Annotated in this window: 45 protein-coding genes; 26 read left to right on the top strand and 19 right to left on the bottom strand. The window is 66.0% G+C overall.

Annotated features, from left to right (window positions below):
• The first annotated feature begins 69 nt into the window (after nt 1–69).
• Nucleotides 70–1,266 (top strand): MFS transporter, encoded by a 1,197-nt coding sequence (locus tag CV770_RS22355; protein ID WP_104463872.1) that lies wholly within the window; start codon nt 70–72, stop codon nt 1,264–1,266.
• Here the strand turns inward: CV770_RS22355 and dgcA are convergent.
• Nucleotides 1,236–2,231: an N-acetyl-D-Glu racemase DgcA gene (gene dgcA / locus CV770_RS22350; protein WP_104463871.1), complete on the bottom strand. Its 996-nt coding sequence runs from the start codon at nt 2,229–2,231 to the stop codon at nt 1,236–1,238. The genes CV770_RS22355 and dgcA overlap by 31 nt on opposite strands.
• Nucleotides 2,232–2,365: 134 nt before the next feature.
• On the opposite strand from dgcA, the gene CV770_RS22345 reads away from it, so the two are divergent.
• The 3 genes from CV770_RS22345 to CV770_RS22335 are packed head-to-tail and all read left to right on the top strand — an operon-like array spanning nt 2,366 to nt 5,187.
• Entirely contained in the window at nt 2,366–3,499 is a 1,134-nt protein-coding gene (locus tag CV770_RS22345) for an MlaE family ABC transporter permease (RefSeq protein ID WP_104463870.1), read from the top strand.
• A gap of 2 nt (nt 3,500–3,501) precedes the next feature.
• The gene (locus CV770_RS22340) at nt 3,502–4,272 is read left to right on the top strand and encodes an ABC transporter ATP-binding protein (RefSeq protein ID WP_027545159.1); all 771 of its coding nucleotides are present in this window, start codon (nt 3,502–3,504) and stop codon (nt 4,270–4,272) included.
• A 42-nt stretch (nt 4,273–4,314) separates the two neighbouring features.
• Nucleotides 4,315–5,187 (top strand): MlaD family protein, encoded by an 873-nt coding sequence (locus CV770_RS22335; RefSeq protein WP_104463869.1) that lies wholly within the window; start codon nt 4,315–4,317, stop codon nt 5,185–5,187.
• Between the two features lie 391 nt (nt 5,188–5,578).
• Here the strand turns inward: CV770_RS22335 and CV770_RS22330 are convergent, their stop codons facing one another.
• Nucleotides 5,579–11,485, bottom strand: coding sequence for an apolipoprotein A-IV repeat region-like domain-containing protein (locus CV770_RS22330; RefSeq protein ID WP_104463868.1), 5,907 nt, complete (start codon nt 11,483–11,485; stop codon nt 5,579–5,581).
• Nucleotides 11,486–11,883: 398 nt separating this feature from the next.
• On the opposite strand from CV770_RS22330, the gene CV770_RS22325 reads away from it, so the two are divergent.
• Nucleotides 11,884–12,258 (top strand): Hpt domain-containing protein, encoded by a 375-nt coding sequence (locus tag CV770_RS22325; protein WP_091959514.1) that lies wholly within the window; start codon nt 11,884–11,886, stop codon nt 12,256–12,258.
• A gap of 164 nt (nt 12,259–12,422) precedes the next feature.
• Entirely contained in the window at nt 12,423–12,743 is a 321-nt protein-coding gene (locus CV770_RS22320) for a 2Fe-2S iron-sulfur cluster-binding protein (RefSeq protein ID WP_091958957.1), read from the top strand.
• Nucleotides 12,744–12,779: 36 nt separating this feature from the next.
• Here CV770_RS22320 and CV770_RS22315 read toward each other — a convergent pair whose 3' ends face one another.
• On the bottom strand, nt 12,780–13,247 hold the full coding sequence (locus tag CV770_RS22315) for an acyl-CoA thioesterase (RefSeq protein WP_104463867.1): 468 nt from the start codon (nt 13,245–13,247) through the stop codon (nt 12,780–12,782).
• Nucleotides 13,248–13,428: 181 nt separating this feature from the next.
• Between CV770_RS22315 and CV770_RS22310 the strand changes: the two genes are divergently transcribed.
• The 3 genes from CV770_RS22310 (at nt 13,429) to CV770_RS22300 (ending at nt 15,811) form a co-directional block, all read left to right on the top strand.
• Nucleotides 13,429–14,457, top strand: coding sequence for an NAD(P)/FAD-dependent oxidoreductase (locus CV770_RS22310; RefSeq protein WP_104463866.1), 1,029 nt, complete (start codon nt 13,429–13,431; stop codon nt 14,455–14,457).
• 106 nt (nt 14,458–14,563) lie between these two features.
• On the top strand, nt 14,564–15,157 hold the full coding sequence (locus CV770_RS22305; RefSeq protein ID WP_104463865.1) for a DUF2147 domain-containing protein: 594 nt from the start codon (nt 14,564–14,566) through the stop codon (nt 15,155–15,157).
• A gap of 282 nt (nt 15,158–15,439) precedes the next feature.
• Complete coding sequence (locus CV770_RS22300; protein ID WP_201759981.1) at nt 15,440–15,811, top strand: hypothetical protein; 372 nt, start codon at nt 15,440–15,442, stop codon at nt 15,809–15,811.
• Between the two features lie 53 nt (nt 15,812–15,864).
• Here the strand turns inward: CV770_RS22300 and CV770_RS22295 are convergent, their stop codons facing one another.
• The 3 genes from CV770_RS22295 to CV770_RS22285 all read right to left on the bottom strand — a co-directional run bounded on the left by CV770_RS22295 (nt 15,865) and on the right by CV770_RS22285 (nt 18,370).
• Entirely contained in the window at nt 15,865–16,134 is a 270-nt protein-coding gene (locus CV770_RS22295) for a hypothetical protein (RefSeq protein WP_201759980.1), read from the bottom strand.
• Between the two features lie 194 nt (nt 16,135–16,328).
• Nucleotides 16,329–17,627 carry a sensor histidine kinase gene (locus tag CV770_RS22290; RefSeq protein WP_245453827.1) on the bottom strand — a complete coding sequence of 433 codons (1,299 nt, stop codon included), beginning with the start codon at nt 17,625–17,627 and terminating at the stop codon, nt 16,329–16,331.
• 62 nt (nt 17,628–17,689) lie between these two features.
• Nucleotides 17,690–18,370: a response regulator transcription factor gene (locus tag CV770_RS22285; protein WP_091958934.1), complete on the bottom strand. Its 681-nt coding sequence runs from the start codon at nt 18,368–18,370 to the stop codon at nt 17,690–17,692.
• Nucleotides 18,371–18,720: 350 nt separating this feature from the next.
• Here CV770_RS22285 and CV770_RS22280 point away from each other — a divergent pair, with 350 nt between their 5' ends.
• Entirely contained in the window at nt 18,721–19,599 is an 879-nt protein-coding gene (locus tag CV770_RS22280; protein ID WP_165637454.1) for a MipA/OmpV family protein, read from the top strand.
• Nucleotides 19,600–19,605: 6 nt separating this feature from the next.
• A complete protein-coding gene (locus CV770_RS22275; RefSeq protein WP_104463862.1) occupies nt 19,606–20,346 on the top strand; it encodes a hypothetical protein in 741 nt (246 codons plus the stop codon).
• Between the two features lie 15 nt (nt 20,347–20,361).
• On the opposite strand, the gene garD is transcribed toward CV770_RS22275, so the two are convergent.
• The 8 genes from garD to CV770_RS22235 all read right to left on the bottom strand — a co-directional run bounded on the left by garD (nt 20,362) and on the right by CV770_RS22235 (nt 31,934).
• Nucleotides 20,362–21,903, bottom strand: a complete 1,542-nt coding sequence (garD, locus tag CV770_RS22270; protein ID WP_104463861.1) for a galactarate dehydratase — start codon at nt 21,901–21,903, stop codon at nt 20,362–20,364.
• A gap of 142 nt (nt 21,904–22,045) precedes the next feature.
• A complete protein-coding gene (locus CV770_RS22265; protein WP_104463860.1) occupies nt 22,046–23,494 on the bottom strand; it encodes an aldehyde dehydrogenase family protein in 1,449 nt (482 codons plus the stop codon).
• A gap of 83 nt (nt 23,495–23,577) precedes the next feature.
• Nucleotides 23,578–24,921 (bottom strand): glucarate dehydratase, encoded by a 1,344-nt coding sequence (gene gudD, locus CV770_RS22260; protein ID WP_104463859.1) that lies wholly within the window; start codon nt 24,919–24,921, stop codon nt 23,578–23,580.
• A gap of 23 nt (nt 24,922–24,944) precedes the next feature.
• Nucleotides 24,945–25,889 carry a 5-dehydro-4-deoxyglucarate dehydratase gene (kdgD, locus tag CV770_RS22255; RefSeq protein WP_104463858.1) on the bottom strand — a complete coding sequence of 315 codons (945 nt, stop codon included), beginning with the start codon at nt 25,887–25,889 and terminating at the stop codon, nt 24,945–24,947.
• A gap of 129 nt (nt 25,890–26,018) precedes the next feature.
• Nucleotides 26,019–26,924 carry a LysR family transcriptional regulator gene (locus tag CV770_RS22250; RefSeq protein WP_104463857.1) on the bottom strand — a complete coding sequence of 302 codons (906 nt, stop codon included), beginning with the start codon at nt 26,922–26,924 and terminating at the stop codon, nt 26,019–26,021.
• 124 nt (nt 26,925–27,048) lie between these two features.
• Nucleotides 27,049–28,401: an MFS transporter gene (locus tag CV770_RS22245; RefSeq protein ID WP_201759979.1), complete on the bottom strand. Its 1,353-nt coding sequence runs from the start codon at nt 28,399–28,401 to the stop codon at nt 27,049–27,051.
• A gap of 411 nt (nt 28,402–28,812) precedes the next feature.
• Nucleotides 28,813–30,765, bottom strand: a complete 1,953-nt coding sequence (locus CV770_RS22240) for an SGNH/GDSL hydrolase family protein (RefSeq protein WP_104463878.1) — start codon at nt 30,763–30,765, stop codon at nt 28,813–28,815.
• Nucleotides 30,766–30,851: 86 nt separating this feature from the next.
• Complete coding sequence (locus CV770_RS22235) at nt 30,852–31,934, bottom strand: lysylphosphatidylglycerol synthase transmembrane domain-containing protein (RefSeq protein WP_104463856.1); 1,083 nt, start codon at nt 31,932–31,934, stop codon at nt 30,852–30,854.
• A 430-nt stretch (nt 31,935–32,364) separates the two neighbouring features.
• Here CV770_RS22235 and CV770_RS22230 point away from each other — a divergent pair, with 430 nt between their 5' ends.
• The 3 genes from CV770_RS22230 to CV770_RS22220 all read left to right on the top strand — a co-directional run bounded on the left by CV770_RS22230 (nt 32,365) and on the right by CV770_RS22220 (nt 37,129).
• Nucleotides 32,365–32,871: a YciE/YciF ferroxidase family protein gene (locus CV770_RS22230; protein WP_091958911.1), complete on the top strand. Its 507-nt coding sequence runs from the start codon at nt 32,365–32,367 to the stop codon at nt 32,869–32,871.
• Nucleotides 32,872–33,207: 336 nt separating this feature from the next.
• The gene (locus tag CV770_RS22225; protein ID WP_104463855.1) at nt 33,208–34,617 is read left to right on the top strand and encodes an MFS transporter; all 1,410 of its coding nucleotides are present in this window, start codon (nt 33,208–33,210) and stop codon (nt 34,615–34,617) included.
• Nucleotides 34,618–34,729: 112 nt separating this feature from the next.
• A complete protein-coding gene (locus CV770_RS22220) occupies nt 34,730–37,129 on the top strand; it encodes an EAL domain-containing protein (RefSeq protein ID WP_104463854.1) in 2,400 nt (799 codons plus the stop codon).
• Between the two features lie 23 nt (nt 37,130–37,152).
• On the opposite strand, the gene CV770_RS22215 is transcribed toward CV770_RS22220, so the two are convergent.
• Nucleotides 37,153–37,626, bottom strand: a complete 474-nt coding sequence (locus tag CV770_RS22215; RefSeq protein ID WP_104463853.1) for a hypothetical protein — start codon at nt 37,624–37,626, stop codon at nt 37,153–37,155.
• 93 nt (nt 37,627–37,719) lie between these two features.
• Between CV770_RS22215 and CV770_RS22210 the strand changes: the two genes are divergently transcribed.
• On the top strand, nt 37,720–38,307 hold the full coding sequence (locus tag CV770_RS22210) for a hypothetical protein (RefSeq protein WP_104463852.1): 588 nt from the start codon (nt 37,720–37,722) through the stop codon (nt 38,305–38,307).
• An 8-nt stretch (nt 38,308–38,315) separates the two neighbouring features.
• Here the strand turns inward: CV770_RS22210 and CV770_RS22205 are convergent, their stop codons facing one another.
• The gene (locus tag CV770_RS22205) at nt 38,316–39,659 is read right to left on the bottom strand and encodes an aminotransferase-like domain-containing protein (RefSeq protein ID WP_091958895.1); all 1,344 of its coding nucleotides are present in this window, start codon (nt 39,657–39,659) and stop codon (nt 38,316–38,318) included.
• 187 nt (nt 39,660–39,846) lie between these two features.
• On the opposite strand from CV770_RS22205, the gene CV770_RS22200 reads away from it, so the two are divergent.
• Complete coding sequence (locus CV770_RS22200; protein WP_104463851.1) at nt 39,847–40,083, top strand: DUF1127 domain-containing protein; 237 nt, start codon at nt 39,847–39,849, stop codon at nt 40,081–40,083.
• Nucleotides 40,084–41,035: 952 nt separating this feature from the next.
• Here the strand turns inward: CV770_RS22200 and CV770_RS22185 are convergent.
• Together CV770_RS22185 and CV770_RS22180 are read right to left on the bottom strand one after the other, a co-directional pair.
• Nucleotides 41,036–41,461, bottom strand: a complete 426-nt coding sequence (locus tag CV770_RS22185; protein ID WP_026201824.1) for a universal stress protein — start codon at nt 41,459–41,461, stop codon at nt 41,036–41,038.
• 47 nt (nt 41,462–41,508) lie between these two features.
• Nucleotides 41,509–42,045, bottom strand: a complete 537-nt coding sequence (locus CV770_RS22180) for a SixA phosphatase family protein (RefSeq protein ID WP_104463850.1) — start codon at nt 42,043–42,045, stop codon at nt 41,509–41,511.
• A gap of 91 nt (nt 42,046–42,136) precedes the next feature.
• Here CV770_RS22180 and CV770_RS22175 point away from each other — a divergent pair, with 91 nt between their 5' ends.
• The 9 genes from CV770_RS22175 to CV770_RS22135 all read left to right on the top strand — a co-directional run bounded on the left by CV770_RS22175 (nt 42,137) and on the right by CV770_RS22135 (nt 55,788).
• The gene (locus CV770_RS22175) at nt 42,137–43,606 is read left to right on the top strand and encodes an NAD(P)/FAD-dependent oxidoreductase (protein ID WP_104463849.1); all 1,470 of its coding nucleotides are present in this window, start codon (nt 42,137–42,139) and stop codon (nt 43,604–43,606) included.
• Nucleotides 43,607–43,690: 84 nt separating this feature from the next.
• Complete coding sequence (gene msrB, locus CV770_RS22170; protein ID WP_104463848.1) at nt 43,691–44,203, top strand: peptide-methionine (R)-S-oxide reductase MsrB; 513 nt, start codon at nt 43,691–43,693, stop codon at nt 44,201–44,203.
• 268 nt (nt 44,204–44,471) lie between these two features.
• Nucleotides 44,472–46,727 (top strand): flagellar hook-basal body complex protein, encoded by a 2,256-nt coding sequence (locus CV770_RS22165; protein WP_104463847.1) that lies wholly within the window; start codon nt 44,472–44,474, stop codon nt 46,725–46,727.
• Between the two features lie 34 nt (nt 46,728–46,761).
• Nucleotides 46,762–48,645: a flagellar hook-associated protein FlgK gene (gene flgK / locus CV770_RS22160; RefSeq protein WP_104463846.1), complete on the top strand. Its 1,884-nt coding sequence runs from the start codon at nt 46,762–46,764 to the stop codon at nt 48,643–48,645.
• A gap of 21 nt (nt 48,646–48,666) precedes the next feature.
• Complete coding sequence (locus CV770_RS22155; protein WP_104463845.1) at nt 48,667–50,550, top strand: flagellar protein; 1,884 nt, start codon at nt 48,667–48,669, stop codon at nt 50,548–50,550.
• Between the two features lie 71 nt (nt 50,551–50,621).
• Nucleotides 50,622–51,398 (top strand): methylenetetrahydrofolate reductase, encoded by a 777-nt coding sequence (locus CV770_RS22150; protein WP_104463844.1) that lies wholly within the window; start codon nt 50,622–50,624, stop codon nt 51,396–51,398.
• Nucleotides 51,388–53,037 (top strand): hypothetical protein, encoded by a 1,650-nt coding sequence (locus tag CV770_RS22145; protein ID WP_201759978.1) that lies wholly within the window; start codon nt 51,388–51,390, stop codon nt 53,035–53,037. The genes CV770_RS22150 and CV770_RS22145 overlap by 11 nt, the downstream gene beginning before the upstream one ends.
• 1 nt (nt 53,038) lies before the next feature.
• Nucleotides 53,039–54,292 (top strand): ATP-grasp domain-containing protein, encoded by a 1,254-nt coding sequence (locus CV770_RS22140; RefSeq protein ID WP_104463843.1) that lies wholly within the window; start codon nt 53,039–53,041, stop codon nt 54,290–54,292.
• On the top strand, nt 54,289–55,788 hold the full coding sequence (locus tag CV770_RS22135) for a pyridoxal phosphate-dependent decarboxylase family protein (RefSeq protein ID WP_104463842.1): 1,500 nt from the start codon (nt 54,289–54,291) through the stop codon (nt 55,786–55,788). The genes CV770_RS22140 and CV770_RS22135 overlap by 4 nt, the downstream gene beginning before the upstream one ends.
• A 105-nt stretch (nt 55,789–55,893) precedes the next feature.
• On the opposite strand, the gene flbT is transcribed toward CV770_RS22135, so the two are convergent.
• The gene (gene flbT, locus CV770_RS22130; protein WP_028144338.1) at nt 55,894–56,331 is read right to left on the bottom strand and encodes a flagellar biosynthesis repressor FlbT; all 438 of its coding nucleotides are present in this window, start codon (nt 56,329–56,331) and stop codon (nt 55,894–55,896) included.
• A gap of 322 nt (nt 56,332–56,653) precedes the next feature.
• On the opposite strand from flbT, the gene CV770_RS22125 reads away from it, so the two are divergent.
• Nucleotides 56,654–57,671: DUF1522 domain-containing protein (locus CV770_RS22125; protein ID WP_146101333.1), on the top strand; the 1,018-nt coding region annotated here is incomplete at its 3' end.

Genomic DNA, 57,671 nt, shown 5'->3' with positions numbered 1-57,671 from the left:
CTCGTCGCGCAAATCACCGCGCGTTACAGTAACGATCATCACGATATCGGCCGAATCGCAATTGGTTTGATGGCACCCGAATCACAAATCCCCACGCCAGCATCCGCAAAACGGCGATTCGCCGTCAGCCTCGCCCTGTTCTATTCGGCTGTCTTCGCGGTCTCGGGCACGCATCTGCCGTTCTTTCCGGTGTGGCTGAAGGCGATCGGCATCGACGCGGCCTGGATCGGCCTCATCAACGCGCTGCCGGCGATCACGCGCTTCACCACGCTGCCGCAAGTGACCGCCTTCGCCGAAAAGCGACATGCCATTCGCGCCGGCATGATGGTGTCGGTGCTGGCGACCGCGATCGGCTTTACGGCGGTCGGGCTGCAGCAGCAGCCGCTGGCGCTGTTCCTGATCTACGCGCTGACCTGCATGATGTGGACGCCGACGATGCCGCTGACCGATGCCTACGCGTTGCGCGGCGTCGCCCGTTACGGGCTCGATTACGGACCCTTGCGGCTGTGGGGTTCGGCGGCCTTCGCCGCCGGCTCGCTCGCCTGCGGCTATCTCGTAGACCACATCGCCGCGCGCGATCTGATCTGGGTCATCGTCGCATGGGCCGTCGTTGCGGTCGCAGCCGGCCTGCTGCTTCAGCCGCTGGACGATGTCAGGCGCAAGACGACGGAAAGGCATGCCGGCAAGGCGCTGCTGCGCGATGCCGGCTTCTGGGCCGTCATCGTGTCGGCCGCGCTGATTCAGGGCAGCCACGTCGCCTACTACACCTTCTCCGCCATCAACTGGCAGCTCCATGGGATCAGTGGGCTGACGATCGCGGGCCTGTGGACGCTGGGCGTGATCGCGGAGATCGTGGTGTTCGCGCTGTCGCCGCGCTTCACGCTGCATCCGTCCACCATGATCGCGATCGGAGGGCTCAGCGCCGTGCTGCGCTGGATCGTCACCGCGAGCGAGCCGCCGCTCGCGCTGCTCGCGATCGTCCAGCTTGGCCACGGCCTCAGCTTCGGCATGACCATCGTCGGCACGATGAATCTCCTGGTGCAGCGCGTGCCCTCGCATCAGATCGCGCGGGGGCAAGGCTATTACGCCGCGTGCAGCGGACTGCTCGGCGCCGCGACCTCGATCGCGTCAGGTGCGATCTACGCCCGCATCGGCGATGGATTGTACTACGTGATGGCTGCGATGGCGGCGGCCGGCGCGCTTCTGATCTGGTCGGCGCGGCGCCGGCTCAAGCCTCAGCCCCAGAGCGAAGCGTCCGGCGGATAGACCAGGCTGTCGTCGTAACGCAGGCCGTGATCGCGGTCGTGCGCCAGCAGCAGCGGGCCGTCGAGATCGACGAAGCGCGCCTGTGGCGTCACCAGCATCGCGGGCGCCATCGACAGCGAGGTTGCGACCATGCAGCCGATCATGATCTCGAAGCCGAGCGCCTGCGCAGCGTCCGCCATCGCGAGGGCCTCGGTGAGGCCGCCGGTCTTGTCCAGCTTGATGTTCACGGCGTCGTAGCGGTCGCGCAAGGGGGCAAGCGAGGAGCGGTCATGCACGCTCTCGTCGGCGCAGACTGCGAGCGGGTGCTTGATCCGCGCCAGCGCCTCGTCCTTGCCCGCGGGCAGTGGCTGCTCCACCAGGGTGACGCCGGCGGCGTCGCAGGCGGCGAGATTGTGCGCCAGATTGGCCTCGGTCCAGGCCTCGTTGGCATCGACGATCAGCTCGGATTCGGGAGCGGCCTTGCGCACCGCCGCGATCCGCTCCGGATCGCCGTCGCCGCCGAGCTTGATCTTGAGAAGCGGCCGGTGCGCCGCCTTGGCCGTGGCGGCGGCCATGGCCTCGGGGGTCCCTAACGAGATTGTGTACGCCGTGGTGCGCTCGCCTGGCACCGGGCGGTCGAGCAGGTTCCAGGCCCGCTGGCCCGCCGCCTTGGCCTCGAGATCAATCAGGGCGCAGTCCAGGGCATTGCGGGCCGCACCGGGCGCCATGGCGGCCTGGAGGGCTTGCCGCGTCAGCCCGTCCGCCACGGCCTGCTGCATGGCCTGGATGGCCGCCAGCGTCGCCTCGGGTGTCTCGCCATAGCGGGGATAGGGCACGCACTCGCCGCGGCCGGTCAGGCCGTTCCGGCTGACTTCGGCCACGACCGTCACGGCCTCGGTCTTGGCCCCCCGGCTGATGGTAAAGCTGCCCGCGATCAGGAAGCGCTCGATTCGTGCCGCCAGGGCAGCAAATTTCATGGAAGTCATTTTGAACTCTGGCGAAATCTGAACCTGCTAGTTACCTCTAGCAACTAACATTAACCACTTGGGGATACCTTCTCTGGGTAAGGGCGCGTGCGCAACTATCTGATTTTCTCCGCCCCGGCACGGGAGCGGGCATCTTGAGCAGCGATCCGAAGCTGGAACGGATTGCCAAGGGCAACGCGCTGGCACTCTGCGCCACTGGGACGTGGACGGCCAGCTTCGCGCCGGTCCTGGAGCGGATCGTGGCCGACGCCGAGAAGCTCGCAGGCGGCCCGCAAAGCATCTTCATCGACGTCTCCGAGGTCGCCAAGCTAGACACGTTCGGCGCCTGGCTGATCGAGCGGCTGCGCCGCAGCCTGACGAAAGGGTCCGTCGAGGCGCAGATCGCGGGTCTCTCCGTCAATTATTCCAGCCTCGTGGACGAGGTGCGGCGGGTCAGGGCGACGGCCGTGGTCGACAGCGGCACGGTGACCATCACCGGCATGCTGGAGCAGATCGGCCGGACCGTGGCCGGCATCGGCGGCACCGTCGCAGGCCTCGTCGACATGCTCGGCGCCGTGCTCGCGGCGGGATTTCGCGTCCTGATCCATCCGCGCTCGTTCCGCCTGACCTCGACCGTGCATCACATGGAGCAGGTCTGCTGGCGCGCGGTGCCGATCATCGTGCTGATCACGTTCCTGATTGGCTGCATCATCGCCCAACAAGGCATCTTCCATTTCCGCCGCTTCGGCGCCGACATCTTCGTGGTCGACATGCTGGGCGTGCTGGTGCTGCGCGAGATCGGCGTGCTGCTGGTCGCGATCATGGTCGCGGGCCGCTCGGGCAGCGCCTACACCGCCGAGCTCGGCTCGATGAAGATGCGCGAGGAGATCGACGCGCTGCGCACGATGGGCTTCGATCCGATCGAGGTGCTGGTGCTGCCGCGCATGATGGCGCTCGTGCTGGCGTTGCCGATCCTGGCCTTCCTCGGCGCGATGGCCGCGCTCTATGGCGGCGGCCTCGTCGCCTGGCTCTATGGCGGGGTCGAGCCCGAAGCCTTCCTGCTCCGCTTGCGCGATGCCATCTCGATCGACCATTTCATCGTCGGCATCGTCAAGGCCCCGGTCATGGCGGCCGTGATCGGCATCGTCGCCTGCGTCGAGGGCCTCGCCGTGCAGGGCAGCGCGGAATCGCTGGGCCAGCACACCACGGCCTCGGTGGTGAAGGGCATCTTCTTCGTCATCGTGATGGACGGCGTGTTCGCCATCTTCTTCGCCTCGATCGGGATGTGACGATGGCTGGCGAGATCCAAAATCCCATCATTCGCGTCCGCGACATCACCGTGCAGTTCGGTAGCACACGCGTGCTCGACGGCCTCAACCTCGACGTCAAGCGCGGCGAGATCTTGGGCTTCGTCGGTCCTTCCGGTGCCGGCAAGTCGGTGCTGACGCGCACCATCATCGGTCTCGTGCCGAAGGTTGCGGGCTCCATCGAGGTGTTCGGCGTCGACCTGGATTCCTCCAATACGTCGCAGCGCCGCAACGTGGAGCGGCGCTGGGGCGTGTTGTTTCAACAGGGCGCGCTGTTCTCCTCGCTGACCGTGCGGCAGAACATCCAGTTTCCGATGCGCGAATATTTGCGGGTCTCGCAGCGGCTGATGGACGAGATCACCATGGCCAAGCTCACCATGGTCGGCCTCAAGCCCGAGGTCGCCGAGCGCTTCCCGTCCGAACTCTCCGGCGGCATGATCAAGCGCGTCGCGCTGGCGCGTGCGCTGTCGCTCGATCCCGACCTCGTCTTCCTGGACGAGCCGACCTCGGGCCTCGATCCGATCGGCGCCGGCGATTTCGACGAGCTGGTCAGGACGCTCCAGCGCACTTTGGGGCTGACCGTTTTCATGGTAACCCACGACCTCGACAGCCTTTACACAGCGTGTGACCGCATCGCCGTTTTAGGGAACGGTAAGATCATAGCGGCAGGGTCGATCGCCGACATGCAGGCCTCGCAGCATCCCTGGCTGAGGCAATATTTCCATGGCAAGCGCGCCCGCGCGGTCATGGGTTGAGTGGCTGGGTTGAATAGCCGTGATGAGTAGCCGGAGCACCTGATGGAAACGCGGGCAAACTACGTCTTGATCGGGTCGTTCACGCTGGCGGTGATCGCCGCGGCGATCGGCTTCGTGCTCTGGTTCCAGTCGCTGCACACCACCAAGCAGCGCAGCCCTCTGCGCGTCGTGTTCGAGGGCCCGGCGGCGGGCCTGCGCAACGGCGGCAGCGTCAATTTCAACGGTATCCGGGTGGGCGAGGTGGTCTCGGTGAAGCTCGACAACCCGCGGCGGGTTGTCGCACTCGCCATGATCGAGAACAACGCCCCGATCCGCAAGGACACCCTGGTCGGCCTCGAATTCCAGGGCCTCACCGGCGTCGCCGCGATCTCGCTGAAGGGCGGGGACGAGGCCGCGGCCCCGCCGCCGCTCGACCAGGACGGCATCCCCACGCTGACGGCCGACCCCAACAAGCTCCAGGACGTCACCGAGGCGATCCGCGGCACGCTGCAGAACATCAACAAGATCGTCGCCGACAATCAGGAATCGGTGAAGAACTCGCTGAAGAATTTGGAGACCTTCACCAACTCGCTGGCGCGCAATTCCGAGAAGATCGACGGCGTGATGGCCAAGGTCGACGGCGTCATGCTCAAGGCCGACAACCTCATGCTCGGCCTCAACACGCTCGCCGGCGGCAAGGACGGCGGCGAGCTGTTCCAGGCGGTGAAGTCGATCCGCGAGCTCGCCGACGATTTCGACAAGCGCTCCGGCGCGTTGATGAGCGACGGCCGCCGCACCCTCGGCGACATCAGCCGCGCCGTGAACAATTTCGACCGCAACCCGACCCGCGTGCTGTTCGGCGCCAGCAACAGCAGCGCCCCACCGCCCCCGCCGCCCGAGCCGCCGAGGTCGGCCGCGCCGGAGCGCAGGCGGTAGGAGCGTTTGGTCCACGAACCTCCCCTCCGTCATTGCGAGCAAAGCGAAGCAATCCAGACTGTCTCTGCGGAAGCAGTCTGGATTGCTTCGTCGCAAGAGCTCCTCGCAATGACGAAGAGTGCAGCCGCCGCAGCGCAATCCCTCTCGTGTCCCGGACGCGCTGCAACGCTCTTCGCGTAGCTGTGCAGAGCCGGGACCCAGAAGGCAACACGGTACACGTGGAGAGATGGGCCCCGGCTCTGCAGCGCACCGCTGAACCGGACGATGCTTCGCATCGCCGGGGAAGCGCTCCGCTGCGTCCGGGGCATGGGAGCGCGGATGACTGCCCAAACAAAAACGGAGGCCGTGAGGCCTCCGTTTTCATTCGCTGTTCGTTGTCGCTGCGAGCCGCTTATCCCAGCCGTCCCGCCGCGTGCGCGAGCAGCGTGTAGACCAGCCCCGTCTCCGAGGTCAGGTGGCTGCGCAGCTCCTGCGGGCCGCGGCCGTCGCGGGCGACTTCGTCGAGCAGGCGTTCGAACTCGGCGACGTAGCGGTCGACCGTGCCCTTGAAGTTGCGGTCGGCGCGGTACTTGCGGGCGACCTCGTCGAAGGCCTTCTGGCCGGCGGGCGTGTAGAGGCGCTTGGTGAAGGCCTTGTTCTCGCCGCGCTGGTAGCGGTCCCACATCTCGGCGGCGAGGTTGCGGTCCATCAGGCGGCCGATGTCGAGCGACAGCGATTCCAGCGGATTGCCGCTTGCCTGCGGCGCCTGCGGCTGCGGCGCGGGTGCGGCGCGGCCACGCGGAGCCTCACGGCCGGTCGGGGCGCCCTGATTGGCGTCCGTGCGGTTGAGGAGGTCCGACAGCCAGCCGTCACGGCCCTGGTCGTTACCGGCGGGCGCGACCGGCGGTGCGTCGGTGCGGCGCGCGGCCGGCACGCCGAGGTCCGGCGGCGGCAGCGTGGAAGCGCTGCCGGTGTCGCGCATGCGGGTCTCGGCGCTACGTCCGCTCGCAGCTGCCATGATCGGCTCCTCCTGGCGCTGGACCGCGACGGACGCGCGGCCCGTCGTGGTGACGTCGAGGCCGCGGCCATGCTGGGCCACGATGCGGTTGAGCTCGGCGAGGGCCTCGATCTGGTCGACGATCACCTTGCGCATCTGCGCAGTGCTCTCGGCGGCCTCCTGCGGCATCTCGAGCACGCCGCGGCGCAGCTCGTTGCGGGTGGCTTCGAGCTCGTTGTGCATCTCGAAGGCCATCTGCTTCATGCTGGAGACGAGGTTGGTGAACTTCTCGGTCGACTGCTTGAACATCGTATCCGCCTCGTCCGTGGTCTGGCGGTAGATGTCGTGCATGGCCTCGATGGTCTGCCGGTGCTCTTCCTCGGATGCGACGCGCACCGCCTCGAACTGGCGGGTGATCGCGGCCGAGCCTGCGCCGGCGGTCTCGGCGACGACGCGGGCGATGTCGCGGGCACGCTCTTCGGCGGCGGCCAGCGATTCATCGAGCAGGCCGGTGAAGCGCGACAGGCGCTGATCGAGATCGGCCGTGCGCAGATCGATCGTGGTGACGAGCGATTCCAGCGCCTGCTTGCGCTCGGCGAGCGAGGCGGTGGTGTTCTTGTTGCTCTGCTCGACGACTTGCGCGGCGTCGACCAGGGCCTTGCCGTGCGCGTCGAACTGGGTCGACAGCTCGCCGAGATCCTGCAGCGCCTTCGTGGTCTTGCTGTTGAAGACGTTGAGCTGCTCTTCCAGGTTCTGCGTCGCCGCGCCGTTGCGCGAGGTAACGTCGTTCATCGCCGAGACGAAGTCGGCGACGCGCGTCACCAGCGCCCGCTCGAGCGAGTTGAGGTTGTCGTGCGCACCGGTTAGCACCTCCTGAAGCAGGATGTTGCCTTCGCGCAGGCGCTCGAACAGCGCCACCGTGTCCGTACGCAGGATCTTGCTGGTCTCCTGCATCTCGGTGACGGCGGCGATCGAGACCTGGCGCGACTGGTCGATCGCCGCGCGCGAGGCCTGCTCGAGGTCCTTGAGCGACTTGCCGACCGCGCCGGTGGCGATCTCGCTCGCCGCGTTGATGGTGCGCGCGACTTCCGAGCCGTTGCCCATCATGGTCTGCGAGAAGGCCTGGCCGCGCGTCTCGATCGACTTCAGCGCGTCCGAGGTGACGCGGTCGATGTCGAGCGTGAGCTGGCTGGTCTTCGAGCCGATCGCGTCGACCAGGGCGCCGCGCTTGGAGTCGATCATGTTCGACAGACGGTCGGCCTGCTGCTGCACGTAGGTGACGATCTCGTCGGTCTTGCCGGTCATGGCCTGGCCGAAGCTGGAGCTGGCGGCGAGCACCGAACGCTCGACGTCGGACGAGCTCGACTTGACCCGCGAGCTCGCCTCGTTGGAGGCCGAGATCAGCGCGTTCTGGGCGTTGAGCGCGCTGGTCTGGATGTCGTTGGTCGCGTTCGCGGTGGCCGCGCTCAGCGTCCGCTCGATCTCGGTCGAGATCGTGCGGATCTGGCTCGCGGCGTCCGCCGAGGTCGAGGTCAGCGAGGTCTGGGCCTCACGCGCACTGTTGAGGATGGTCGAGGCGGTGTCGGCGCCGACCGCAGTCAGCGTGCGCTCGATGTCCGTGGTCAGCGACTTGATCTGGCTGGCCGCATCGGTCGAAGCGGAGATCAACGAGCCCTGGGCTTCGCGCACGCCGCTGGTGAGCGCCTCGATGGTGGCGCCGCCGGCGGTCGCCAGCGCGCGCTGCATCTCGGCCGCGAGCGAACGGACCTGGCTGGTCTGCTCGGCCGAGACTGAGAGCAGGGTGGTCTGAGCGTCGCGGGCGCTGGTGGTGATCGTCTCGGCGGTCGACTGGCCGACCTGCGAGAGCGAGCGATGCACTTCGGCCGCGAGCGACTTGACCTGGCTCGCCGCATCCGAGGATGCCGTTACCAGCATGTTCTGCGCCTCGCGCGCGCCGGAGGTGATGGTTTCGGCGGTCGAGGTGCCGGCCATCGAGAGCGAGCGCTGCACATCGGCGGTGAGCGACTTGACCTGGGCCGCCGCATCCGCAGACCCGGCAACCAGCGTGTTCTGCGCCTCGCGCGCGCCGGAGGTGAGTATCTCGGCGGTCGAGGTGCCGGCCATCGTCAGCGAGCGCTGCACGTCCGAGGACAGCGCCTTGATCTGGTTGGCGGTCTCGGTCGAGGCCGCGATCAGCGAGCTCTGCGCGTCGCGCGCGCCGGCGGTGATCGATTCCGCCGTGGTGGAGCCGGCCAGCGACAGCGAACGCTGCACGTCGGCGGTGAGCGTCTTGACGTGGTTGGCCGCGTCCGAGGACGCCGTGACGAGGGTGGTCTGCACCTCGCGGGCGCCGGCCAGGATCGAGGCTGCGGTGGCAGAACCTGCCGCCGAAAGCGTACGCTCGACGTCGGCCGCGAGGCCCTTGATTTGGTTGGAGGCTTCGCCCGAGGCTGCGACCAGCGTCGACTGCGCCTCGCGGGCGCTGCTCAGGATCGAGTTCGCCGAACCGGTGCCGACCGCGGTCAGCGCGCGCTCGACCTCGACAGAGGTCATCTTGAGCTGAGCGTTGACGTCGGAGGAGACCGTCATCAGCGACTGCTGGGCGGTGCGCGCGCCGGTCTGGATCGTCTCGCTGGTGTTGACGACGAGGTTGGTGAGCGAGCGCTCGGCGTCCTCGACATGCGAGCGGATCGCGGTCGAGATCATCTCGGCGCGGGACATCATGTCCTCGCTGGCCTGGCGACCGCTGCTTTCGATGCGGCCGGCGACGGCCTCGACGCGGGAGCCGAGCAGGTCCTCGAACTGCGCCACGCGCACGTCGATGTCGCTGGCCACCGAGCCGACCCGGGTCTCGATGACCTGATGGATCTCCTGGAAGCGCGCCGTGACCGTGTCGGTCAGGTGCGTGCTGCGGCCGTCGATGATCTCGGTGACGCCGGTGATGCGGCGGTCGACCGCCTCGATCGCCTGCGCGGTGCCGTCCGTGAGGGTGGAGGTCAGGAGGGTCAGGCGCGTGTCGATCGACTGTACGGCCTGCGAGGCGCCGTTGGTGACCGCGGTGGTCAGGTAGGTGAGGCGGGAGTCGATCGACTCGAGCGCCTGCGTCGCATTGCCCGTCAGCGTCGTCGTGAGGTGCGTCAGGCGGGTATCGATTGACTGGATGGTCTGCGAGGCGCCATCGGTCAGCGTGGTGGTGAGGTTGTTGAGGCGCGCATCGATGGTCTCGATGGCCTGCGAGGCGCCGCCGGTCAGCGAGCTCGTGAGATGGTTGAGGCGCGCATCGATGGTTTCGATGGCCTGCGATGCACCGCCGGTCAGCGACGTCGTGAGGTGGGTGAGGCGGGAGTCGATCGACTGGATCGCCTGCGCGGCGCCATCCGTCAGCGAGGTCGCGAGCGTGTTGATGCGCCCGTCGATGGTCTCGGTCATGGATTGCGCGCGGGTGTCGAACGACTGTTCGAGCGCGGCGACGCGGCCGACGAGCTGCTCGTCGAAGGTCTTGATGTGACCATCGATCGTGCCGTCGAGGCTGGCGATCTTGCCGTTCAGCGAGGCGTCGAGGTGGTTGACGCGTTCGCCGACCGTGGTCTCGAACTGCACCAGGCGCTGGTCGAGCAAGGCCGTGATCTCGCCGCCGTTCGCGGTGAAGCGGGTGTCGAAATTCTCGACATAGGTCTTCAGCGACTCGTGGATGTCCTGCGTGCGCTGGCCCATGCGCTCGACGATCTCGCCGCCGAAGGTCTTCACGGTGCGGTCGAACTCGGAGATGTGGCGCGTGATCAGCGCGCCCAGCGTGCCGGAGTCGCGGGCGAACTTCTCGACCAGCTCGGTGCCCTGGTTCCTGACCAGCTCGTCGAACGCGCTCATCTGCAGCGACAGCGAGTCGTGCGCGGTCTCGGTCTGGCTGACGACCTTGGCGACGAGGGTGTTGACGGTGGCGTCGAGCGCCTCGCTTGCCTTGTCGCCGCTCGTCAGGATCTGGCCGGCGAGGCGGTTGCCGGCGTCGTCGATCTTGGCGGAGAGGTCGTTGGAGCGCAGCTCGAGCTCGAGCAGCAGCGAGTCTGAGGAATTCTTCAGGCTGTCGTGCACCTGCTCGGTGCGCTCGGAGATGCCGTCGACGATCGCGGCGGAGCGCTGCTCGAATTCGCCGGTGATCCGGTCGATGCGCTCGTTCAGCATCTCGTGGACGCGGTCGGCGAGGTCGACGAACTCGTCGTGGACGTGGCCGGTCTTGAAGTTGAGGCTGGTGGTCAGCCGCTCGCTGGCGTCGAGCACGGCGCGCGTGGTCTCGTTGCTGGCTTCCTCGAGGCGGTCGAGCAGGTCGCCGCCGCGCTCGCCGAGCGCCAGGATCATGTTGTCGCCGGCATTGCTCAGCGCGCTGGTGATGTGGGCGCCGCGCTCTTCCAGCGCGCCGGTGATGGACTTGGCGACCTCGTCGACGCGCGAGGCGATCGCATCCGAGATCAGCGCGATGTCGTGGCGCAAATCGATCTGCACGCCGGAGATGGCGCTGCGGACCTGCTCGGCCTGGCCGACCAGATTGTCGCGCTGATGCGCGATGTCCTGCAGCAGGGCGCGGATGCGCACTTCGTTGTCGGAATAGGCGCGTTCGAGCGCGGCGACCTCATTGGCGACCAGCGTCTCGAGCTCGCCGGCGCGCGCGATGGCGCGCTCGATGCCGTCGCCCATCGCCGCGACCTCGCGGCGGATGGCCTGGCCGACGGTGACCATGGAATCGGAGGCCGAGCCCTCGGGCTCGGAGAAGCGGATCGCGACCTGCGCCATCGCCTGCGCGATCATGCGCATTTCCTGGCCGCGCCAGACCAGGCTCGCAAGGAAGTAGAACAGCATGATCGGCGCGAAGAACATCGCGATCAGGCCGGCGATGACGAGCACGCCGCCGCTCTGGCCCATAGCGGCCTGGATCGAGGGCAGGAAGCCGAAGGTCAGCGCGGCGCAGGCGGCGAGCCAGACGCCGGCGAAAATGGTGGCGAAGGTGTAGACGTTGCGGGCAGGGCGGCCCTTCTGCAGGGCCTGGAGCAGCTGGCCGATGGTCTCGCGGTCGTCATTGGCGGCGCGGCGCGAAGAGCGCGGCTCCTCGACCGGGTCGAACACGGTCGAGCGTTCGTTGGCGGCAGGGCGCGGCTCGAAGCTCGGCTCGTCGAAGATCGGGGGGGGCGGCGCCACCGAAGGCGCATTTTCGTTGCGCATCGCGGCGTTGCGGCTGGTGTCGGCAGCCGTGTCGCTGATGTTCAGGGCTTCCTGGATCGCAGAAAGCGCAACTTCTGTGGGGTCTTTGACCTTTTTCGGAGTGTTCGCCATGTTCAGTCCGAGCCCTCGTTACTTGTACGCGTCCCCCCGCGAGCCCTGCGCGCTGCGCAAGCCCACAGACCGGATCATGCCGCTTGCGCGGATCTCCGAGCCGTCCCCACCCGGACGGCTTGTCCGCCAATTTCCGCAACATCCTATTGGCAGAGCGTGGCGAATGAAATGCCCGCGATTAAGACAATCTTAATCATCGTTAACAGGGTCGCGCCGTAAGACCTTAGCAACAAATGCAATTCTCCACCGGACTCGGCTGATTGCGGCAACTTTTCGTCAATAAGCCGGCGGAACTGCGTTCAAGACCCCAAACATTTCGTTAACCATTTCCGTGCTTGGGTGAGGTCAATCTCACCGCCGAACCGGCGGAACCGTCGCGCGATGCCGGGGCCTGCGCCATGACGCCTGAACTGCAACGGATGGACTGGATGCCCTCGCCCCCGCTTGCACCCATCGACAGCCCGCTCGACCTCGACCATCTCTCCCGGATGACGCTCGGCGACGCGGAGCTGGAACAGGAAGTGCTGGCCATGTTCGCCGAGCAGGCGGTCCGCCTGATCGCGGCGATGGTGGCGCTGCCGGCCGAGGCCGGCGCACTGGCCCACAAGCTCAAGGGCTCGGCGCGCGGGATCGGCGCTTTTGCGGTGGCGGATGCGGCCGCAAGCCTGGAGATCGCGGTCCAGACCGGCCATGACCAGCGCCACGCCTTCGCCGCGCTGAAGGAGGCGGTGACCGAGGCCCGCGCCGCCATCGAGGCGATGCTGAAGCCTTGAGGCCACGCGGCCGAGCCGGACTCTAGTCTTTTGTTTTGACGCGTTTTCTTACCGCAAAGCGGGATTCACTTCGCCTGAAAACCCTATGGCGCCGGCCTGATCGACCCGTTATAGGACAGCCCGGACCCTCCTTCATTCCCAGCACCGCGGCAGCACGAGCACACATGGCCAAGATTCACTTTGTCGACCACAAGGGCGAAACCCGCACGGTGGAAATCGAGAACGGCGCAACCGTGATGGAAGCCGCGATCCGCAACAGCGTTCCCGGCGTCGAGGCCGAATGCGGCGGCGCCTGCGCCTGCGCGACCTGCCATGTCTATGTCGACGAAGCCTGGCGTGAGAAGGTCGGCAGCCCGACGCCGATGGAAGAGGACATGCTCGACTTCGGCTTCGACGTGCGCCCGAATTCGCGCCTGTCCTGCCAGATCAAGGTCTCCGACGATCTCGACGGTCTCGTCGTGACGACGCCGGAACGCCAGGCCTAATTCTGGCAGGCCTGATCCTGACGCTTCTGAGTTGAATTATATGTTCGGCGTCGCGACCGCGATGCCGCGCTTGTGCCAGGGTCTGAGCTTCTCGACGATCTCCGCGCTGAGCGGTGCTGGCCGCCGCGTCGCCTCGTCGAGCATGACGCCGACCGACATCGCCGAGGCGATGCACTTTCCTTGCGAGAACACGACCTGCTCGAAGGTCACTGACGTCCGTCCGAGCTTCACCACGCCGAGGCCTAGCTCGATCGTGTTCGGCCAGTGCAGCTCGGCGCGGAAATGGATGTCGAGCCGCACCATGATCCAGGCGAGACCTGGCGGCGTCAGCCCGTACTCCGGGCTCTTCATCAGCGTGACGCGGCCGGTCTCGAAGTAGGTGGCGTAGACCGCGTTGTTGACGTGCTGGTTGGGATCGAGATCGCCGAAGCGGACGTTGTCGCTGAGGCGGTAGGGATAGTCCTCCAGGCGCGGCGTCGTATCGAGGCGACTTGGTGCGTTCACCGATTGATCTCCGTCATGTCTTCCTCGTTACAGCCCAGTTATTTTGCCCCGGCAAGTGGGCGCGGCTGCGGGGCGCTCCCGCTTTTATGCCTTCCCTGATCCATCCCCGTTGGCTAGACAGGCAGGGTCACCTCTGCCCGCCGGGCGCCGTCCAACCGATAACGACCGATAAAGAGACGACATGAGCGATGTGATCAAAACCGATGTGCTGATTATTGGCGCCGGCCCCTGCGGTCTGTTCGCCGCTTTCGAGCTTGGCCTTCTCGACATGAAGGCGCATTTCGTCGACATCCTCGACAAGATCGGCGGGCAGTGCGCCGAGCTCTATCCGGAAAAGCCGATCTACGACATTCCCGGCATTCCGCATGTTTCGGGCCAGGGCCTCACCGACGCGCTGATGGAGCAGATCAAGCCGTTCCATCCGACCTTCCATCTTGGCGAGATGGTGGAGACGGTGGAGAAAATCGGCGATCCCGCCTTCCGCTGCACCACCGACGCCGGCAAGGTGTTCGAATGCAAGGTGCTGGTGATCGCGGCCGGCGGCGGCTCGTTCCAGCCCAAGCGTCCGCCGGTGCCGGGCATCGAGGCCTATGAAGGCACTTCAGTCCATTACGCCGTGCGCAAGATGGAGACGTTCCGCGACAAGAACGTGCTGGTCGTCGGCGGCGGCGATTCCGCGCTCGACTGGACCCTCAATCTGCATCCGATTGCGAAGCGCATCACGCTGTTGCACCGGCGCGACGAGTTTCGCGCCGCGCCCCACAGCGTCGAGCAGATGCGCGCGCTGGTTGCCGGCGGCAAGATGGATCTCCGGCTCGGCCAGGTCACGGCGCTCTCCGGCACTGAGGGCAAGCTCACCGGCGCCACCATCAAGGGCAACGACAACAACGTCACGGATATTGCCTGCGACACCATGCTGCCGTTCTTCGGGCTGACCATGAAGCTCGGCCCGGTCGCGAACTGGGGCATTGCGCTGGAGAACAATCTGGTGCCGGTCGAGACGTCCGCGTTCGAGACCAATGTTCCCGGCATCTTTGCGATCGGCGACATCAACACCTATCCCGGCAAGATCAAGCTGATCCTGTGCGGCTTCCACGAGGGTGCGCTGATGTCGCAAAAAGCCCATCGCTACGTCTATCCGGAGAAGCGGCTCGTGTTCCAGTACACGACCTCGTCCTCCAGCCTGCAAAAGAAGCTCGGTGTCAACTGACGGCGGCAGGCCGGGAGGGCGATGCCCCATGTTTCTGGTGCTGGAACCGTTCGCGAAATCGCCGTAGTCTGCGGCCATTCCGGTCGTGGAATAACAAGGTGATCTAATGCGGATTTTTTCCAGCTCTCGGCTGCTCCCCTTCCTCGCGCTCGCATTGTCGCTCGCGACGGTGACGCCGTCTGCGGCACAAATCGCCGAGCCCACGGCGGCGGGCCTCTGGCAGAAGGTCGAAGACGGCAAGACGGTCGGATGGTTTCTCTTCATCGACCACAACGGCATCTTCGAAGGCGTGATCGCAAAGACCTTCCCGCGGCCCGGCGACGATCCGAACGAGATCTGCAGCAAGTGCACCGACGATCGCAAGAACGCGCCGGTGCTCGGCATCTCCTTCGTCCGCAACATGAAGCGCGACGGATTGAAGTACGAAGGCGGCAACGTGCTCAATCCGCGCGACGGCCAGATCTGGAAGGCCAACATGAAGGTCAGTCCTGATGGACAGACCCTGACCCTGCGCGGCTATCTCGGCATCGCGCTGCTCGGCAAGGACGAGGCCTGGACGCGCCTGCCTGACACCAACCTCGCCCAGGTCGATCCCGCCATCGTCGCGAAATATCTGCCCGCGCAGGCCGCGGCCACCAAGCCGCCGGCACCGACGAAGAAGAGCGGCGGCACGATGATGGCGCCGGCGCCCAAGCAGTAAGGTGTCCGTCGCGCACCGGGCCGCCTGATCGGCAATAGCCCCACGTCGCGTCATTCTTCGTGCAGGCTGGGACAACGGAAGGTCGGCGGGGCCATATCCGCCGAAAGACCAGTGCGCCGCGGGCCCGCTCCAGTAGTTGCCCGGAATGCATGCTGGCGCCGGATTTGCATAGCTATCCGCAGAGCTGCTGGGGGAATGAGTCGCTGCCCTCCGCGCCTTTCGCCGAGCTGCGGAAGGCGGACGGCGCGCGTTGTCCCACGCGGCGATCATGTCGGAGACGATATGCGACTTCCAAGATCGCGACTTGCAAGATTGTATGCGGCGCCGTTGCTGGGCCTTGCCGGGCTCTTGGCGACATCGGCGCTGGCGCGCGACGACGGGCGCTACGCCAACTCGCCGTTAAAGCCCTGGTTCGAGAGCTTGCATAGCGAATACGGGCAATGTTGCACGGATGCGGACGGCTATGTCGTGGCCGATGTCGACTGGGAGTCCAACCAGGGACGCTACCGAGTCCTTATCGACAACGAGTGGGTCGTGGTGCCCGAGGGTGCTGTCATCACCGTGCCCAACAAGATCGGTCGCACCATGGTGTGGAAGCACTATATCGACGGCCACCCGCGGGTGCGCTGCTTCATGCCGGGCAGCATGACCTGAAAACGCTGACGGCGCCCGCGTCAGATTCATGCGCCGCAAGCGATGCGAAAGGCTCAGCGCGCTTCGCTGCCCGAACCGGCGCTCGCAAGCCGCTTCACGCGCGGCGACAGCACCGAGACCTGCGCGGGCGAGGCGGGCATGCCAGCGACGATCATCGAGGGCGCGGTCGACTGCTCCTCGACGCCGGCGCCGCCGAGCACCTGCACCTGCGTCGCCGAGATCGGCAACGACTTCACTTCGTAAGTGGGAAGTTCACTGGCGAAAGCACTGGTCGAGCTCGCAATCACAGCGCTGGCGACGGCAATCATTGTGAGAACACGCATTGGAAAATCTCCGTTGAAGATGTCAATCGGAGGTTTGGTCGTCTCGATGCCGGACCAGGTTCGCTTGTGCGAGAATATTCCCGTGGCCGTCGGCGAACATATTGATTGCTTGATGCGCAACGACGAAACGAGGAAGACGTTTTTGACGCCAATGTTTCCGGACAGTTTCGCGGATTGACCGGCGCAGCTCGCGGTCAGCCCGCTTGCAGATCCACGTGTGGAGATCTGGTCGGTGCGGCGGCGACGGGAAAGCGCAGGCTCATGCTCGTGCCGCGGCCAGGCGTGGAGGAGATCACCAGCTCGCCACCGTGGGCGGCCATGATCTCGCGGACGATCGACAGGCCGAGGCCCGCGCCCTCGCCGGCAGTGTTGCCGGTCTGAAACGGCTCTGTCAGCCCGTGCTCCACGCCGTCCGGCAGGCCTGCGCCGTCGTCGTCAATCAAGATGCCGTCGCGGCCGAGCGTGGCGACGATGCGTCGCGCACCATGGGCGTGGATGAGCGCATTGCCGACGAGATTGGCGAGCGCGCTGCGAATCGCGGCGTCCACGCCCTGCACCAGGAGCGGACCCTTCTCTGCCTGTTCCAGCGCGAGCTCGATGCCGGCGTCCAGTGCCGAGGGGCCGAAATCGGCGAGCACGTCCAGTGTGATCTGGGCGAGATCGATCGGCCGTTTTTCGATCGCATGGTTTTGCAGCCGGGCCAGGTCGAGCATGGCGGAGACCAGCGACGTCAGGCGCCTGACGTCGCGCACCAGTTCGGCCTTCAGGGCAGGCTCGGGTACGTCTTCGATCTTGGCGCGCAGCAGCGTCAGCGGCGTGCGGAGCTGATGGGCGGCATTGCCGAGGAAACGGCGTTGCATCCTGATATAGGCATCGATCTCGCCGAAGGCGCGGTTTAGCGCCTCGACCAGCGGCTTCAGCTCGCGCGGGACCTCGGACAACGAGATCAGGCCCTGCGGGGCCGATGGATCGATCGCGAGGGCGCGACGCGCGACCCGCTCGATGCCGCGTGAGACGAAACGCGCAGCAAGCGCCGACCCGATCGCGACGGTGGCCGCAAAGGCCAGCGCTACCACGAGGATCGAAAAGAAGCTGCGGGCGAGGAAGCTTCTTGCGAGCCGCCCGAAGCGGACCTGAGGCTCGCCGACCATCGTCGTGAGTCTCAAGGCGCCCCGCTGCGCAACCGCGAGACAGAACGTGCTGTTCTGGTCGGGTGTGCTGAAGACGGACAGGCCGACAGGCCCGCGATAGGGAAAGGCGAAGGGAAGCTGTGGCCGGTGCTCGCTGCCGTACTCGCTGACGAGATCGCCCACGGAGACGACGTACCAGAGGTTTGGGCTGTCCGCCTTCAGCTCCTCGAGCGCGGGAGTGGGGCGCACCACCAGGTTTTGCCCATCGACAACAGTGGCGCGATCGAGAACGGCGGCCACGACCCGGCACGCCCTGAACTCGCGCTCCTCCATCGGGTACCGCGAGACGAAGATCGCCACCATGATCAGGAAGATCGTCGTTGCGGCGATGCCAAGCGAAAACGCAAACGTCTGGGCGATCGACCTCATCGCGGCGTTGCCAGCCGCAGGATGTAGCCGATGCCTCGCATGCTGCGGATCTCGACGTCGCCGCCGAGCTCGAGCAATTTCTTCCTCAGGCGCGAGACCTGAGCTTCGAGCGTGTTGGATTCGATCTCGTCGTCGAAGCCGTAGATCTCTTCGATCAGGGCGGCGCGGGTGATGACGCGGTCACGCCGCATCAGCAGCGCCCCCAGGATCAGCGCCTCGCGCCGTCGCAGCAGGATTCTGGTGTCGGCGACGACGGCCTCGTTGCTGCCGAGATGCAGCTCCACATTGCCGAGCGACAGCACCGAGGGGGCGAGCAGTCGGGGTCGCCGCAGCACCGCGCGCACCCGTGCAATCAGCTCCTGCGGCTCGAACGGCTTGCCGAGATAGTCGTCGGCGCCGCCATTGAGGCCCTCGACGATGTCTTCCTTGGCGTCCTTGGAGGTCAGCATGATGATCGCGGGGCGGTCGGGCGATTGGCTCAGCGCTGTGACCACCTGGAGCGCATCGCCGTCGGGCAGCATCCGGTCGACGATCGCGAGATCATATTTGAAATTGTCGAGCGCCTGGCGGGCATCGGCGATCGAGCCGACGAGGTCGACGATCCCGTGCAATTGCCCGAGCAGGCGGCTGACATAGGCGCCGATCTGCGGTTCGTCTTCGATTACGAGGGAACGCACGCGGGTCGTCCTTGACTCTGCTGGGCAACAAAACCCCGAGCGTGACGCTCCCTGGCCGAAGTCTGGCGTTTCGGCTCCTGCGCAGGGTTCCCATAAAGGCAGCGAGCTTGGCGAATAAAAGGCAGTGGTGAGGGCGCTGGCCGACACCGGCGGTCAAAGTTTGGGCGCGTGAGCGCCGCCCGGCAATGTTCGGGCAATGTTGGTTCGGCGACGCCGCGCCCTGCGGATACCGGCAACGGAATGGCCAGCGGTTTTCGCCTTGCAATCTTGGGGCAATTTTGCCGGACCACATGCTGGAGCTCCAACCACACGAGTCGACCAGGCCAGGAAGGCCGGTCCGGGGCCCTGTAATGAAGCATTTTGACGACGCCGCTCTTCGCCTCACGGTGAATGTGCGGCTCACGACCACCTTGCTCGGCGTGATCATGGCGATCCCTCAATCCGCATCGGCGCAGACCGCGTTCACGCTGCCGGCGCCGCCGTTCGAGCTGCCGATGCTGCCTTCGCCCTCCGGCAACTGGACGGTCATGGTCGGCATCGGTGGTGAGTACACACCGGATTTCGTCGGATCGAAGAACGGCAAGCTCATGCCGATCCCGATCTTCTCCATCCGCCGCGCCGGATCGATCGACCAGTTTCGGGGCCCGCGCGACAGCGCCAGCATCGCGCTGCTCGACGTCGGCAATTTTCGCGCAGGGCCTGCGTTCAAATACGTCACCTCGCGCAAGGCCGACAAATATGCCGAGCTGACCGGCCTTGGCGACGTCAAGGCCGCCTACGAGATCGGCGGCTTCGTCGAATATTATCCGGTCGATTGGCTGCGCTTGCGCAGTGAACTGCGCCAGGGCGTGGGCGGGCATACCGGCACCGTGGCCGACATCTCCGCCGACGTCATCGTGCCGCTGATCCAAAGGCTGACGATCTCGGCCGGCCCACGCTTCACCTGGAAAAGCACCAACGCGACCGCGCCGTATTTCGGCGTCGATGCCGCGCAGGCGCTGGCGTCGGGACTGCCGACATACAATGCCAAAGGCGGCGCGCACTCGGTCGGCTTCGGCAGCCAGATCTCCTATCGCATCAATCCGCAATGGGAGGTCCATGCCTATGTCGAGTACGAGAAGCTGCTGGGCGATGCCGCGGACAGTCCGCTGGTGAAGCTGCGGGGATCGTCGAACCAGACCACCGTTGGCCTCGGCGCGTCCTATTCATTCGATTTCAGGATCAGATGAGCCGCCATGCGACGCACTGCTTTTCTATGGATTGGCCTCGCAGCCGCTTGCATCGCTCTCGGCGCCGCCGCGGCGTTCGAGACGCGCGCAAGCCGGCTCCAGGCGATCAAGACGATCGGCATCGTTTCCGCCATCGGCGAGGAGATGAGCCTTTCCCAGGCAGGCCTTACCAAGCTCGGCTCCACCGGGCAAAGCGCTTCGATCAGTGCATGGGGACTGGACGAGCTGATCGTCCAGCAGGTGACCAGGCTGCTGGGTGCACGCTATCGCGTTCAGGCCGTCAACTACACCCGCGCCGCGTTCGCCGCGATCCGGGATTCGGCGGTCACGCCCGTCAATCTGCTGCGGACCGATCCGTTCAAGGAGCTGGTTCGCACCGATGTCACGCCCCAGGGATTGGATGCGTACATCGTCATCACCCGCGCGAGATCGAAACTCGGAAACGGCCGCAACGTCGAGGGTGTCGGGATCGCCGAATACCGGACGCTGCTTGCGGACTACGGCCTGATCCACGCGCTGTACGAGGTCCGCGTCATCGACGGCAAGACGTTCGACGTGATCGAAAAGCGGGCTGCCGCGCCGCTCGACAACACCGGGACCCTGAGGATCGCAGGCCCGAGCGGGCCGGTCGACGGGACGTTTGACGGTCCGGCTTCGAGCGAACGGCTGCGCGCGGCCATTGCAGACCTCATCACGCGCAGCCTGCCCGTCACGCTGGACGACATGCACCTGATCGGCGATCAGTGAAGCCGGCTGGTGGCCTCAGGTCACCGGCGCGGGATTGAACAGCGTCAGATCGTTGTGGATGCCCCAGCGGTCCGACCACGGCTTCGTGCGGCCGGAGGCGACGTCGAGGATCAGGCGGAACAGGTCCCAACCGGTCTCCTCGATGGTCTTCTCGCCGGTGGCGATGCTGCCGGCGTCGAAGTCGATCAGGTCCTTCCAGCGGCGGGCAAGCTCGGTGCGGGTCGCGACCTTGATCACGGGCGCGGCCGCAAGGCCGTAGGGCGTGCCGCGGCCGGTGGTGAACACTTGCAGCGTCATGCCGGAGGCGAGCTGGAGTGTGCCGCAGATGAAGTCGGAGGCAGGCGTTGCCGCGAACAGCATGCCCTTCTGCGTCGCCCTCTCGCCGGGCGAGAGCACGCCGGTGATGGCGGACGAGCCGGACTTGACGATCGAGCCCAGCGACTTCTCGACGATGTTGGCGAGGCCGCCCTTCTTGTTGCCGGGCGTGGTGTTGGCGCTGCGATCGGCACCGCCGCGCGCGAGATAGGAATCGTACCAGGCCATCTCGCGCACCAGCGCGCGGCCGACGTCCTCGTTGATGGCGCGGCGGGTGAGCAGCTGGATGGCGTCGCGCACTTCCGTCACTTCCGAGAACATCACGGTGGCGCCGGACCGCACCAGGAGGTCGGCGGCGAAGCCGACGGCAGGATTGGCGGTGACGCCGGAGAAGGCGTCGCTGCCGCCGCATTGCAGGCCGATGACGAGGTCGGAGGCCGGGCAGGTCTCTCGGGTGCGCTTGTTGAGGATTTTCAGCCGCGCTTCCGCCTGCGTCATGATCGCATCGACGATTGCGCCGAAGCCGTCGAAGGCTTCGTCCTGCATGCGCACGATGGCATCGCTGACGCCCTCCGGCACCAGCCGCTCCGGTGCGAGCTTCTCGCAGCCGAGGCCGACGACCAGGATCTCGCCGCCGAAATTCGGATTGAGCGCGATGTTCTGCAGCGTGCGGATCGGCACCACCGCGTCGGGTGCGGTGATCGCGACGCCGCAGCCATAGGCGTGCGTCAACGGCACGACGTCGTCGACGTTGGGGTATTTCGGCAGCAGCTCGGCGCGGATGCGCTTCACCGCATACTCCATCGTGCCCTTGACGCATTGCACGGAGGAGGAGATGCCGAGGATGTTCTTGGTGCCGACCGAGCCGTCCGGATTGCGGTAGCCTTCGAACGTAAAGCCTTCGAGCGGCGGCAGCGGCGCGGGGACTGCGGTGGAGATCTCGAGCTTGTCGAGGTCGGGGGCATCCGGCATGCGAATGCGTGCCTCGTCGACCCATTCGCCGGCCAGGATCGGCGACAGCGCGTAGCCGATCACCTCGCCGTAGCGGACGATCGGCTGATCTTGCGCGATATCGATCAGCGCCGTCTTGTGCCCCTGCGGCACGAAGGCGCGCAGCGTCAGGCCGCTGGCAAAGCGGGAGCCGGCGGGAAGCCCGAAATCATTGACCACGATCGCGACGTTGTCGCGCTCGTTGAGCTTGATGTAGCGGGGCTGCTCTTTCGCTGCGACGTCCTGGTCCATGGGAGGACTCCGTTTTGTAGGGCGGGTTAGCCGAAGGCGTAACCCGCCACGGTCTCTATCCGCGAAGGCAGAAGAGGTGGATTACGCCAGCGGACTGCGCTTCGCGCAGCCGCGGGCTAATCCACCCTACGATATCGGCCTATCAGCCCGGGAACGTATAAGCTGTCTTCACCGTGGTGTAGAACTCGCGCGCGTAGGAGCCCTGTTCGCGGGCGCCGTAGCTCGAGCCCTTCCGGCCGCCGAACGGCACGTGATAGTCGACGCCGGCGGTCGGCAGGTTGACCATCACCATGCCGGACTCGCTGTTGCGCTTGTAGTGCGAGGCGTATTTCAGGCTGGTGGTGCAGATGCCGGAGGCCAGGCCGAACTCGGTGTCGTTGGAGATCGCCAGCGCCTCTTCGTAATTCTTGGCGCGGATGACGGCGGCGACCGGGCCAAAGATCTCCTCACGCGCGATGCGCATGTTGTTGTTGGCCTCGGTGAACAGCGCCGGCTGCAGATAATGGCCGGGCGTCTCGCGCTTGAGCAGCTCGCCGCCGAACGACAGCTTCGCACCCTCGTCCTGGCCGATCTTGATGTAGCGCAGGTCCTGGTCGAGCTGGCTCTGGTCCACGACGGGGCCGATATGCACGCCGGCCTTGAGCGCGTCGTCGACCGACAGGCCGTTCAGGCGCTCGGCCACCGCCGCGACGAAGCGGTCGTGAATGCCTTCGGTGACGATCAGGCGGGAGGAGGCGGTGCAGCGCTGGCCGGTCGAGAAATAGGCGCCGTTGACGGCGACCTCGACGGCGGTCTTGAGGTCGGCGTCATCGAGCACGACCAGCGGATTCTTGCCGCCCATCTCCAGCTGGAACTTCTTCATCGGGTTCGACAGCACGCAGGCCTGCGCGATCTTGCGGCCGGTCTGCACCGAGCCGGTGAAGGAGATCGCCGCGACGTCGGGATGATCGAGCAGGGTCTGGCCGACCACCGAGCCGGAGCCGACCACGAGGTTGAACACGCCGGCGGGAATGCCGGAGCGGGTGATGATTTCGGCCAGCGCGTGACCCGAGCCCGGCACCAGCTCAGCCGGCTTGAACACCACCGTGTTGCCGTAGCAGAGCGCAGGCGCGATCTTCCAGGCCGGGATCGCGATCGGGAAATTCCAGGGCGTGATCATGCCGACGACGCCGACCGGCTCACGGGTGAGCTCGACGTCGAGGCCGGGACGCACCGAGGCGCCCTTTTCGCCGATCAGGCGCAGCGCCTCGCCGGCGAAGAACGCAAAGATCTGGCCGGCACGCGCGACCTCGCCGATGCCCTCGGGGAGCGTCTTGCCTTCCTCGCGCGCGAGCAGGCGGCCGAGCTCTTCCTTGCGGGCTAGGATCTCGAGGGAAATCTTGTTCAGCGCGTCATAGCGAACCTGCGGCGTCGACTGCGCCCAGGCGGGGAAGGTGGCCTTGGCGGCTGCAATGGCCTTCTCGGTCTGCGCCTTGTCGGCCTTGGCGTATTCGCCGACGACGTCGTTGGTGTTGGAGGGGTTGATGTTCCTGGTGACGCCGGAGCCGTCGACCCATTCGCCGCCGATGAAGTTCTTCAGGATCGCAGTCATCTCATTCCTCCAAGTCATTTAAGGGGCATGATCCCTATCGGAAAACCGGTGCCCACTTTTCCGGGATCATGCCTGAAGTTTTTCTAACGCACGAGGCACGGACGCTTGTCGTCAAAGGTCCAGCCGGGGATCAGGTCCTGCATGGCAATAGCGTCATCGCGGGCACCGAGTCCATGCTGCTTGTAGAGGTCATGCGCCGCGTCGATGGCGGCCCTGTCGATTTCGATACCCAGGCCCGGCCGGTCCGGGACCGCAATCTTGCCGCCCTTGATCTGGAGCGGCTCTTTGGTCAGCGCCTGGCCATCCTGCCAGATCCAATGGGTGTCGATCGCGGTGACCTTGCCGGGGGCGGCGGCGCCGACATGGGTGAACATGGCCAGCGAGATGTCGAAATGGTTGTTGGAGTGTGAGCCCCAGGTCAGGCCATTGTCACGGCAGGTCTGGGCGACCCGCACCGAGCCCTGCATGGTCCAGAAATGGGGATCGGCGAGCGGAATGTCCACCGCGCCGAGACGCAGCGCATGGGAAAGCTGGCGCCAGTCGGTGGCGATCATGTTGGTCGCGGTCGGCAGGCCGGTGGCGCGGCGGAACTCGGCCATGATCTCGCGGCCGGAGAAGCCGCCTTCCGCGCCGCAGGGGTCCTCGGCGTAGGCGAGGATGCCGTGCATGTCTTTGCAAAGCCGGATCGCCTCGTCGAGCGACCAGGCGCCATTGGGGTCGAGCGTCACGCGGGCGTTGGGGAAGCGCTTGGCGATCGCGGTGACGGCCTCGATCTCCTGCTCGCCGCGCAGCACGCCGCCTTTCAGCTTGAAGTCGGCGAAGCCGTAATGGTCGTGGGTGGCTTCCGCGAGCCGCACCACGGTCTCCGGGGTCATCGCCTCCTGATGGCGGAGGTTGAACCATTCGGGTTTGCCGGCCTCGCCGCTGACGTAGTTCAGCTTGCTCTTGCGCCGGTCGCCGACGAAAAAGAGATAGCCGAGCGTCTCGACGCTGTTGCGTTGCTGGCCTTCGCCGAGCAGCGCGGCGACAGGCAAGTTGAGATGCTGGCCAAGCAGATCAAGCAGTGCGGATTCGATCGCGGTGACCGCGTGGATCATGACGCGAAGATCGAAAGTCTGCTTGCCGCGGCCGCCGGCGTCGCGGTCGGCGAAGGCGGTGCGGACGTCGGCGAGGATGTTGTTGAGCGCGCCGACGGTCTTGCCGATCACGAGATCGCGCGCGTCCTGGAGCGTCTGCCAGATCTTCTGCCCGCCCGGCACCTCGCCGACGCCGGTGTGGCCGGCATTGTCGGTGAGAATGACGATGTTGCGGGTGAAGAATGGCGCATGCGCGCCGCTCAGATTGAGGAGCATGCTGTCGCGGCCCGCGACCGGGATCACCTGCATCGCGGTGACGATTGGTGCGCCAGGAGTCTCGGTCAGGGCCATTACTGCTCCTCGCTGTGGTCGGCCTATTCTGCCGCTTGTTGTGTCGATCGGATGGCGGGCAGATTCTTCACCAGCGCGGTCACTTCGGCGATCTCCTGCTCGGTGAGGTCGGTGAGCGGCGGGCGGACCGGGCCGGAGTCGCGGCCGATCACCTTCATGCCGGCCTTGATGATCGAGACGGCATAGCCCTTCTTGCGGTTGCGGATCGCGATCAGCGGCAGGATGAAGTCCTTCAGCCCGGCCTGGATCGTGGCATGGTCGCGCTTGCGCACCGCGGCGTAGAAATTCGTGGCGAACTCCGGCACGAAGTTGAACACGGCCGAAGAATAGGTCGTCACGCCCATGTCGAGATAGGGCAGCGCGAAGGTCTCGGCGGTCGGCAGGCCGCCGACATAGGTGAGACGATCGCCGAGCTTGGTGTAGACACGGGTCATCAGCTCGATGTCGCCGATGCCGTCCTTGTAGCCGACGAGGTTCGGGCAGCGCTCGGCAAGCCACGCGAGCGTGTCGGGCTGCAGGATCGCGTTGTCGCGGTTGTAGACGATGACGCCGATCTTCACGGCGGCGCAGACTGCCTCGACATGGGCGGCAAGGCCGTCCTGCTCGGCATGGGTGAGGTAGGGCGGCAGCAGCAGCAGGCCGTCCGCGCCGGCCTTCTCTGCGCCGATTGCGATCTCGCGGGCGATCGCGGTGCCGTAGCCGGTGCCGGCGAGCACGGGCACGCGACCCTTGGTCTCGTCGACGGCGACCTTGACGACTTCAGGGACCTCGGTCGGCGTCAGCGAGAAGAACTCGCCGGTGCCGCCGGCGGCGAACAGGCCTGCGACATCATAGCCGCACAGCCAGTCCATGTTGGCGCGATAGGTCGCCTCGTCGAAGGAGTAGTCAGCCTTGAAGGGCGTGACGGGGAAAGACAGGAGGCCAGATCCGATCTTCTGGGCCATTTCCTGCGGGGTCATCTTGCTCATGGGCGCGGCTCCCTCATTGCGTGTTGTGGAGGACGCAAGCAGAAGGCTGCGCGTCCATGCGCCGTGGTTTAGGAGACCGTTCGATGCGGGTCCAAGCCAAAGCCTATATCGACCGATGCGAAATCAGCATCAATCTTCCGCGGGCTCCGCAGAGGCCAGTTCGCCGGCGATTTTGACGAGCGCCGACAGCAGCGGATTCTCGTCGTCGCGGCGCCAGACCATGAACAGCTCGACGGGAACACGCGTGCGCAGCTTCAGCGGGCGCAGGCGCACGTCGGCGATCTTCAGGCTCGCGGCTGCCGCGGGCACGATGGCGAGGCCGAGGCCGGCGCGGACCATGGCGAGGATCGAGTGGATCTGGCTCAGGTGCTGGACATAGCGCGGCAGAATGTCGGCGCGGGTGAACAGCGCCACCAGCAGATCGTGGAAGTAGCGGCTCTCATAGGGCGAATACATCACGAAGGGCTGGTCGTCGAAATCCTTGATGGTGACGCTCTCCGCATTCGCCAGCGGATGCTTCTTCGGGATCGCGGCGAGCAGGGGCTCGGCGACGACGCGGCGGCTGGTGAGCTCGGGCCGCGCGATCGGCGGCCTGAGCAGGCCGGCGTCGATCTGGCCCGAGGTCAGCGCCTCGAACTGGTCGCCCGACACCATCTCCTTCAGTGAAAAATCCACCTCGGGCAGCTTGGCGCGGCAGGCGGCGACCAGTTCCGGCAGGAAGCCGTAGGCCGCGGCCGCGGTGAAGCCGATCTTCAGCGAGCCGGTCTTGCCGAGCGCGATGCGGCGGGCGACCTGCGAGGCGCTCTCGGCAAGCTTGAGGATGCGCCGCGCCTCCGGCAGAAAGCTGCGCCCCGCCGGGGTGAGGCGCACCGAGCGGCTGGTGCGCTCCAGCAGGGGCGCATCGATGATGTGCTCGAGCACCTGGATCTGCCGGGACAGCGGCGGCTGGGTCATGTTCAGTCGCGTCGCGGCGCGGCCGAAATGCAATTCCTCCGCCACCGTGACGAAACAGCGGAGCTGGTTTAGGTCGAACATCGATACATGCCTTAGATGGATAAGGCGTTTCCCCGGTACTTCTAGCATCGATCATCCCCAAAACAAAGACGGCGGCTTTTTGGGCCGCCGTTGAGTTGCCTGGTCAAGCTCCCATCGGGAGCCCTCAGGAGGAACGTTTGAGCGTCACCCGCTCGATCTTGCCGACGATGATGAGATAGGCGAACGCCGCCACCAGCGCGTTGAGGCCGACGAACACCAGCGCGCCGTTGAACGAGCCGGTCGCGGCCAGGATGTAGCCGATCACGATCGGCGTGGTGATCGAGGACAGATTGCCGAAGGTGTTGAACAGGCCGCCGGAGACGCCGCCGGCTTCCTTCGGCGAGGTGTCGGAGACGACCGCCCAGCCGAGCGCACCGATGCCCTTGCCGAAGAAGGCGAGCGCCATGAAGCCGACCACCAGTGCCTGTCCGTCGACATAGTTGCAGGCGATGATCGACATCGACAGCAGCATGCCGCCGACGATCGGGATCTTGCGCGCCATGGTCAGCGAGCCGGTCCTGCGCAGGATCGCATCCGAGATGATGCCGCCGAGCACGCCGCCGATGAAGCCGCACAAAGCCGGCAGCGTCGCGACGAAGCCGGCCTGCAGGATCGACAGGCCGCGCTCCTTGACCAGATAGACCGGGAACCAGGTCAGGAAGAAATAGGTCAGCGTGTTGATGCAATACTGGCCGAGATAGACGCCGAGCATCATGCGGTTGGAGAGCAACTGGCGGATGTGGTCCCAGCCGGAGCCGGCCTCTTGCGCACGCTCGCGCAGCTGATCGTTCTTGGGCGCGTCGAGATCGACCAGCGCGCCGCCTTCCTTGATGTAGTCGAACTCGGCATCGTTGATCGAAGGATGCTCCTTCGGGCCGTAGATGGTCTTGAGCCAGACGAAGCCCATGACGATGCCGAGCGCGCCCATCACGAAGAACACGAAGCGCCAGCCGTAGGCATGCGCGATCCAGCCCATCAGCGGCGCGAAGATAACGGTCGCGAAATACTGTCCCGAGTTGAAGAAGGCCGACGCGGTGCCGCGCTCGTTGCCCGGAAACCACGCCGCGACGATGCGGGCGTTGGCGGGGAAGGAGGGCGCTTCCGCGACGCCGACAAGGAGGCGGAGCGCGAACAGCACGACGATCGCCGTGCCGGCGCTGAGGAAGCCGACCCAACCCTGCATCAGCGTGAACAGCGACCAGATGATGATGCTGAAGGCATAGACGAGGCGCGAGCCATAACGGTCGAGCAGCCAGCCGCCCGGTACCTGCGCCGCGACATAGGACCAGCCGAACGCCGAGAAGATCCAGCCCATGGCGACGGGATCGAGATGCAGCTCCTTGGACAGCGCGGGGCCTGCGATCGACAGCGTGGCGCGGTCGGCATAATTGACGGTGGTGACCAGGAACAACATGGTCACGATGAGCAGCCTGACGCGAGACCTTCTCACGTCCGCTGCGGACACCACTGCGCTCATCAGGCGCCTCCTCAAGTCGAAATGTTTCCTCGATCCGACTCCTAGAGGTGCGCGCGGCAAAGTGTCCAAGCTCAAGGGGGTATCGATCGATACCGTTTTTGGATTGATGAAACGGCAGGTAGCAGGGAACGATGCTGGTGCGGAGTGAATGTGCGAGTGATGGTGATGTGCGAATTGCGCCAAGTGCTCCGCCGTCATTCCCCGCGAAGGCGGGGAATCCAGTACGCCGCAGCCTCTCGATTCAAGACTGCCGTCGCGGCGTACTGGATCGCCCGATCAAGCCGGACGACGACACCGAGTGCGAGGACGTTGCGCGTAGCCCGCATGATCGAAGCGATATGCGGGGAGAGTGGCCCCGGATGTCGCTGCGCTCATCCGGGCTAGGACTCGCAAAACGGGTCTTCGCGCGCGCTACTGCTTTGCGCTCGGTAACAGCTGCGGCAGAAATCCGCGCGTGACGCCCGGTGGCACTGCGTCCAGTCCAAGCACCGCGCTCGCGGCCGGCAGCGCCGCATCCGCCATCGCCGCATGTCCTTCCGCGCTCGGATGCACCGCGCCGCCATAGACGGCGGAAAGCACGCCCCAGGTCGCGTCGTGAATGTCGGTCGGCTGGCTCGCCGCCGGCAATCCCTGCGGATAGGTCATCGCGGCAAAATAGCTGTCATTGGCGTCACGGATCCAGCGCGCGCGGGGCAAATAGGCGCGGTATTCCGAGGCGCCGCGGCCGCACAGCATCGGCTGGCTCGCCGCGCTCACGATATCAGCATTGAAGCTCTGGCCGTTCTCCGCAAAGCAGCTGCGGTCGAATTCAGGGTCGTTGCCCGAATGGGCGCAGAAGCCGTGATCGGCAAACGCCGCCTGATGCGCATCGACGAAAGTCATGCGGTCGGCTTCGGGGTCTCGGCACAGCGCGCCGCGGGTGCAGGTGGCGAGCCCCTTCAGCTGCGGCAAGAACTCGGTATCGACGAAGGTCGAGACGCGGGCGAGGCGCTGCGGATCTGCGTTGAAGGCCGGATGGATGTCGAAGCCGGCCCGGCCGCCGCGGCAGGGCACGCCGCCGTCGGCGAGCGCGGGGTTGGCGTAGGAGACATAGACGACATGCGAGAGGTCGCCGCCGACCAGCGGCTTGAGCGCCTCGCGCAGCTTGACGAAATTCTGCGGCAGTTCGCGCGCCAGCGCATCGCGGGAATCGTCGACACTCGCCATCACGCCGGAGCGGCGGAATAGCGCCCGCTCGGTCGCGGTCTCGACGATCACGTCGGCGACGAGACCGGAGAAGTAGACGTCGTTGGCGCCGACCGAGAGCAGCACGAGATCGAGCGTGCGGTCGGGCTGGCGTTTCTTCGCCGCGGTCAGCGCCTCGCGCAACTCGGCGACTTGCGCGTTCACGCTGGTGTTGCAGACACCGGTCTTGCCGGGCGGGCATTCGCGGGCGCGCTGCGAGCCGAGCAGCCCGTCGCCGATGCTGGCACCGGTGCAGGCGAGCGGCAGGTAGGTCACTGCGATGTGGGTGTAGCGCACCGCGAGTGCGAGGGCGGTGCGCGTCTGGTAGCTGTAGAGCGAGCGGTGGCAGGGCGAGTTGAACCAGAGCGCGCTGTAGCGCTGCCAGTTGGCGAGCGTGTCCGGCGCCTCGCAGGCGCGGCCGCCCTTGAAGCCGTGGCGGCTCGGCCGGTAGTACTGCGCGCCGGCGGTGCCCAGATAGGAGCGGAAACAAAATCCTTCGTCCGACAGCGCCAGCGGCCGGTCCGGATTGCCCTCGCCGGAGGCGATGCTGTCCCCGAGGCCGGCGACGAAGATGTCGCGGACCTGGATCTCGGTCTGGACGCGCTGGGTCGGATCGGAGCCGGAGGAGACGTCGACGGTCGCGACCGTCTGCTTGCCGTAGCGGACGCGCAAATTGATCGGCTCGGCGCAGTCGAAGGTCGATTGTTGCGGCCCGTCGCCGTCATCGAACGACCAGGCGCAGGTGGCGCCGACCGGCACCGCGCCAACGAGACGGACGGTGACGGGGTGATCGATCGGGGTGAGGTAGTTTTCCTTGGTGTTGTCGCGGGTGCAGGGCTGGTTGACCCGGCCCTGGAGGTCGATGCAGAGCCGATTGACCATGTTGCGCGCCCAGCCGCGGCCCTCGCTCTGGAGCTCCAGCGATTGCTCGGCGGCCAGGATGCTGCGGTTGCGGGCGTTCTCGACATGGAGCAGGAAGTCGCGCTCCTCGCGGAACAGCCGGAAGCGGTTACGCACCTCCCAATTGATCTGCAGGGCGCCGGCGTCCTGAGCGCTCGCGCTCTCGGGCGGCATGGCCGTCAGAATCCCGGCAAGCAACAGGGCGCCTGCGGTGAGGGTACGAAGGAATAGTGGGATCATGGCCCGCGTCTTCAACGGCAAAGTTGAGGCGGAAATAAGAGAGCATTGCTCTGCCGCTCGCAACCCCTCCGGGTCCAGATCGCGGCCTACCGCTTGTTGGCCTGCCGCAGTATCCGCTCGCGCTCCATCGGCGTCACCTGCTTGGGCAGATTGGCCTGCGCGCAAGCCTCCGCCAGCCGCCGCCGCTCCTGCCAGGGCTCGACCACGTTCATCCAGAGCTCGCGCGTGCCCATGATCGAGATGGCAAGGCCGAACGGGATCACGAAATAGAGAAGGCGGAACACCAGCAGCGTCGCCAGGAGCTGCTCGCGGCCGAATTCGGGCAGTGCCAGCAGCATGGCGGCATCGAACACGCCGATCGAGCCGGGGGCGTGGCTGGCAAAGCCGAGCAGCGTCGCCAGGATGAACACCACGGCCAGCGACATGAAGTCGATCGGCGGATTGGCCGGCATCAGCAGGTACATCGCCGTGGCGCAGAAGCCGAGATCGACCACCCCGATCAGGATCTGGACCAGCGTTAGCGGCGCCGACGGCAGCACCACCTTCCAGCCCTTCTGGCCGAGCTCGCGCCGCTTCTCGCCCATGCAGAGCCAGACCAGATAGGCGCCGATCGAGGCGAGGCCGCCGAGCGCGATCAGCCGGTTGATCGAGGAGGGGAGCTGGTCCATCGAGGACGCCGCATCCGGATGGATCGCCATGCCGATCGAGAGCACGAAGATGTTACCGAGCCAGAAGGTCAGGCCCGACAGGAAGCAGATCTTGGCGACGTCGATCGCGTTCAGCCCGTAGTCCGAATAGATCCGGAAGCGGATCGCGCCGCCGGTGAAGACCGTGGCGCCGATGTTGTGGCCGATCGAATAGGACGTGAAGCTGGAGAGCGCCGCAATGCCGTACGGCACATGCTTCTTGCCGATCGTTCGCAGTGCAAAAAAATCGTAGAAGGTCAGCGTACAGAACGCAAAGAACACGCAGATCGCCGCCAGCCCGATGCTCCCGCGGGGAATCTCGGTTAACGCAGTCAGGATGACCCCGGTATCGATGCCCTTGAGGGTCCGCACCAGCGAGGTGATCGCGAAGGCGATAATGAACACGCTCGCGGCTACTCCGAGCCGTCGCCAGCCGATCCATCTCGTGAAGCCGCGTTTCAGCGCGGGCAGCAGTCCGTGCATTCATCCTCCCGGCGGGGGGCAAGACCGACCAGGCCAGACATTGGCCAGTCGGGTACGATCACGGCCAAAAGCAGGCATCGATCGCTGGGCATGATCCAGCTCATTTAAGGCAAAAACACCGGCTTGTGCAGCCCTTGACAACAATAGGTTCTGCGCCGGACCGGTCACTTTTGTCATACGCGGTTCACATCGGCGGCGCGTTAAGCATATGAGTCGTGAAACCGGCTCGGCCCCGCGCGTTTCGTAATGCCGACATGATTTCAGATGCCGGCGCCGTCCGCATTGTTCCAGCGCAAGCCATCCGGGTCTTTTTGGAACGTCGATGCCGCGTGCTCGTTGGGCCCCATCAGCAACCGAACATGGCGGAATAAGCGGCTTTTCGTGCAAGCCGCGGCCTTCGTGTTCCACAAAACCGAAAGAGGATGGAACGATGGGACTGTTCACAAAAGACATCAAAACCATGAACGATCTGTTCGTGCACCAGCTCCAGGACATCTATTACGCCGAGCAGCAGCTGACCAAGGCGCTGCCGAAGATGGCCAGTAAGGCCACCGATCCGCAGCTGAAGCAGGGCTTTTTGACGCACCTCGAGGAAACCAAGCAGCACGTCGCGCGGCTCGAAGAGGTGTTCAAGATGCACGGCGTCCCCGTGAAGGCGGTCGACTGTCCGGCGATCGACGGCATCATCGAGGAGGCTGACGAGACCGCCGGCGAAGTCGCCGACAAGGCGGTGCTCGATGCCGCCCTGATCAACGCGGCGCAGGCCGCCGAACATTACGAGATCGTACGCTACGGCAGCCTGATCGCCTGGGCCAAGCAGCTCGGCCGCAACGACTGCGCCACCGTGCTCGCCAAGACGCTGGAGGAGGAGAAGGCGACCGACAAGAAGTTGACCACACTCGCCGAGAGCAAGGTGAATCTGCGCGCGGCGAGCTGACGCAACTCTGCTCTTCCTTTGGGAGCGATTTCGCCGATGGCCATCCTTCGAGACGCCCGCCGTTGGCGGGCCCTCAGGATGAGGACCGCGTGCGGCACTCGTTTCAACGAGCACCGATGCTGCTTAGCCTCATCCTGAGGAGACCGCGAAGCGGTCGTCTCGAAGGACGAGGCGCGCGGTCAGGCCGTGCAAAGCGCCATATGTGATTGCCCTGCCCGCAAGGGGAGAGGGTCAAGTGCACCACGCCAAATCGCCGCATCCATTCTTCGGTCATTATCGAAACATGCTGGCGCGCCGATCGCCTATATTCCGCATGGGGCTGCAACCGAGGGCAGCATGCGAGCGAGCACCATCAAATTTGAAACTTCACACGCCGCCGCCGGCGCGTCGCGTGCCGGTTCGCGTCTTGCGACCTCGCTCACGCTCGCCGCGATGAGCCTCGGCTACGGCGTGGTGCAGCTCGACGTCACCATCGTCAACACCGCACTCGATGCGATGGGCAAGACGCTCGGCGGCGGTGTCGCCGAGCTGCAATGGGTGGTCAGCGCCTACACCATCGCGTTTGCCGCCTTCATCCTGACCGCAGGCGCGCTCGGCGACCGCATCGGCGCCAAGCGCGTCTTCATGGCAGGGTTCGCCATCTTCACCGCGGCCTCGCTCGCCTGCGCGCTGTCGCCCAATGCACCCGTGCTGATCGCAGCGCGGCTGGTGCAGGGGCTTGCGGCGGCGATCCTGGTGCCGAATTCCCTCGCGCTGCTCAATCATGCCTATCCGGACGAGCGAGCGCGCGGCCGTGCCGTCGCGGTCTGGGCCGCCGGCGCGAGCCTTGCGCTCACCGCGGGGCCCTTTGTCGGCGGCGCGCTGATTACGCTGGTCGGCTGGCGTGCGATCTTTCTGGTCAATCTGCCGATCGGGCTCGCCGGCCTGTGGCTGAGCTGGCGCTACGCCAGCGAAACCACGCGGGCTCGCTCGCGCGAGATCGATCTGCCCGGCCAGCTTGCCGCGATCGGTGCGCTGGGAGCGCTGGCCGGCGCGATCATCGAAGGCGGTGCGCTCGGGTGGAATCATCCCGCCGTGATCGCAGCCTTCGTCGGGGCCGCCACTTTCGCCGCCCTCTTCATATGGCGCGAGAGCCGCGCGGCGCAACCGATGCTGCCGCTGTCGCTGTTCGGCCAGAGGCTGTTCGCGCTGACCTCGCTGGTCGGCCTGCTCGTCAACATCGCGATCTACGGCCTCATCTTCGTGCTCAGCCTGTATTTCCAGCGGATCAACGGGCTGTCGGCGTGGTGGACCGGGCTCGCCTTCGTGCCGATGATGGCGGCGGTGCTGCCGGTCAATCTGCTGGCGCCGCACCTCGCCGAGCGCATCGGCCCGTGCCCGACCATCGTGGTCGGTGCCTGCGTGTCGGCGCTCGGCTGTCTCGGCCTGCTGTGGATCGCGGCTGACACGAGCTATTGGATGATCTGCGCGCAGATGATCGCGATCAGCGGCGGACTTGGGCTGCTGGTTCCGCCGCTGACCTCGACCTTGCTGGGCAGCGTCGACAAGGCGCGCTCCGGCATCGCGGCGGGCGTCCTGAACGCGACGCGGCAGACCGGCAGCGTCCTCGGCGTCGCGCTGTTCGGCTCGCTGGTGGCCGCCGAGGGGGCGTTCATGGCGGGGCTGCATTTGTCGTTGGTCGTGTCCGCATCCGTCCTGCTGCTCGCTGCCGTCGTGATCGGCCTCGGTGCGCCGGCGCGAGGATGAACAATCCGAGTGAATGGGCACATCTTCCGTTCACCATTGCCGCAACAGGCGCGTAGCCAGTTACCACCTGTCCACCTCTGTTGGTTCAACTGCGGGTCCATAGGGGCCCGCGATGTATCAAGTTCTCTACTGTCTCACCGAAGAGCACGATTGGCGGCTCGTCGCGCTTGGCGGCGCGGTGTGTCTGCTCGCCAGCGCGGCGGCGATCAGCCTGTTTCACCGGGCGCGCGCGACGCACGGTGTCGGACGCCTGGCCTGGCTCGGCCTGGACGCCGCCGTCAGCGGCTGCGGCATCTGGGCGACGCATTTCATCGCGATGCTCGCCTACGGGCCGGGCGGCGCCGGCGCCTACAACATCCCGGTGACGATCCTGTCGTTGATCTTTGCGATCTCCGTGACCTTCGTGGGGCTGAGCATCGCCGTATCGTCCTTGCGGGCGGGGTGGATCGTCCTCGGCGGCGCCATCGTCGGCACCGGGGTCGCGGCGATGCACTACACCGGCATGGCGGCGCTGGAGCTACCGGCGCGCGTGGACTGGATCGGAAGCACGGTCGCAGCCTCGGTGCTGTCAGGAATCGTCTTTGCGGCACTTGCACTGTTCGTGGCCGCGCGGCGCGACGACCTCTTCCATGCGCTGATGGCGACGGTGCTGCTGACGATCGCCATCGTCGCGCATCATTTCACCGCCATGGGCGCGGTGCTGCTGACACCTGATCCGACGCTCGCGATCGGGGGCCTGTCGATCCCGCCGGCCTCGCTGTCCTTCCTCACGGCCAGCGCCGCGGTAGCGATCATCGCGATCGCGCTCGTGGCTGCGTTGCTCGACCGCCGCGCTAAGGGCGAACTCGGCGCCCAGCAGATGGTGCTGGATACGGCGCTCGAGAACATGTCGCAGGGTCTGTGCATGTTCGATGCCGACGGCAAGATCATGCTGTTCAACGAGCGTTATGCGGCCATGCTTCGTCGCACCGACGTCGCGCTGATCGGCCGCCTGCTGGTCGACGTGCTCAGGGAAGAGCAAGCCAAGGGCCAGTGGCAGGGCGATGCGGATCAATTCTTCGCCCGCCTCGTGGCCGACGCGCGCGAGGGGCGCACTACGACCGACATCGTCAGCCGGTTCGGCCGCTCCATCCGTGTCGTCAACCAGCCGATGCAGGGTGGCGGCTGGGTTGCGACCTTCGAGGACATCACCGAATGGCTCGAAGCGCAGGCCAAGATCTCGCACATGGCGCGCCATGACGCGCTGACCAGCCTGCCGAACCGCGTGCTGTTCCACGAGCAGCTCGAGCAGGGACTGCGGCGCACCAGGTCGGGCGATCAGCTCGCGGTGCTTTGTCTCGATCTCGATCACTTCAAGGACATCAACGACTCGCTCGGTCATCCCATCGGCGATGCGCTGCTGAAGGAGGTCGGCCGCAGGCTGACGGCCGCCGTCGGCGAGAGCGACACGGTGGCGCGACTGGGCGGCGACGAGTTCGCCGTGGTCCAGATCGGTCGTTCCGAGGAAACCGCTGCGAGATCGCTCGCCGGCCGCCTCGTCGAGGTCATCTCGGCGCCCTACGAGATCGACGACCATCAGATCGTGATCGGCGTCTCGATCGGCATCTCGCTGTCGCCGCAGGACGGCAGCGATCCGAGCGAATTGTTGAAGAACGCCGACCTCGCGCTCTACCGCGCCAAGGCGGATGGCCGCGGCACCTATCGCTTCTTCGAGACCGGCATGGATGCACGCGCGCAGGCGCGGCGCCTCCTGGAAATGGACCTGCGCGCGGCGGTGCAGCGCGACGAGTTCGAGGCGTATTACCAGCCGATCCGCGACGTCGCCAGCGGCCGCGTCGTCGCCTTCGAGGCGCTGCTGCGCTGGAACCATCCGCAGCGCGGCCTGATCGCACCCATCGACTTCATCCCGCTGGCCGAGGAGACCGGTCTGATCGTCCAGCTCGGTGAATTCGTGCTGCGCTCCGCCTGCATCGATGCGGCAACCTGGCCAGACGATGTCGACCTCGCCGTCAATTTGTCGCCGGTGCAGTTCAAGAATCCGAACCTGATCGCATCCGTGATCGCGGCGCTGGCTGCCTCGGGACTCGACGCGCGCCGTCTCGAGCTCGAGATCACCGAATCCGTGCTGCTGCAGAACAGCGAGGCGACGCTGACCACGCTGCATGAGCTGCGCGCCATGGGCGTGCGCATCTCGCTGGACGATTTCGGCACCGGCTATTCGTCGCTGAGCTATCTGCGCAGCTTTCCGTTCGACAAGATCAAGATCGACCGCTCCTTCGTGTCGGAGCTGGCGACGCGCGAGGATTCCATGGCGATCATCCGCGCCGTGACCGGTCTCGGCCGCAGCCTCGGCATCGTCACCACCGCGGAAGGCGTCGAGAACGACACGCAGCTCGAGCTGCTCAGGCGCGAGGGCTGCACCCAGGCGCAGGGCTATCTGTTCAGCAAGCCGCGGCCGGCCTCCGACGTGGCGGTGATGCTCAACCGCCCGCGGCTGCTTGCGTCGGCTTGAGGACCCTATTGTTTGAGCATGATCTATTTGGAAAACCGCTTCGCACTTTTCCGGATCACGCTCCAGCCGCGGCGCAGCGCGAAATGGGCGCCGCAACATGCCATGACGGCGCCGAGGCACAGCGCGGCGAGCCCGGCCAGCACGCCCGAGACGGTCGGGATCGGGCTCGGCGCCGAGGCCACCTGGCCCGCACCCGCGAGCAGCAGCACGCCAACCGCGATCAGGAACTGCCGCATCCGTTGCGGGATCTGGCCGGAGACCGCGCTCTGCATCAACGTCGCCGTGAAATAGCCGCCGGAGAAGCCGACGGTCGCGATCAGCCACCACGCGATCGCCGCGCCGGCGGGTATGAACTCATGCGTGTCGGAGCGCCAGAGACCGCCGAGGTCGAGCCCGTAGCGCGCGCCCAGCATGTGCACCGCGAGCGCGAGTAGCACGCCTGATATCACGGCGGCGCCGAGAATCAGGCGGCGCGGAAAAAAGGTCGTCTCAGCCATGCCTCGCTTGTAGGATGGGCGAGGCCGATCGCGCAAGCGGGTCGCGGGCGGGATGGCGCGGACGGGATTGCGCAGACGGGATTGATTGTCGGGATGCAGGGGTCGGAAGCTGAGACCACGCCGGTCACGAGCTATGCGTACAAGGCGTCGCTGATCGGCTCGGCGCATCGCTTCGAGCTGACGGAGCAGGGGCTGTCCTGGCACATCGGCGGCCGCACCTCGCTGTGGCCTTATGACGAGATCAGCGCGATCCGGCTGTCGTTCCGCCCGGTGTCGATGCAGCAGCACCGCTTTCGCGCCGATGTCACTCACAGCAGCGGCCGCCGCATCGCGATCCTGTCGACGAGCTGGCAGACGGCGGCACTGATGGCGCCGCAGGACAATGGCTTTCGCGCGTTCATCCTTGCGCTGCACGAGCGGATGGCGAAGGCGGGCAGCCGCGCGGTGCTGACGGCGGGGCTCGGCCGCACGGCCTATGCGGCGGTGCTGGCGTTCCTGGCGGTGCTGACGGTGGCGATGGCGGGCCTGTTAATCCGCGCCCTGGTGAGCGGCGAGTTCGCCGGCGCGCTGTTCATCCTCGGCTTTGCCGCACTGTTCGCCTGGCAGGTCGGCGGCTTCGTCCGGCGCAACCAGCCGCAGAGCTATCGCTTCGATCAGGTGCCGAAGGCCTTGCTGCCTTAGACCGATCGCTACTCGGTCGAGTCGAAATCCTCTTCCTTGGTGCCGAGCAGCGACACGATCGTGCGCAGGCCGGAATCGAGCTGCTCGAAGGTGGGCGGGGCGAGCGCGAGCCGCACCGCGTTCGGTGCATGGCCGTGGGCGATCGCGAAGGTGGAGGACGGCGTCAGCGCGATGCCGCGCCGGGCCGCAGCCGCGACGAAGGTCTGCGAGCGCCAGTGCGACGGCAGCGTCAGCCAGAGATGGTAGGAGCGCGGATCGGCGGCGTGCTGGTAGCCCGCGAGCAGCCTTGCCGCGGTCTGCTGTCGCCGCACGGCGTCGATGCGCTTCAGCCGTGTCAGCTCGGCGACGGTGCCGTCGGCCATCAGCCGCTGGCCGGCCGCCAGCGCGTGGCCCGAGGCGATCCAGCCGCCGGTGCGGACCGCGCTCATCACGCTTTCGCGCAAATGCGGCGGCGCCACGAGGATGCCGAGCGCAAGGCCCGGCGCGACCTTCTTGGACAGGCTGTCGAGCACGATGCAACGGTCCGGGCCGAGCGCAGCCAGCGGCGTGTCGTCGGCGAGGAAGCCGTAGACGGCGTCCTCGATGATGGTGAGGTCGAGCTTTTCGGCGACGCGCATGATGTCGGCGCGCCGCGTCGCATTCATGGTGACGCCGAGCGGGTTCTGGATGATGGGCTGGAGATACAGCGCCGACAGGTGCGCCTCGCGATGCGCTTTCTGGATCGCATCGGGACGCGCGCCGAATTCGTCCATGGGAATCGGGACCAGCGTAATGCCGAGCCGCGCCGCGATGCTCTTGACGTAAGGGTAGGTCAGCGCCTCGACGCCGCAGCGGCCGCCGGTGGGGACGAGCGCCGCGAGCGCGGCGGCGAGCGATTGCTTGCCGTTGGCGGTGAAGACGATCTGCTCGGCCTGCGGCGCGAAATCCTTGCGCGCGAGATAGGCGGCGGCAGCGTTGCGCGCGCTCTTGGTGCCGGTGCTGGTCGAGACGCGCAGCGCGGATTCGAGCGCGTCGACGCGCTCCAGCCCTGCGAGGCTCTTGGCGATCATCGCCCATTGCTGCGGCAATAGCGGATAATTGACCTCGAAATCGATCCGCGCATCGCGCGGCTCGCTCAACGCCTCGACCTCGCGCCTGATGTCGCCGGAGATGAAGGTGCCGCGGCCGACCTCGCCGACGACGAGCCCACGCCGGAGCAACTCCGTATAAACCCGGCTCGCCGTCGAGACTGCGATGCCGCGGTCATAGGCAAAATTGCGCTGCGGCGGCAGCCGATCGCCGGGCCTTAACGTGCCGTTAGAGATATCCGAGGCAATGGCATCGGCAAGCTTCACGTACTCGAACTTTGACATTATTGCACCGAGAGCAATGTTTTACTTGCTCCGAGAAGTGTACTGGAGCATTTAAGTTCCATCAAGTTCCACGATTGAGCCGAGGAGAGCGAGAGCAATCCGACGGCAAATGAGGTGCAGGCGCCCACAAGCGTCGGCGCCAACGGCACCTGCTTCGCCGCGCGGGACAACAGGCCGGAGAAGAAACATGACCACGATCTCGCAAACTGCCGGGCGGAGTTTACGCCCATCCTCAACGAGCGGATTTTTTGCAACGCTCGCCCAAGGCGCCTATGCGCTGTTCAACCGCCTCGAGCGACGCTCGGCGGTCAAGACCTTGAACGAACTCGACGACCGCGCCCTGCGCGACATCGGGATCACGCGCAGCCAGATCGAGGACGCCGTCTACGGGCAGGTCAAGGCCGAGCTGACGCGGTATCTGTAAGCCTCTCGTGTCCCGGACGCGCCGCAACGCGCAAGCGTTGCTGCTGCAGAGCCGGGACCCAGAGGGCCACAACGCGTGCTGCCACATGGGCCCCGGCTCTGCAGCGCACCGCTGAAGAAGCGCTGCGCAGCGTCCGGGGCACGAGACCTTTGTTCAACGACAGACATAGTTCGTCAGCCTCGCGGCGCATTTCGCCCGAGCTTTGCTTCGTCGCTTCGCCCCCATAGTTGAAAGAGGGCGCAGGGAAGACCGGGAGCCCGCTGGCACCCGAGGTCCACTGTGCGAAATTGGAGTAAGAAGTTTGCACAGCGGCATACAGGTGTAGCCAGGACATCCCGGCCTTCCCTGCGCAGTGGTTTTACGGCTTATGTCGTGCTCTCCCCGGGGAGCGATGCACTATTGCCCCCGTCGCCTTGCGGTTGGCTGATGCGCGTGCCCGGTTGGGCCGCCACATCACCGCAACACTTGACGCACAGACCCCGGGCGCCAGGACCACACGATTTTGCCGTACGCTAGAATCACACCGGTCGTGTGCGCGACGCTTTCGCTCACGGCTCTCCGCCCTGCGATTGCTGTTCGCGCCGATGTGACCCACGTCCACCGCCGCCCAGCCCGCGTTCGTGACGATCGCGATACGCCCCTCTTCCTTGGGCCGGGTTGAGGCGACACATACGCCGTTTCCGAATTTCGGTAAAGTGGAATATTTTCGGCGATGCGGATTGACCGACCAATTGGGTGTTTTGCCCGTCGGGCAACGCAAGGGATTGTAGAAACGCAAGGGATTGTAGACGAGTAGGGTGGGTTAGCCCCGGGCTGCGCGAAGCGCAGTCCCCAGGCGTAACCCACCTCTTCTGCCTCCGCGGATATTAAAGTGGTGGGTTACGCCGAGCGGTCAGCGCTTCGCGCAGTCCGCACGGCTAACCCACCCTAGGAGACCGGGTTATGACGATCCTTAATGCCTCACCACCAGCACCGAGCACTTCGCGTAGCGCACCACATGCCCCGCGTTGGAGCCGAGGAAATAGGTGCGCATCGCCGGCCGGTGCGAGGTCATCACGATCAGATCGGCCTTCATGTGCACGGCTTCCTCCAGGATCTCGTGATAGATGCCGCCCTGGCGCACCACGCTGGAGATGCGGGAAGCCTCGATGCCGGATTCGCGTGCGACGATGGCGAGGGCTTCTTCCGAGGTCTGGCGCTGCTGCTCGTCGAAATCGGCCGGCACGTATTCGGCCAGCATCACCGGCGTCATCGGCAGCACGTTGAGCAGCCGCACCTGGCCGCTCCAGGTCTGCGACAGCGTTGCCGCGGTCGCGATCGCCGGCTTGGCGAGGTCGGTGTCGGCGAGGTCGATGGGCACGAGGATGGACTTGAACATCTGCGCCTCCAAATCTTCCAGTCAGCACGTTTTGCCGGCCGTCGCGATCATCCCGATCGAAGCAGCTTGGGGCTGGTGAACCGCACCAGCTTGCCGCGGCGGTAGGCCACGTCACCCCAATCCTTGACGGCAAAGTCGAAGATCGCAAGCCCCGCGGTGGGCAGGTTGTCGGCGAGCGCCCTGGCGCCATCAGGATCGCCGCCGTCCATCAGCATCAAGGCGGCCTCGTGCATGCCGGGATTATGGGCGACCAGCAGCAATTGCTTCGGGTCGGCGGGGGCGGTTGCGGTGCGAATGGAGTCCAGGATCTGCGCGGGATCGGCGCCGTAGAGTTCGGGCAGGATCTCGACCTGCGGCGTCGGGACGCGGTCCTTCATCGCCTCCCAGGCAATGTCCCAGGTCTGCCGGGCCCGGACGGCGTGCGACACCAGCACGGCCTCGGGGAAGGGCGGATGGGCGGCGATCCAGTCGCCGATCCGGGCGGCATCCTTGTGGCCGCGATCGTCGAGCCGTCGGTCCTGGTCACGGCCGCTCGGCGCGTCGGTCTCGGTTTTGGCGTGACGCAGCAGCATCAAACGGCGCATGGCATTCTCGAATCGTTACGGTCGCGGATAATGTACAGACGCGGGTGAGGACAAGGTGACAAGCGCCCGCTCAGTCCTCTAAGAAAACGGCATGAGCGAGACTTTCACAAGCATGTCCCAGGAAGAAGCCGGCTTTCGCGACCGTGTGCGGCTGTCGTTCGATCTCGACGCCGACATCTGCGTCATCGGGGCCGGGCTTGCCGGGCTTTCCATCGCGCTGGAGGCCGCCCGGCTCGGGGCCAGCGTCGCGGTGCTCGAGGGCCGTCATATCGGCTGGAACGCTTCCGGCAACCAGCTCGGCACCGTGCTGCCGGGCTTTGCACTGCCGCTCACCGACCTGATCGAGCGCATCGGCTTCGAGGACGCGCGCGAATTGTGGACGCTGTCGAAGGAGGGCGCCGAGTTCGTCCGCGCCAATGCCACGGAAGAGAACATGCCGGGGATCGCCCCGAGCAACGGGGTGCTCGAGGTCTCCAACGTCGACGCCGGCGACCGACTGATCAGCCGGTTGCAGATGCTGAACGAGGATTTCGACACCGAGGTCGAGGGCTGGCAGGTCGATCGCGTCCGCGAGGTGCTCAAGACCGATCGCTACTTCCACGGCGTGTATTATCCCAAAGGATTCCAGGTCGACGGCCGCAAATATGTGCACGGCCTCGCGGCGCTGGCGCGGCGGGCAGGCGCCCGCATCTTCGAGGACACGCCGGTCGTCAGCATCGATCATTCCGGCATCCGCAAACGCATCGTCACGCCCTCGGCGCGTATGCGCGCAACCCACATTGTGCTTGCCGGCAACATCCATCTCGGCGCGCCCTTGCGACGGCTGTCGGAGACGCTGCTGCCGGTCTGGCGCTATGCCGGCATCACCGCGCCGCTCGGCGAGCGCGTGCACGAGATCATCGCCTTCAAGGGAGCGGTGATGGATTCCGACGGGGTCGACCATTTCCGCATCGTCGAGGGTGACCGGTTGCTGTGGGAGAGCCCGGAGACCACCTGGGCCGCGCGGCCGCAGCGCTTTGCAGGCAGCATCAGGCGGCGGATCCGCACGATCTTTCCGGAGCTCGGCAATGTCGAGATCAGCGAAATGTTCGGCGGCGCCACCGGCCAGACCGTGCACGGCATGCCGCAGATCGGCCAATTGCGCAAAGGCCTGTGGGTGGCGAGCGGGTTCGGCCGCCAGGGCATGAACATTTCGGCCATGGCCGGGCAGATGATCGCCCGCAGCATCCTGTGGGGCGATGAGCGGTGGAAGCTGTTCTCGCCGTTCGAGCTGGTCTGGGCGGGCGGCGCCACCGGGCGGGTCGCGGGCCAGTTGGTCGGGATCTGGGGCAGGGCGAGTTCCGCCGCCGCGGGTTCGCTCGCCCGCTACCGCGAACGTGCCAGGGTCAAGGACCGGCAGCGCGAGGCGCGTCTGGCCGAAGCCAATCGGGCCGCCGGCACCGGTCCGCGCCGTCCACCGGCCGGCGTCCGGCAGCGGCCGGCTCCGCCGCCGAAACCCGCGGTCCGGGAGGCAGAGCGGGCCGTGGAACCGGCCTCGCAAGATGGCGTCACCTCCCAATAAGTTGAGAGAAATTCCGCCCGTCAGTGTAACGTTGGCCGACAGAGCCCGTATCTCAGGGCGTGGAGCTCCCGCACGGAGAATGAGATGTTTGACCGCCGCATCCTGTTGACGACTGCCGCCGGCCTGTTCGGCCTTGGGGCCTTCCGCTGGCTGAGAGGAACGCCTGCCGAGGCTGGCGAGAAAGTCGCGGAAAAGTTCGAGATCACGAAGACCGAGGCTGAATGGCGCGCCCAGCTCACGCCGCAGCAATATGAGATCCTGCGCAACCACGGCACCGAGCGGCCCGGCTCCAGCCCGTTGCTGAAGGAGCACCGCAAGGGCGTCTTCGCCTGCGCCGGCTGCGACCTGCCGCTGTTTGCCTCCGAGACCAAATTCGAGAGCGGCACCGGCTGGCCGAGCTTCTATCAGCCGATCGAGGGCAATGTCGGCAAGACCGAGGATCGCGCCTACGGCATGGTGCGCACCGAGGTGCATTGCCGGCGCTGCGGCGGCCACCTCGGCCATGTCTTCGACGACGGTCCGAAGCCGACCGGATTGCGCTATTGCATTGACGGTTTCGGGCTGGTCTTCCGCCCGGCGGCGGCGTCCGCGACGTAGTGAGTTGAAGTGTCATTTCGGGGCGGTCCGCAGGACCGAACCCGGAATCTCGAACTTCCGGATTCGGTCCTGCGGACCGCTCCGGAATGACCCCATCTCCCGGCAATTGTTGCCGGTCCCGGCAAATGTGCCCCGGTCGTCGGGCCGGGGCTTTTTCATTAAGTCATTGATTTCCTGAGCATACGCGCATTGGCATAGCCCTTGCGACTGTCTCCTCCGACTGCGGCCATGTCGACCCGCCGCCGAGATCGGATTTGGAGACAAAGTTATGGGTATCTTCGATGCAATGAACACCTCGGTGGGTGGCCTGCAGGCGCAGTCCTACGCGCTGCAGAACATTTCCGGCAACATCGCGAACTCATCCACCACCGGTTACAAGGGCATCGGCACCAGCTTCGTCGATCTCATCCCCGACTCCTCGGTCCCAAGCAAGCAGGTCGCGGGTGGTGTGACGGCCAACGCCAAGGCCACCATCACCACGCAGGGCACGATCTCGGGCTCCACCGTCGCTACCAACATGGCGATCACCGGCGACGGCTTCTTCTCGATCCAGAAGGCGAGCGGCGTCGTCGACAACGTGCCTGTTTTCACCGGGGTCACCTACTACACGCGGCGCGGCGACTTCCAGCTCAATGCCAACGGCAATCTGGTCAACGGCGCCGGTTATTACCTGATGGGCGTCACGGTCGATCCGAAGACCGGTAACCCGACCGGCAGCGTAGCCAACGTGCTGCAATTCCAGAACAACTTCATTCCGGCGCAGGCGACCACCTCGATCCAATACGCTGCGAACCTGCCGACCCAGCCGAACACGGTGGCGAAAACGACCGCGTCGAGCGGCACGCTGCTGGCGGCGGGCGGGCTGAACCCGTCCGATTTCGCCGCCAACCCGCTGCCGGTCGGCACACCTCCCGCGCCCTATGCCAACGCATTGGTGTCCGGCGCGGCTGCAACCGGCAACATCCGTTCGGCCTACTCGTCGACGACGGGCACGGGCACCGTCGCACTGCAGAACAATTCGTCGGCGGTGGCCTCGACCACCACATCGCTCGACAACGCGGTCGGCACCCATCTCGCCTCCAGCATCCTCACCGCCTTGAGCGGCCAGACGCTGACCATCAACGGCAACACCATCACGTTCAACGGCGGCACGACGGTCTCGACCGTCGGCAACAACACCACGATCGGTCTCGGCGCGGGCACGACGGCGACGGTTGCGGACATCTTGAACGGGATCCAGACCGCGGGCGGCGCCGGCGTCACGGCCTCGCTCTCCGCCAGCGGCAACATCGTGATCTCCACCGGCACCGGCACTGATGTGGCGGTCGGCAGCGGCACCGCCGCCACCGCGCTCGGCATCAGTAGCGTCACCCGCGGCGGCAACGTGCTGTCCTCGCCCGCGATCTCGGGTGCAACGGTGCTGAGCGGCAGCGCGACCGCCGGTGGCGCCCAGGTGCTCTCGTCCGGCTTCGCCGCCGGCGATACCATCACCGTCAACGGCCAGACACTGACTTTCGTCTCGCCGCCCACGGTTCCCAGCGCCGCTCAGATCCTCACCACCGACAATGTCACGACTCTGCTCGGCAAGATCGACACGCTCTCCGGCGCCTCTGGATCGTCGGTCAGCAGCGGCGGCGTCATCACGCTGAACACCGGCACCGTCTCCAACCTCTCGGTGTCCAGCTCCAACAGCGCTGCCTTCTCGGCGCTCGGCTTCACCTCGACCATCACCAAGAACCGCGACGGCGGCGGCACCGCCGGCACCGGTGGCGTGATCGGCAACGACATCGCGACCTTCACCAAGGAATCGATCAGCGGCGGTGCGGTGACTGCCTACAACGCCGCCGGCACGCCGGTGAACCTGCAATTGCGTTGGGCCAAGACCGACAGCGCCTCGCTGGGCGCGGGTCATTCGGATAGCTGGAACCTGTTCTACCAGACCGATCCGAACGCGACCGGCACGACCGTCGGCTGGGTCAATACCGGCCAGACTTTCACCTTTGCCAGCGACGGCTCGCTGACCTCGCCAAGCGGCTCGGGCATCACCATCAACAATGTCAGCGTCAGCGGCCAGTCGCTCGGCTCCGTCGCCTTCAACATCTCCTCCGGCGGACTGACGCAATATGCCAGCACCAGCGGCGCGGTGACCATCAACACCATCACGCAGAACGGCTATGCCGCCGGTCAGCTTCGCTCGGTTGCCGTCAACAACAACGGCATCGTGGTCGGCACCTTCTCCAACGGCCAGAACCTCAACCTCGCTCAGGTTCAGCTGTCGCACTTCAACGGCACCAACTATCTGAAGGCGATGGACGGCGGTGCCTATGCCGCGACCGAGCAGTCGGGTGACGCGATCGACGGTGCTTCAGGCACCATCAGCGGCTCGTCGCTGGAGGGATCCAACACCGACATCGCTGACGAATTCACCAAGCTGATCGTGACCCAGCAGGCCTATTCGGCCAACACCAAGGTGATCACGACCGCGAATTCGATGGTGCAGGACCTCTTGAACGTGTTGCGCTGATCGGCGCGTAACGTAACCAAAGGCGGCAAGTAAGATGGGTTTGAGTTCAGCCCTCGCCAGTGCGATGAGCGGTCTGCGTGCCAACCAGGCCGCGCTCTCGATCGTTTCCTCGAACGTCGCCAATGCGCAGACGCCGGGTTACGTCGTCCAGACCCCGAACCAGATCGAGGTCACCACCGGCGATTTCGGCTCGACGGCGATGACGACCGGCGTCAGCCGGGAGCTCGACGCCTATGTGCTGAACCAGCTGCGCACCGAGACCGGCGGCAGCGGCTACGCCGATCAGATGGCCAACATCCTGAAGCAGCTTCAGAATGTCTATGGCACGCCGGGCAACAGCGGCACGCTCGAAACCGCGCTGAACAAGTTCACCACGGCGCTGCAGGCGCTGTCGACCAGCTCGGGCGCCTCATCGGCGCAAACCGTGGCGCTCGGTGCGGCGCAGGCGCTGGCCACGCAGCTCAACGTCACCACCAAGGGCATCCAGTCGCTGCGCTCCAATGTCGAGCAGGATCTCGGCAATTCGGCGCAAGCGGCCAACGTCGCTATGCAGCAGATCGCCGACATCAACACCAAGCTGCAGGGCCTGTCGGCCAACGACCCCTCGGCCGCGACGCTGATGGACCAGCGCGACCAGGCCATCAACACGCTGTCGAAATATGTCGACGTCCGTGTCACCACCGACGGTTCGAACCAGGCCAACATCTACACCACGACGGGCATCCAGCTCGTCGGCGCCGGGCTCGCCTCGCAATTCACCTTTGCTTCCGCCGGCGCGCTGTCGGCGACCTCGCTCTACAACATCGATCCAGCCAAGTCCGGCGTCGGCGCGCTCAACATCGTGCTGCCGAACGGCTCGAAGGTCGACGTGGTCGCCAACAACGTGGTCTCCTCGGGCCAGATCGCGGCCGATCTGAAGCTGCGCGACGAGACGCTGGTGCAGGCGCAGAACCAAATCGACCAGCTCGCTGCCACGATGTCGAGCGCGCTGTCGGACAAGACCACCGCCGGCACCACGGTGTCGGGCCCGCCGGCCGGCTTCGACATCGACCTTGCCGGTGCGCTGCCGGGCAACACCGCCACCTTCACCTACACCGACACGGCGACCAACACGAAGCGCCAGGTCACCCTTGTCAACGTCACCGATCCGGCGGCGCTGCCGCTGCAGAACGCCACCAACGCCAACCCGATGCAGATCGGCGTGAACTTCTCCGGCGGCATGGGCGCGATCGCTGCGGCGCTCAACACGGCGCTCTCCACCTCGCATTTGACGTTCTCCGCCGCGCCGTCGCCGGCGACCGCCACGACGCTGCGGATCACGGACGACAACAGCGGTCTCGCCAAGGTCAATTCATCCTCGATCACCAAGACGATCTCGTCGCTGACCTCGGGCAATCCGCAACTGCCGCTGTTCACCGACGGCGGACAGGCGCTCTACACCGGCGCGATCACCGCCTCGTGCTCGCAGATGACCGGCCTTGCCGGACGCATCGCCGTGAACACGCAGCTGGTCTCCGATCCGACACGGATGTCGGTGTACAACACCTCGCCGGTGACGCCTTCGGGTGACACCGCGCGTTCGGACTATCTCTACTCGCAGCTCACCTCGGCGGTGTTCTCCTATTCGCCAGCGAGCGGTCTCGGCTCGGCGAGCCAGCCCTTCACCGGCAGCGTCTCGAACTATCTCCAGCAGTTCCTGAGCGTCCAGGCCAATTCCGCGACCCAGGCCACCCAGCTCCAGCAGGGCCAGAGCGTCGTGGTCTCGACGCTCCAGGCCAAGTTCGACTCGACCTCCAAGGTCAATCTGGACTCGGAGATGTCGAACCTGATCCAGCTCCAGAATGCCTATGCCGCCAACGCCCACGTCATGTCGGTGGTGCAAAGCATGATGAATACGTTGCTCCAGGCTCAAGTGTAACAAGTAACAGGGCTCTGAAACATGTCGATCAGCAGCATCAACTACTCTTCGTCGATTCTCGGCTCGCAGATCCGCAACATCAATCAGCAGCTCACCGACCTGTCGACGCAGCTCTCGACCGGCAAGCTGTCGCAGAACTATTCCGGGATGGGCACCAACGAGGGCTTTGCGATCGCCGGGCGCGCGCAGCTCTCCAACATCGCCGCCTATACCGACACGATCACCAACGTCAATGTCAGCATCAACCTCGCCAACACCGCGCTGCAGTCGCTGACCAAGATCCGCAGCACGGTGCAGACCGGCGCGGCCAACACCGCGCAGGATCTCAACGTCAACGGCCAGACCATCGCGCAGAACACCGCCGTCGCCCAGTTCGGCTCGATGGTCGGCGTGCTCAACACGCAGACCGGCAACCGCTATCTGTTCTCCGGAACCGCCATCAGCACGCAGTCGGTTGCGGATGCCGGCGACATCATCAACGGCACCACGACGCAGGCGGGGTTCAAGACCGTGATGGCGGAGCGCCAGGCCGCCGACCTCGGCGCCAACGGCATGGGCCGCCTGGTGCAGACGCAGCCGACGCCCAGCTCGATCCAGGTGTCGGAAGACGCCGCCGGATCGCCGTTCGGGCTGAAGCTCAAGGCGGTGTCCTCGACCCTGACGGGCGCGACCATCACCGGCCCGAGCGGCTCGCCGGTGTCGTTCTCGGTCGATCTCAACGGCGTCAATCCGAACAATGGCGACAAGCTGAGCGTGCAGTTCACGCTGCCGGACGGTTCGACCGAGCAGATCGATCTGACCGCGTCGACGGCCACGCCGACGCCGCTCGGCAGCTTCGCGATCGACGCCAGCACCCCCGTCAACCCGACCAACACCGCGGACAACCTCAACACCGCGCTGAACACGGCGATCACGAAGCTCGCCAACACCTCGCTGGTGGCGGCATCCGCGATCGTCGCCGGCGACAATTTCTTCAACACCGCAAGCTCGGCGATCGGCGCTGCCAAGACCAACCAGGCAGCCCCACCCGCACCGATCAGCGGTGCAACGGCACTATCCGGCGCGAACCCGTCGGACTCGATCTCGCCGGGCTTCGTTGCGGGCGACACCATCACCGTCAACGGCACCACGCTGACCTTCGTGGCCTCGGGCGCGACCGGCAACCAGCTCAACGTCGGCGACAGCATCCAGAATTTGCTCGGCAAGATCGACCAGATCACGGGGACGTCGAAGCCCTCGACGGTCCACGGCGGTTCGATCACCATTAACACCGACGATGCGGCGAGCTTGAACATCACCAGCTCGAATACCGGCGCGCTCGGTTCGCTCGGCTTCAGCGCGACGCCGGTGACCGCCACCCAGCCGCCGCTGCGCGTCGGCTCCTCGCCCGCGAGCTCGGCGACGACGCTGGTCAACGGCTCGGCCACCACCGTGGAATGGTACCTTGGCAATGACGGGCCCGGCTCGGCGCGCTCCACCGCGATGGCGCGGGTCGACGATTCCGTCACGGTGCAGTACGGCGCCCAGGCGAACGAGGACGCGATCCGCCGGCAGCTGCAGGCAATCGCGGTGTTCGGGACCTTCTCGACCTCGCCGACCGGGCAGTATTCGGGCGGGCAGGTCGCCGCGCTGAGCCTGCGCACGACCCAGGCGCTGACCCAGCAGCCCGGCCAGCAGCGCATCGAGGACATCCAGACCGACATCGCGATGGCCCAGAACACGATGAAGGACGCGAGCACGCGCCAGACCCAGGCCAAGGCGCAGCTCCAGACCATCATCGACCAGGCGGAATCGGCCCCGCCCGACCAGGTCGCGAGCCAGCTCCTGGCGCTCCAGAACGCGCTCCAGGCGTCCTACCAGGTAACCTCGAACCTCGCGCAGCTCTCGCTCGTCAAGTTCCTGTAAGGATGCGTTAAGGCGCCGTTAACCATGCCTCTTTACCTCTTGGTGAGGATTGGAGCGGGGCGGAGCTGCCGATGTCGGACAGGATGCAACTGGTGGTGGCAACGCCGTGCTTCGGCGGGCAGGTGTCGAGCATCTATGCGAGCTCGATCTTCGCGCTGCAGCGGGCCGTGCACGGCATGTCCAATCTCGAGCTCAAGGTGCTGCTGCGCGACGGCGATGCGCTGATTACCCGCGCGCGGGCCAATCTGGTCGCGATGTTCCTGGACGATCCCAAGGCGACGCATTTCCTGTTTATCGACGCCGATATCGGCTTCAAGCCGGAGCAGGTGTTCCGGCTGATCGAATGCGGCGCGGACGTCGTCGCCGGCTGCTATCCGATCAAGCGGGTCAATTGGGACAAGGCCGCGCGGGCGATCCAGTCGGGCCGCACCGACGTGCCGGCCGCCTCGCTCGACTACGTGCTCGAGATCGAGGATCCCGACCGCATCGTCGTGGTCAACGGCTTCACCCGGGTGCGCTATGCCGGCACGGGCTTCCTGATGATCCGGCGCCAGGCGCTGGAGGCGATGTGCCGTCATCCGGACTATGCGGCCTTGCAGTTCTTCCGCGAGCATTCGCACGACACGCTGGCGGCCAGCCAGAACCGGTTTGCGCTGTTCGAATGCATGATCGATCCGGCAACCGGCACGTATCTGTCCGAGGACTTTGCCTTCTGCAAGCGCTGGACCGGTATCGGCGGCGAGATCTGGGCCGACATCCAGAGCTCGCTCGATCACGTCGGGCCGTCGGTATTCCACGGCGATATCGCCTCGCAATTCGCGCCGGCGGCTGCGGCCGATGCGGCGTGAGCCTTCCGGGATGAGCGCCGGCGCATCCCGTCTGTCAGGTCAGGAGCGCGCTCCCGACGGCGGCTCGCGTTATCGCCTGCGCGATCTCTTCACGCCACTGGACACGCTGCTCGTCTCCGGCGGCGATCCGCGGCTGGCGCTCGACGCCAGGGATCGCGTCAACGGCTATGGCTGCGCGGCTTCGCCGGAGCCGGAGATCTGGAATTTCGCCTCCTCGACTGCATCGACGATCTCGCAAACCGCTTACGACCGTGCCGCGCTGGCGCGCGAAGAGCTGATGCACAAGTGCCTGTTCGACGAGGTCGAGATCGCCTTCGATGCGCGCTGCGAGGACATGCGGGACGAGCTGCGCGGCCATCTCCAGCTCTCGCCGCGCGTCGACGTCGTGTTCTCGCCCTCCGGCACGGACTCCCAGCTCCACGCCCTGTTCCTGGCGCGCGCGGTGCTCGGGGCACCGCCGGTGACGATCGTGGTCGGCGCCGACCAGACCGGAAGCGGGACGATCCACACCGCCCGCGGGCACCATTTCAGCTCCATGACGGCGAGCGGCCTTGCGGTTCGCAAGGACGGTGCGGTTGCGGGGCTCGCCGGCGCCAGTCTCGCATTGCCGCTGCTCGGGACCGCGGCCGGGATTGCGATGCGCGCGGACGCGGATGCCGCGGTGCTGCATGCGATCGAGGCCACGATCACGCAAGGCGCGCCCGTGCTGCTCCAGATCATGGATGCATCGAAGCTCGGCTGGCGCGCACCGAGCGCGGCCGGTCTCGACGAGATCGCGCGGCGCTGGCCGCGCAAGGTGCAGATCGTCGTCGACGCCTGCCAGGCCCGGCTCGGCCGCCGCCGGCTGCGCTCCTATCTCGACCGCGGCTATATGGTGCTGATGACAGGCTCGAAATTCTTCGGTGGACCCGCTTTCAGCGGCGCGGTGCTGGTGCCCAAAGGCCTTTCGCGGTCGCTCGACCGGGTCGAGGGGATTGCGCCTGGTATTTTCGACTATGCCGGCCGTTGCGATTGGCCGGTGGCCTGGACGGCGCTGCGTTCGCGCTTCGAACGCCGTCCGAACTTCGGTCAATGGCTGCGCTGGGAAGCGGCGCTGGCCGAGATCGGCCGCTACTACGCCGTATCAGGGGCTTTCCGCGCCGAGATGCTCGCCGAGCTCGCCGCCGGCATCGACAGCATGATCGCGCTGTCGCCGTCGCTTCGCCCCGTCCCATCCGCGATCGGGACCGCCGGCGTGGATGACGAGGAATTTGCACAAACCACGATCTTTCCGTTCATCCTGCTGCGCGACGGCAAGCCGGTCTCGATCGCCGAGACCGCGGCCGTTCAGCGCGCGCTGGCGCGTGACATGAACGAGGCGATCGGCGGCAGTGCGGCGGACCGGCAGGTCGCCGTGCAGCGCTGCCTGATCGGCCAGCCGGTCCGGCTGGAGCGGCAGGACGAGGCACCGCAGGCGGTGCTGCGCCTCTGTGTCGGCGCACGGCTCGTGACCGAGGCCTGGTCGCCCGACATCGCGCAGGCGCAACGCAACGTGCAGCAAATTCTCGATCGCATCGCCCATGTCCTGGTAAAGATCGAGCTGCTGCTTGACCGTGGCGCGGTCGCGGCGGTGCCGGTAAACTCCGCGTTCGAGGTGTGAGATGCAGCATCCGGTTTCCGCGCGGCTTCGCATGACGGCGGCGAACTACGCCGATCGCATCGGCTTTGCGCAGCTGACGCGCCAGGCCTTCGAAGGTGTCGACCTGCATCCGTTGCGCGACCAGCTGCTGGCGCGGATCGCGGCGGGGACCGCACTGGCGGGCGAAGGGCTGGATCTGTCGTTGATCACCCAGCTACTCGGCGACAAGGATCGAGGGCTTGCGATCCAGTCGGAGGTGCTGAGCTTCCACCAATTGTTTCGCACGCCGAGCGCTGCTCCGAAGCCGGGCTTGCGCGTGCTCGCGCTAGCAGCCGACATCGACATGGGCGGCAACACGCCGATCGATTTTCTGCTCGAAGGCTCCGACATCGAGCTGTTGACGCTCTATGTTGTCAAGGGCGTCGGTCTGCCCGAGAATTTGCCCGAGCACGACGTTGCCATCGTGGTCGCCTCCGATTCCGAGGAATGCCGCGAGGCGCTCGCCTCGATCGAGAAGGCCGCGCCGCACTGGCCGCGGCCGCTGCTCAATCGTCCCGATCGCATCGGCAACCTCGATCGCGACAAGCTGCATCGGCTGCTGGCCGGCGTGCCGGGTCTCGACATTCCCGCGACCATTCACGCGACGCGCGCGCAATTGTCGGATCTTTCGCGAGGGCAGATCGCCTGCCGGGACATCGCGGGTGAACTGCGCTTTCCGATGATCGCGCGGCCGCGCGGCTCGCATGCCGGCGTCGGACTCGCGAAGCTCGACGATGCGGCCGCGCTCGCAGCCTATCTTGCCGAGCGTGACGAGCAGGATTTTTTCGTCGCGCGCTTCGTCGACTATGTAAATCCCGACGGACTCTACCGCAAATATCGTCTCGCGATGGTCGACGGCAAACCCTACGCCTGTCACATGGCGATCGCCGACCGCTGGGACATCTGGTATCTCAACGCCTACATGGCGTTCAGCGAGGAGAAGCGGGCTGAAGAGGCGATCTTCATGCGCGACTTCGACCACGCCTTCGCCGCGCGCCACGGACACGCGCTCGGCGAGATGAGCAGGCGCGTCGGCCTCGATTATTTCATCGTCGATTGCGCCGAGAACCAGGACGGCGAGCTCCTGGTGTTCGAGGCCGACAACACCGCCGTCGTGCACAACATGGATTCGCCGGTCGTGTTTCCTTACAAGCCGCCACAGATGCGCAAGATCTTTGCGGCGTTCTCGGCGATGCTGTCGCGGCATGCAAGAGCAGGCGAGGGGAGTGCAGCATGAACGAGATCATCCGCGACGCGCAAAGCTCCGTCGCGCGCAGCTCGCTCGACCCGCAGGACTGGAGCGAATTTCGCGCGCTCGCCCATCGCATGCTCGACGATGCGATCGACGGCATCGCCAACGTTCGGGCGCGCCCCGTCTGGCAGCCGATTCCCGATGCGACCCGCGCGGCCTTCAAGGCCGACGTGCCCTGCGAGGCGAGCGACCTCGCCGAGGTCTACCGCGAATTCGCCGAACACGTCGCGCCCTATGCGACCGGCAACGTCCATCCCGGCTTCATGGGCTGGGTGCATGGCGGCGGCACCGCGGTCGGCATGGTCGCGGACATGCTCGCGGCCGGCCTCAACGCCAATCTCGGCGGACGCGACCACATGCCGATCGAGGTCGAACGTCAGATCGTCGACTGGATGCGCCGCCTGTTCGCGTTTCCGGACAGTGCGAGCGGCATCTTCGTCACGGGCACGTCGATGGCCAATCTGATGGCGGTGCTGGTGGCGCGCACGGCTGCGCTCGGCACGCTGGCGCGACAATACGGCATCGGCAATGACGGCGCGGTGCTGACGGCCTATACGTCGCAGGCCGCGCATGGCTGCGTCTCCAGGGCGATGGATATCGCCGGGCTCGGCACCGATGCGCTGCGCAAGACCGGCGTCGATGCCGATCATCGCATCGACGTAGCAGCGCTGCGTGCGCAAATCGCAATCGATCGCGAGGTCGGCTTCAAGCCGTTCCTGGTCGTTGCGTCTGCCGGCACGGTCGACATTGGTGCGATCGACGACCTCAAGGCGATCGCGGAGCTGTGCCGCGAGGAGGGAATCTGGTTTCACGTCGACGGCGCTTTCGGTGCGCTTGCGATCTTCTCGCCCGAGCTCGCGCCGCTGCTCGGCGGCATCGAGCTCGCAGATTCCATTGCGCTCGACTTCCACAAATGGGGACAGGTACCCTACGATGCCGGCTTCCTGCTGGTGCGCGATGGCGAGCAGCATCGGCAGGCCTTCGCGCAGCCCGCGGCCTATCTGCGCCGCGAGGCGAGGGGGCTTGCGGCGGGCGCGGTCTGGCCCTGCGATCTCGGCCCCGATCTGTCGCGCGGCTTCCGTGCGCTGAAGACGTGGTTCACGCTGAAGACATTCGGTACCGATCGGCTGGGTGCGACGATCACGAGAAGCTGCGCGCTGGCGAAATATCTGGAGGCCCGCGTAATGGCCGAACCGCGGCTGGAATTGCTGGCGCCGGTCAACCTCAACATCGTCTGCTTCCGCTATCGTGCCGATGATGCGGTCAATCGCGAGATTGTCGCCGACATCCAGGAGTCCGGAATAGCAGCGCCCTCGAGCACGACGCTGGGCGGCAGATTTGCGATCCGCGCCGCGATCGTCAATCACCGCACCGAGGAGGCGGACATCGATGCGCTGGTCGCAGCTGTGCTGGAGTTCGGCGGCCGGCGGTGCGGCGACGGGATGATCGAGGTCGAGGCACCGCCGCTCGCGGCGCCATAGCACTGGTGCATGGCTGAAACGACAACGGCCCCGGAGATGATCCGGGGCCGTTGTCGTTTGCGGGGCGAGGCCGTTCGCGTGGCTTCGGCACGCGAACGTCGATGGTCAGGCGGCGGAGCTCACGTCCTTGGCCGCTTCCGTCTGGGGATGGGTGGCCTCGAATTGGCTCCGCAGCTTCTCTTCATAGGCGATCAGCTTGCGGGCATCCTTCAGCGCCCGGTAGAGGTCGCCGTTCAGGATGTTGTTGTTGATGCCCTCGATGATCGGCCAGGCGCTCGGCACCGCGGTGACGATATCGCGCACCAGGTTGAAATAGGTGCCGTGCTGGCTCTGCGGATCCGGCGAGATGTACATGAGCTGGACCGCCAGATAGACGAGCTTCGCCGGCGAATCCGCGGTCTCCGGCGTGAGGATGTCGCGCTCGCGCAGGATCGGCACGTTGTCGCCGTCGATAAGAAGGCGGGCGCGCTGGTCCGTGTTGGTAATCACGCAGTTACCGACGATGATGCGTTCGTGCGGTCTGAGCTCGACCTTGAGGGCCATTGCCTGTTCTCCATCAACGCTTTCGTAACCGAGCGTTCGTTGCGGCCTATTAAGACGTGATTCTCGCTCGCAATTAGTTAACGAGCTGTAAATTCCTGCCGTTCACGCGGGAAACCGCAATATTTTCAAGGTCGTACCCCATGCGGTTGCGCGGCGGTCTGCGCGGCGTCCCCGGCCGAATCACGCGAAACCCGGCAAAGGCACGGATTTCATTTCATGTTTCGTTAGAGGTCTCGGCGCCACGGTCCGCCGGTCGCTGGGTCACTCTCGATCCAAGCAGACGAGTAACAGTTGCGTCGTTTACCAGAAAGGTAACAGAGTTATGTCAGGCATCGTCCTCTCCGCGTCGGTTCGCCAGAACCTCCTCTCCCTCCAGTCCACTGCAGATCTCCTCGCCACCACGCAGAACCGTCTGTCGACCGGCAAGAGCGTCAATTCGGCCCTGGACAATCCCACCAACTTCTTCACCGCACAGTCGCTCGACAACCGCGCCAGCGACATCAACAATCTGCTCGACGGCATCGCCAACGGCGTGCAGGTGCTGCAGGCCGCCAACACCGGCATCACCTCGCTGCAGAAGCTGATCGACAGCGCCAAGTCGATCGCCAACCAGGCGCTGCAGACCACCGTCGGTTACTCCACCAAGTCGAACGTCTCCGCCACCATCTCCGGTGCGACGGCGGCCGACCTGCGCGGCACGACTTCGTTCGCCAGCGCGACGGCGAGCAGCAACGTCGTGTTTAGCGGCGCTGCCGGCGGCACCACGGCTGCGAGCGGCACCACGACGCTCGGCGCCACCATCGGCACCTTCACGGGCACCGCGGGAACGGCCGGCGACGGCACCACGGCCCTGACCGGCGCCATCACCCTGATCGCGACCAACGGCACGACCGCCACCGGCCTGGCCAGCAACGCCCAGCCCGCCGACGGCGACACGCTGACCGTGAACGGCAAGACCATCACCTTCCGCTCGGGCTCTGCTCCGGCCTCGACTGGTGTTGCGTCCGGCTCGGGCGTCAGCGGCAACCTCGTCACCGACGGCAACGGCAACTCCACGGTCTATCTCGGTACCGCGGGCACGCCGGCTGCGACCGTCAGCGATCTGTTGACCGCGGTCGATCTGGCCAGCGGCGTCAAGACGGCATCCATCACTGCCGGTGCTGCGACGCTCGCCACCAGCTTCAACCAGACCGCTTCGAGCGTTGGTGGCGGCGCCGTCACGCTGAAGAGCTCGACGGGTGCGGATCTGAGCGTCACCGGCAAGGCCGACCTGCTCAAGTCTCTCGGCCTGACCACGTCTGTGGGCGGCGGCAACGCCACCGTGAGCGTCAACCGGACCA

Origin of the sequence: Bradyrhizobium sp. AC87j1 (genome assembly GCF_002936975.1) — a bacterium.
In the GTDB taxonomy this organism is placed as follows: domain Bacteria; phylum Pseudomonadota; class Alphaproteobacteria; order Rhizobiales; family Xanthobacteraceae; genus Bradyrhizobium; species Bradyrhizobium shewense.
Note: the sequence above shows the minus strand (reverse complement) of the source record. Positions and strands in the feature narration are given on the sequence as shown.

Excerpts from the sequence above, each read along its gene's own strand:
- CV770_RS22185 (WP_026201824.1), bottom strand. The coding sequence starts at position 41,461 with ATGTTCAAGTCCATCCTCGTGCCCATCGACCTCGCCGACACCGACCTC.
- CV770_RS22330 (WP_104463868.1), bottom strand. The coding sequence starts at position 11,485 with ATGGCGAACACTCCGAAAAAGGTCAAAGACCCCACAGAAGTTGCGCTT.
- CV770_RS22240 (WP_104463878.1), bottom strand. The coding sequence starts at position 30,765 with ATGATCCCACTATTCCTTCGTACCCTCACCGCAGGCGCCCTGTTGCTT.
- CV770_RS22265 (WP_104463860.1), bottom strand. The coding sequence starts at position 23,494 with ATGACTGCGATCCTGAAGAACTTCATCGGCGGCGAATGGGTCGACGGC.
- CV770_RS22290 (WP_245453827.1), bottom strand. The coding sequence starts at position 17,627 with ATGGTGGCGATCTTCGTCTCGCGGTACCCGATGGAGGAGCGCGAGTTC.
- dgcA (WP_104463871.1), bottom strand. The coding sequence starts at position 2,231 with ATGACTTCCATGAAATTTGCTGCCCTGGCGGCACGAATCGAGCGCTTC.
- garD (WP_104463861.1), bottom strand. The coding sequence starts at position 21,903 with ATGGACCAGGACGTCGCAGCGAAAGAGCAGCCCCGCTACATCAAGCTC.
- CV770_RS22300 (WP_201759981.1), top strand. The coding sequence starts at position 15,440 with ATGCGACTTCCAAGATCGCGACTTGCAAGATTGTATGCGGCGCCGTTG.
- CV770_RS22135 (WP_104463842.1), top strand. The coding sequence starts at position 54,289 with ATGAACGAGATCATCCGCGACGCGCAAAGCTCCGTCGCGCGCAGCTCG.
- CV770_RS22320 (WP_091958957.1), top strand. The coding sequence starts at position 12,423 with ATGGCCAAGATTCACTTTGTCGACCACAAGGGCGAAACCCGCACGGTG.
- CV770_RS22205 (WP_091958895.1), bottom strand. The coding sequence starts at position 39,659 with ATGTCAAAGTTCGAGTACGTGAAGCTTGCCGATGCCATTGCCTCGGAT.
- CV770_RS22250 (WP_104463857.1), bottom strand. The coding sequence starts at position 26,924 with ATGTTCGACCTAAACCAGCTCCGCTGTTTCGTCACGGTGGCGGAGGAA.
- flgK (WP_104463846.1), top strand. The coding sequence starts at position 46,762 with ATGGGTTTGAGTTCAGCCCTCGCCAGTGCGATGAGCGGTCTGCGTGCC.
- CV770_RS22220 (WP_104463854.1), top strand. The coding sequence starts at position 34,730 with ATGTATCAAGTTCTCTACTGTCTCACCGAAGAGCACGATTGGCGGCTC.
- CV770_RS22180 (WP_104463850.1), bottom strand. The coding sequence starts at position 42,045 with ATGCGCCGTTTGATGCTGCTGCGTCACGCCAAAACCGAGACCGACGCG.
- CV770_RS22150 (WP_104463844.1), top strand. The coding sequence starts at position 50,622 with ATGTCGGACAGGATGCAACTGGTGGTGGCAACGCCGTGCTTCGGCGGG.
- CV770_RS22175 (WP_104463849.1), top strand. The coding sequence starts at position 42,137 with ATGAGCGAGACTTTCACAAGCATGTCCCAGGAAGAAGCCGGCTTTCGC.
- CV770_RS22245 (WP_201759979.1), bottom strand. The coding sequence starts at position 28,401 with ATGAGCGCAGTGGTGTCCGCAGCGGACGTGAGAAGGTCTCGCGTCAGG.
- CV770_RS22145 (WP_201759978.1), top strand. The coding sequence starts at position 51,388 with ATGCGGCGTGAGCCTTCCGGGATGAGCGCCGGCGCATCCCGTCTGTCA.
- CV770_RS22325 (WP_091959514.1), top strand. The coding sequence starts at position 11,884 with ATGACGCCTGAACTGCAACGGATGGACTGGATGCCCTCGCCCCCGCTT.
- msrB (WP_104463848.1), top strand. The coding sequence starts at position 43,691 with ATGTTTGACCGCCGCATCCTGTTGACGACTGCCGCCGGCCTGTTCGGC.
- kdgD (WP_104463858.1), bottom strand. The coding sequence starts at position 25,889 with ATGAGCAAGATGACCCCGCAGGAAATGGCCCAGAAGATCGGATCTGGC.
- CV770_RS22235 (WP_104463856.1), bottom strand. The coding sequence starts at position 31,934 with ATGCACGGACTGCTGCCCGCGCTGAAACGCGGCTTCACGAGATGGATC.
- CV770_RS22335 (WP_104463869.1), top strand. The coding sequence starts at position 4,315 with ATGGAAACGCGGGCAAACTACGTCTTGATCGGGTCGTTCACGCTGGCG.
- CV770_RS22295 (WP_201759980.1), bottom strand. The coding sequence starts at position 16,134 with ATGCGTGTTCTCACAATGATTGCCGTCGCCAGCGCTGTGATTGCGAGC.
- gudD (WP_104463859.1), bottom strand. The coding sequence starts at position 24,921 with ATGGCCCTGACCGAGACTCCTGGCGCACCAATCGTCACCGCGATGCAG.
- CV770_RS22280 (WP_165637454.1), top strand. The coding sequence starts at position 18,721 with ATGAAGCATTTTGACGACGCCGCTCTTCGCCTCACGGTGAATGTGCGG.
- CV770_RS22355 (WP_104463872.1), top strand. The coding sequence starts at position 70 with ATGGCACCCGAATCACAAATCCCCACGCCAGCATCCGCAAAACGGCGA.
- CV770_RS22230 (WP_091958911.1), top strand. The coding sequence starts at position 32,365 with ATGGGACTGTTCACAAAAGACATCAAAACCATGAACGATCTGTTCGTG.
- CV770_RS22165 (WP_104463847.1), top strand. The coding sequence starts at position 44,472 with ATGGGTATCTTCGATGCAATGAACACCTCGGTGGGTGGCCTGCAGGCG.
- CV770_RS22340 (WP_027545159.1), top strand. The coding sequence starts at position 3,502 with ATGGCTGGCGAGATCCAAAATCCCATCATTCGCGTCCGCGACATCACC.
- CV770_RS22215 (WP_104463853.1), bottom strand. The coding sequence starts at position 37,626 with ATGGCTGAGACGACCTTTTTTCCGCGCCGCCTGATTCTCGGCGCCGCC.
- CV770_RS22200 (WP_104463851.1), top strand. The coding sequence starts at position 39,847 with ATGACCACGATCTCGCAAACTGCCGGGCGGAGTTTACGCCCATCCTCA.
- flbT (WP_028144338.1), bottom strand. The coding sequence starts at position 56,331 with ATGGCCCTCAAGGTCGAGCTCAGACCGCACGAACGCATCATCGTCGGT.
- CV770_RS22155 (WP_104463845.1), top strand. The coding sequence starts at position 48,667 with ATGTCGATCAGCAGCATCAACTACTCTTCGTCGATTCTCGGCTCGCAG.
- CV770_RS22210 (WP_104463852.1), top strand. The coding sequence starts at position 37,720 with ATGCAGGGGTCGGAAGCTGAGACCACGCCGGTCACGAGCTATGCGTAC.
- CV770_RS22225 (WP_104463855.1), top strand. The coding sequence starts at position 33,208 with ATGCGAGCGAGCACCATCAAATTTGAAACTTCACACGCCGCCGCCGGC.
- CV770_RS22305 (WP_104463865.1), top strand. The coding sequence starts at position 14,564 with ATGCGGATTTTTTCCAGCTCTCGGCTGCTCCCCTTCCTCGCGCTCGCA.
- CV770_RS22140 (WP_104463843.1), top strand. The coding sequence starts at position 53,039 with ATGCAGCATCCGGTTTCCGCGCGGCTTCGCATGACGGCGGCGAACTAC.
- CV770_RS22310 (WP_104463866.1), top strand. The coding sequence starts at position 13,429 with ATGAGCGATGTGATCAAAACCGATGTGCTGATTATTGGCGCCGGCCCC.
- CV770_RS22275 (WP_104463862.1), top strand. The coding sequence starts at position 19,606 with ATGCGACGCACTGCTTTTCTATGGATTGGCCTCGCAGCCGCTTGCATC.